General features: G+C 69.5%; 56 protein-coding genes, 2 tRNA genes and 1 pseudogene (1 of these 59 cut by a window edge). 21 read left to right on the forward strand and 38 right to left on the reverse strand.

What is annotated here, in order from left to right; translation table 11 throughout:
• Positions 1-225 precede the first annotated feature (225 nt).
• Together ACFWVV_RS14045 and ACFWVV_RS14050 are read left to right on the forward strand one after the other, a co-directional pair.
• On the forward strand, positions 226-1065 hold the full coding sequence (locus ACFWVV_RS14045) for a Scr1 family TA system antitoxin-like transcriptional regulator (RefSeq protein WP_384358487.1): 840 nt from the start codon (positions 226-228) through the stop codon (positions 1063-1065).
• The gene (locus ACFWVV_RS14050) at positions 1037-1237 is read left to right on the forward strand and encodes a DUF397 domain-containing protein (protein WP_384358489.1); all 201 of its coding nucleotides are present in this window, start codon (positions 1037-1039) and stop codon (positions 1235-1237) included. The genes ACFWVV_RS14045 and ACFWVV_RS14050 overlap by 29 nt, the downstream gene beginning before the upstream one ends.
• A gap of 69 nt (positions 1238-1306) precedes the next feature.
• Here the strand turns inward: ACFWVV_RS14050 and ACFWVV_RS14055 are convergent, their stop codons facing one another.
• Entirely contained in the window at positions 1307-1507 is a 201-nt protein-coding gene (locus tag ACFWVV_RS14055) for a hypothetical protein (RefSeq protein ID WP_384358491.1), read from the reverse strand.
• 81 nt (positions 1508-1588) lie between these two features.
• Here ACFWVV_RS14055 and ACFWVV_RS14060 point away from each other — a divergent pair, with 81 nt between their 5' ends.
• Complete coding sequence (locus ACFWVV_RS14060; RefSeq protein WP_384358493.1) at positions 1589-2557, forward strand: helix-turn-helix domain-containing protein; 969 nt, start codon at positions 1589-1591, stop codon at positions 2555-2557.
• Positions 2558-2605: 48 nt separating this feature from the next.
• Here ACFWVV_RS14060 and def read toward each other — a convergent pair whose 3' ends face one another.
• The 8 genes from def to ACFWVV_RS14100 form a co-directional block, all read right to left on the reverse strand.
• Entirely contained in the window at positions 2606-3241 is a 636-nt protein-coding gene (def, locus tag ACFWVV_RS14065) for a peptide deformylase (protein ID WP_384358495.1), read from the reverse strand.
• 82 nt (positions 3242-3323) lie between these two features.
• On the reverse strand, positions 3324-4307 hold the full coding sequence (locus ACFWVV_RS14070; protein WP_384358497.1) for a tetratricopeptide repeat protein: 984 nt from the start codon (positions 4305-4307) through the stop codon (positions 3324-3326).
• A gap of 107 nt (positions 4308-4414) precedes the next feature.
• Positions 4415-5776: an HD-GYP domain-containing protein gene (locus tag ACFWVV_RS14075; RefSeq protein WP_384358499.1), complete on the reverse strand. Its 1362-nt coding sequence runs from the start codon at positions 5774-5776 to the stop codon at positions 4415-4417.
• A 6-nt stretch (positions 5777-5782) separates the two neighbouring features.
• The gene (locus ACFWVV_RS14080; RefSeq protein WP_384358501.1) at positions 5783-7171 is read right to left on the reverse strand and encodes an HD-GYP domain-containing protein; all 1389 of its coding nucleotides are present in this window, start codon (positions 7169-7171) and stop codon (positions 5783-5785) included.
• A 270-nt stretch (positions 7172-7441) separates the two neighbouring features.
• Positions 7442-7792: a mycothiol system anti-sigma-R factor gene (gene rsrA / locus ACFWVV_RS14085; RefSeq protein ID WP_384358502.1), complete on the reverse strand. Its 351-nt coding sequence runs from the start codon at positions 7790-7792 to the stop codon at positions 7442-7444.
• A complete protein-coding gene (locus tag ACFWVV_RS14090) occupies positions 7789-8457 on the reverse strand; it encodes a sigma-70 family RNA polymerase sigma factor (protein ID WP_384358528.1) in 669 nt (222 codons plus the stop codon). Before ACFWVV_RS14090 ends, rsrA begins: the two co-directional genes overlap by 4 nt.
• Before the next feature lie 250 nt (positions 8458-8707).
• Positions 8708-9349, reverse strand: a complete 642-nt coding sequence (locus ACFWVV_RS14095) for an alpha/beta family hydrolase (protein WP_384358504.1) — start codon at positions 9347-9349, stop codon at positions 8708-8710.
• Positions 9350-9489: 140 nt separating this feature from the next.
• Positions 9490-10311, reverse strand: coding sequence for an SOS response-associated peptidase (locus tag ACFWVV_RS14100; protein ID WP_384358506.1), 822 nt, complete (start codon positions 10309-10311; stop codon positions 9490-9492).
• A 49-nt stretch (positions 10312-10360) separates the two neighbouring features.
• On the opposite strand from ACFWVV_RS14100, the gene ACFWVV_RS14105 reads away from it, so the two are divergent.
• From ACFWVV_RS14105 to ACFWVV_RS14120, 4 genes are all read left to right on the forward strand, one after another.
• A complete protein-coding gene (locus ACFWVV_RS14105; protein WP_384358508.1) occupies positions 10361-11113 on the forward strand; it encodes a M50 family metallopeptidase in 753 nt (250 codons plus the stop codon).
• 118 nt (positions 11114-11231) lie between these two features.
• Positions 11232-12551 carry a 3-phosphoshikimate 1-carboxyvinyltransferase gene (aroA, locus tag ACFWVV_RS14110; RefSeq protein WP_384358510.1) on the forward strand — a complete coding sequence of 440 codons (1320 nt, stop codon included), beginning with the start codon at positions 11232-11234 and terminating at the stop codon, positions 12549-12551.
• Between the two features lie 16 nt (positions 12552-12567).
• Entirely contained in the window at positions 12568-13584 is a 1017-nt protein-coding gene (rsgA, locus tag ACFWVV_RS14115) for a ribosome small subunit-dependent GTPase A (protein ID WP_384358512.1), read from the forward strand.
• A gap of 97 nt (positions 13585-13681) precedes the next feature.
• Positions 13682-14005 carry a DMT family transporter gene (locus ACFWVV_RS14120; RefSeq protein WP_384358514.1) on the forward strand — a complete coding sequence of 108 codons (324 nt, stop codon included), beginning with the start codon at positions 13682-13684 and terminating at the stop codon, positions 14003-14005.
• A gap of 138 nt (positions 14006-14143) precedes the next feature.
• Here the strand turns inward: ACFWVV_RS14120 and ACFWVV_RS14125 are convergent, their stop codons facing one another.
• Positions 14144-14752: a TetR/AcrR family transcriptional regulator gene (locus ACFWVV_RS14125; protein ID WP_384358516.1), complete on the reverse strand. Its 609-nt coding sequence runs from the start codon at positions 14750-14752 to the stop codon at positions 14144-14146.
• A 139-nt stretch (positions 14753-14891) separates the two neighbouring features.
• Here ACFWVV_RS14125 and hisN point away from each other — a divergent pair, with 139 nt between their 5' ends.
• Together hisN and ACFWVV_RS14135 are read left to right on the forward strand one after the other, a co-directional pair.
• Positions 14892-15692, forward strand: a complete 801-nt coding sequence (hisN, locus tag ACFWVV_RS14130; RefSeq protein ID WP_384358518.1) for a histidinol-phosphatase — start codon at positions 14892-14894, stop codon at positions 15690-15692.
• Between the two features lie 160 nt (positions 15693-15852).
• Positions 15853-16257 carry a cyclic nucleotide-binding/CBS domain-containing protein gene (locus ACFWVV_RS14135; RefSeq protein WP_384358520.1) on the forward strand — a complete coding sequence of 135 codons (405 nt, stop codon included), beginning with the start codon at positions 15853-15855 and terminating at the stop codon, positions 16255-16257.
• A gap of 81 nt (positions 16258-16338) precedes the next feature.
• Here ACFWVV_RS14135 and ACFWVV_RS14140 read toward each other — a convergent pair whose 3' ends face one another.
• On the reverse strand, positions 16339-17796 hold the full coding sequence (locus tag ACFWVV_RS14140; protein WP_384358522.1) for a catalase: 1458 nt from the start codon (positions 17794-17796) through the stop codon (positions 16339-16341).
• A 162-nt stretch (positions 17797-17958) separates the two neighbouring features.
• On the opposite strand from ACFWVV_RS14140, the gene ACFWVV_RS14145 reads away from it, so the two are divergent.
• Positions 17959-18369 carry a Fur family transcriptional regulator gene (locus ACFWVV_RS14145; protein ID WP_384358524.1) on the forward strand — a complete coding sequence of 137 codons (411 nt, stop codon included), beginning with the start codon at positions 17959-17961 and terminating at the stop codon, positions 18367-18369.
• A 164-nt stretch (positions 18370-18533) separates the two neighbouring features.
• Here ACFWVV_RS14145 and ACFWVV_RS14150 read toward each other — a convergent pair.
• The 4 genes from ACFWVV_RS14150 to ACFWVV_RS14165 form a co-directional block, all read right to left on the reverse strand.
• Positions 18534-18607 (reverse strand) — tRNA-Met (locus tag ACFWVV_RS14150).
• 109 nt (positions 18608-18716) lie between these two features.
• Positions 18717-20603 carry a tetratricopeptide repeat protein gene (locus tag ACFWVV_RS14155; RefSeq protein WP_384358526.1) on the reverse strand — a complete coding sequence of 629 codons (1887 nt, stop codon included), beginning with the start codon at positions 20601-20603 and terminating at the stop codon, positions 18717-18719.
• Positions 20604-20774: 171 nt separating this feature from the next.
• Positions 20775-20848 (reverse strand) — tRNA-Met (locus tag ACFWVV_RS14160).
• A 66-nt stretch (positions 20849-20914) separates the two neighbouring features.
• On the reverse strand, positions 20915-23851 hold the full coding sequence (locus ACFWVV_RS14165; protein ID WP_384346447.1) for a UPF0182 family protein: 2937 nt from the start codon (positions 23849-23851) through the stop codon (positions 20915-20917).
• A 189-nt stretch (positions 23852-24040) separates the two neighbouring features.
• Here ACFWVV_RS14165 and ACFWVV_RS14170 point away from each other — a divergent pair, with 189 nt between their 5' ends.
• Positions 24041-24622, forward strand: a complete 582-nt coding sequence (locus tag ACFWVV_RS14170) for a PPA1309 family protein (RefSeq protein ID WP_384346065.1) — start codon at positions 24041-24043, stop codon at positions 24620-24622.
• A 170-nt stretch (positions 24623-24792) separates the two neighbouring features.
• On the opposite strand, the gene ACFWVV_RS14175 is transcribed toward ACFWVV_RS14170, so the two are convergent.
• The 4 genes from ACFWVV_RS14175 to ACFWVV_RS14190 form a co-directional block, all read right to left on the reverse strand.
• A complete protein-coding gene (locus ACFWVV_RS14175) occupies positions 24793-25881 on the reverse strand; it encodes a PDZ domain-containing protein (RefSeq protein WP_384346068.1) in 1089 nt (362 codons plus the stop codon).
• Positions 25882-26040: 159 nt separating this feature from the next.
• The gene (locus tag ACFWVV_RS14180) at positions 26041-26211 is read right to left on the reverse strand and encodes a hypothetical protein (protein ID WP_384346071.1); all 171 of its coding nucleotides are present in this window, start codon (positions 26209-26211) and stop codon (positions 26041-26043) included.
• 176 nt (positions 26212-26387) lie between these two features.
• Positions 26388-26876 carry a molybdenum cofactor biosynthesis protein MoaE gene (locus tag ACFWVV_RS14185; protein WP_384346074.1) on the reverse strand — a complete coding sequence of 163 codons (489 nt, stop codon included), beginning with the start codon at positions 26874-26876 and terminating at the stop codon, positions 26388-26390.
• Positions 26877-27079: 203 nt separating this feature from the next.
• Positions 27080-28210 (reverse strand): SDR family oxidoreductase, encoded by a 1131-nt coding sequence (locus ACFWVV_RS14190; RefSeq protein ID WP_384346077.1) that lies wholly within the window; start codon positions 28208-28210, stop codon positions 27080-27082.
• A gap of 192 nt (positions 28211-28402) precedes the next feature.
• Between ACFWVV_RS14190 and ACFWVV_RS14195 the strand changes: the two genes are divergently transcribed.
• Together ACFWVV_RS14195 and ACFWVV_RS14200 are read left to right on the forward strand one after the other, a co-directional pair.
• Entirely contained in the window at positions 28403-29878 is a 1476-nt protein-coding gene (locus ACFWVV_RS14195; RefSeq protein WP_384346080.1) for a zinc-dependent metalloprotease, read from the forward strand.
• Positions 29875-30396 (forward strand): NUDIX hydrolase, encoded by a 522-nt coding sequence (locus ACFWVV_RS14200; RefSeq protein WP_384346083.1) that lies wholly within the window; start codon positions 29875-29877, stop codon positions 30394-30396. Before ACFWVV_RS14195 ends, ACFWVV_RS14200 begins: the two co-directional genes overlap by 4 nt.
• Positions 30397-30577: 181 nt before the next feature.
• Here ACFWVV_RS14200 and ACFWVV_RS14205 read toward each other — a convergent pair whose 3' ends face one another.
• The 4 genes from ACFWVV_RS14205 to ACFWVV_RS14220 all read right to left on the reverse strand — a co-directional run bounded on the left by ACFWVV_RS14205 (position 30578) and on the right by ACFWVV_RS14220 (position 34535).
• Entirely contained in the window at positions 30578-31333 is a 756-nt protein-coding gene (locus ACFWVV_RS14205; RefSeq protein WP_384346086.1) for an AIM24 family protein, read from the reverse strand.
• 17 nt (positions 31334-31350) lie between these two features.
• Positions 31351-32031 carry an AIM24 family protein gene (locus tag ACFWVV_RS14210; RefSeq protein WP_384346089.1) on the reverse strand — a complete coding sequence of 227 codons (681 nt, stop codon included), beginning with the start codon at positions 32029-32031 and terminating at the stop codon, positions 31351-31353.
• Positions 32032-32044: 13 nt separating this feature from the next.
• The gene (locus ACFWVV_RS14215; RefSeq protein WP_384346092.1) at positions 32045-33829 is read right to left on the reverse strand and encodes a TerD family protein; all 1785 of its coding nucleotides are present in this window, start codon (positions 33827-33829) and stop codon (positions 32045-32047) included.
• Between the two features lie 163 nt (positions 33830-33992).
• Positions 33993-34535: a M48 family metallopeptidase gene (locus tag ACFWVV_RS14220; protein WP_384346095.1), complete on the reverse strand. Its 543-nt coding sequence runs from the start codon at positions 34533-34535 to the stop codon at positions 33993-33995.
• 413 nt (positions 34536-34948) lie between these two features.
• Here ACFWVV_RS14220 and ACFWVV_RS14225 point away from each other — a divergent pair, with 413 nt between their 5' ends.
• Both ACFWVV_RS14225 and ACFWVV_RS14230 read left to right on the forward strand, forming a co-directional pair.
• Positions 34949-36118 carry a ThiF family adenylyltransferase gene (locus tag ACFWVV_RS14225; protein WP_384346098.1) on the forward strand — a complete coding sequence of 390 codons (1170 nt, stop codon included), beginning with the start codon at positions 34949-34951 and terminating at the stop codon, positions 36116-36118.
• Positions 36119-36183: 65 nt separating this feature from the next.
• Positions 36184-37587 carry an ABC1 kinase family protein gene (locus ACFWVV_RS14230; RefSeq protein WP_384346101.1) on the forward strand — a complete coding sequence of 468 codons (1404 nt, stop codon included), beginning with the start codon at positions 36184-36186 and terminating at the stop codon, positions 37585-37587.
• 6 nt (positions 37588-37593) lie between these two features.
• Here the strand turns inward: ACFWVV_RS14230 and ACFWVV_RS14235 are convergent, their stop codons facing one another.
• The 5 genes from ACFWVV_RS14235 to ACFWVV_RS14255 all read right to left on the reverse strand — a co-directional run bounded on the left by ACFWVV_RS14235 (position 37594) and on the right by ACFWVV_RS14255 (position 41719).
• Positions 37594-37815 (reverse strand): hypothetical protein, encoded by a 222-nt coding sequence (locus tag ACFWVV_RS14235; protein ID WP_384346450.1) that lies wholly within the window; start codon positions 37813-37815, stop codon positions 37594-37596.
• Between the two features lie 340 nt (positions 37816-38155).
• Entirely contained in the window at positions 38156-38485 is a 330-nt protein-coding gene (locus tag ACFWVV_RS14240) for a hypothetical protein (RefSeq protein WP_384346104.1), read from the reverse strand.
• The gene (locus ACFWVV_RS14245; protein ID WP_384346453.1) at positions 38482-38850 is read right to left on the reverse strand and encodes a WhiB family transcriptional regulator; all 369 of its coding nucleotides are present in this window, start codon (positions 38848-38850) and stop codon (positions 38482-38484) included. The genes ACFWVV_RS14240 and ACFWVV_RS14245 overlap by 4 nt, the downstream gene beginning before the upstream one ends.
• A gap of 179 nt (positions 38851-39029) precedes the next feature.
• On the reverse strand, positions 39030-39365 hold the full coding sequence (locus ACFWVV_RS14250) for a hypothetical protein (RefSeq protein ID WP_384346106.1): 336 nt from the start codon (positions 39363-39365) through the stop codon (positions 39030-39032).
• Between the two features lie 170 nt (positions 39366-39535).
• Positions 39536-41719, reverse strand: coding sequence for an ATP-dependent DNA helicase UvrD2 (locus tag ACFWVV_RS14255; protein ID WP_384346109.1), 2184 nt, complete (start codon positions 41717-41719; stop codon positions 39536-39538).
• 165 nt (positions 41720-41884) lie between these two features.
• On the opposite strand from ACFWVV_RS14255, the gene ACFWVV_RS14260 reads away from it, so the two are divergent.
• Entirely contained in the window at positions 41885-42142 is a 258-nt protein-coding gene (locus tag ACFWVV_RS14260; protein WP_384346456.1) for a glutaredoxin domain-containing protein, read from the forward strand.
• 67 nt (positions 42143-42209) lie between these two features.
• Here the strand turns inward: ACFWVV_RS14260 and ACFWVV_RS14265 are convergent, their stop codons facing one another.
• Positions 42210-42527, reverse strand: coding sequence for a hypothetical protein (locus ACFWVV_RS14265; protein WP_384346112.1), 318 nt, complete (start codon positions 42525-42527; stop codon positions 42210-42212).
• A gap of 334 nt (positions 42528-42861) precedes the next feature.
• Between ACFWVV_RS14265 and ACFWVV_RS14270 the strand changes: the two genes are divergently transcribed.
• Both ACFWVV_RS14270 and ACFWVV_RS14275 read left to right on the forward strand, forming a co-directional pair.
• On the forward strand, positions 42862-43392 hold the full coding sequence (locus ACFWVV_RS14270) for a DUF6879 family protein (RefSeq protein WP_384346115.1): 531 nt from the start codon (positions 42862-42864) through the stop codon (positions 43390-43392).
• Complete coding sequence (locus tag ACFWVV_RS14275; RefSeq protein ID WP_384346118.1) at positions 43389-44219, forward strand: helix-turn-helix domain-containing protein; 831 nt, start codon at positions 43389-43391, stop codon at positions 44217-44219. Before ACFWVV_RS14270 ends, ACFWVV_RS14275 begins: the two co-directional genes overlap by 4 nt.
• Positions 44220-46124: 1905 nt before the next feature.
• Here the strand turns inward: ACFWVV_RS14275 and ACFWVV_RS14280 are convergent.
• The 6 genes from ACFWVV_RS14280 to ACFWVV_RS14305 all read right to left on the reverse strand — a co-directional run bounded on the left by ACFWVV_RS14280 (position 46125) and on the right by ACFWVV_RS14305 (position 49931).
• Positions 46125-46454 (reverse strand): hypothetical protein, encoded by a 330-nt coding sequence (locus ACFWVV_RS14280; RefSeq protein ID WP_384346121.1) that lies wholly within the window; start codon positions 46452-46454, stop codon positions 46125-46127.
• Between the two features lie 78 nt (positions 46455-46532).
• Complete coding sequence (locus ACFWVV_RS14285) at positions 46533-47465, reverse strand: hypothetical protein (RefSeq protein WP_384346124.1); 933 nt, start codon at positions 47463-47465, stop codon at positions 46533-46535.
• Between the two features lie 14 nt (positions 47466-47479).
• Positions 47480-47692 carry a hypothetical protein gene (locus ACFWVV_RS14290; RefSeq protein WP_384346127.1) on the reverse strand — a complete coding sequence of 71 codons (213 nt, stop codon included), beginning with the start codon at positions 47690-47692 and terminating at the stop codon, positions 47480-47482.
• A 365-nt stretch (positions 47693-48057) separates the two neighbouring features.
• Positions 48058-48687 (reverse strand): hypothetical protein, encoded by a 630-nt coding sequence (locus tag ACFWVV_RS14295; RefSeq protein ID WP_384346130.1) that lies wholly within the window; start codon positions 48685-48687, stop codon positions 48058-48060.
• Positions 48688-48769: 82 nt separating this feature from the next.
• Positions 48770-49219: a hypothetical protein gene (locus ACFWVV_RS14300; RefSeq protein ID WP_384346133.1), complete on the reverse strand. Its 450-nt coding sequence runs from the start codon at positions 49217-49219 to the stop codon at positions 48770-48772.
• Positions 49220-49766: 547 nt separating this feature from the next.
• Positions 49767-49931, reverse strand: a complete 165-nt coding sequence (locus ACFWVV_RS14305; RefSeq protein WP_384346136.1) for a hypothetical protein — start codon at positions 49929-49931, stop codon at positions 49767-49769.
• Between the two features lie 110 nt (positions 49932-50041).
• Here ACFWVV_RS14305 and ACFWVV_RS14310 point away from each other — a divergent pair, with 110 nt between their 5' ends.
• The 3 genes and pseudogenes from ACFWVV_RS14310 to ACFWVV_RS14320 form a co-directional block, all read left to right on the forward strand.
• Positions 50042-50596: a hypothetical protein gene (locus tag ACFWVV_RS14310; RefSeq protein ID WP_384346139.1), complete on the forward strand. Its 555-nt coding sequence runs from the start codon at positions 50042-50044 to the stop codon at positions 50594-50596.
• Positions 50596-52254, forward strand: a complete 1659-nt coding sequence (locus ACFWVV_RS14315) for a recombinase family protein (protein WP_384346142.1) — start codon at positions 50596-50598, stop codon at positions 52252-52254. The genes ACFWVV_RS14310 and ACFWVV_RS14315 overlap by 1 nt, the downstream gene beginning before the upstream one ends.
• An 8-nt stretch (positions 52255-52262) precedes the next feature.
• A pseudogene (locus ACFWVV_RS14320) lies at positions 52263-52373 on the forward strand (NrdH-redoxin); the annotation flags it as partial.
• A gap of 233 nt (positions 52374-52606) precedes the next feature.
• Here the strand turns inward: ACFWVV_RS14320 and nudC are convergent.
• The 3 genes from nudC to ACFWVV_RS14335 all read right to left on the reverse strand — a co-directional run.
• Entirely contained in the window at positions 52607-53494 is an 888-nt protein-coding gene (gene nudC, locus ACFWVV_RS14325) for an NAD(+) diphosphatase (RefSeq protein ID WP_384346459.1), read from the reverse strand.
• A gap of 227 nt (positions 53495-53721) precedes the next feature.
• Positions 53722-55119 (reverse strand): dipeptidase, encoded by a 1398-nt coding sequence (locus ACFWVV_RS14330; RefSeq protein WP_384346144.1) that lies wholly within the window; start codon positions 55117-55119, stop codon positions 53722-53724.
• 10 nt (positions 55120-55129) lie between these two features.
• Positions 55130-55705, reverse strand: partial view of a UvrD-helicase domain-containing protein gene (locus ACFWVV_RS14335; RefSeq protein ID WP_384346147.1) — the final stretch only. 3366 nt of this gene lie beyond the right edge of the window; the window shows 576 of its 3942 coding nt (coding positions 3367-3942); its start codon lies beyond the right edge, outside the window; the stop codon is at positions 55130-55132.

Genomic DNA, 55705 nt, shown 5'->3' on the forward strand with positions numbered 1-55705 from the left:
CCACCCCAGGCCCTACATCTGGACCAAGACCGCGGACGAGATCCTCGAACGCCTCGCCTCATATCTGAACAGAATTCCTGACTCAGAAGACTAGGCCGTACGCACACCTGAGGGCCCCTTCACCGGATGGGGTGGAATGCCGCCATTCCACCCACGGAGAGGGGGCCCTTCGCCGTACCTTGACGCTCACCCGGCTGGACTCGTACGGGAGTTGAGGTGCACGCGATGCCCGGACCGCAGGCCCACAGGAACAGCACCCCCTACGGCGACGAACTGAAGGCCCGCCGCGAGCAGGCGGGGCTGACCCAGGCGGAGCTTGCCGCGCTGGCCTTCATGACCCACACCCACATCGCGCACATCGAGGCGGGGCGGCGCATCCCGTCACTGAGCGACGCGCGTCGGCTGGACGACGCACTGCGAACGGGAGGGGTGTTCGTACGCTTCCTGCCGGATGCGAAACGGCGGAAGGTGGCCAAGCACTTCGAGGCGGCCTGGCACATGGAGTCCCAGGCCAGCATGATCAGGGAGTTCGGCCTCACGCTGATACCGGGACTGTTGCAGACCGAGGCGTACATGCGGGCGGTGTTCCGCGCCTACTTTCCCGTCAAGAGCAAGGAGAAGCTCGAAGAGGCGGTCACCGCGCGACTGGAGCGGGCCCACATCCTCGAAGACCCTTTGACGCCTCATATGACCGTGCTTCTGGACGAGGCCGCGCTACGGCGTCCACAGGGCGGACCTGGCGTCATGGGCGCGCAGTTGCGGCATGTCGCCGACTTGGGGGACCGGTGCCGAGTCCGTGTGCACGTCATCCCGTTCGACGTGGGTTGCCATGCACTGGTCGAGAGCAATCTCACGCTCATGTGGTTCGAGGACATGCCGCCCACCGCATACGTCGACGGGCTGCACACAGGAAACCTCATCGACGAGGAAGCGGTGGTACTCCACTGCCAGACCTCCTACGATCTGGCTCTAGGCGACGCTCTGTCGCACGAGAAGTCCCTGGAGATGATCAGGGAGATCGCAGAGGGATATGAGCATGAGCACCGAAGCACCGGCATGGCGTAAGTCCAGCTACAGCGGCGGCAGCGAGGGCAACTGCCTCGAATTTGCGCCCAATCTCCCCGGCATCGTCCCCGTCCGCGACGCCAAGACCCCCACCGGCCCCGTCCTCGCCTTCAGCAATGCGGCCTGGAATGCCTTCCTGGCGCTCCCCAAGGGCGAGGCCACGACTGCCTGAAGCCCTCGGCACACCTCGCGCGAGAGGGGGCCCGCTCGACGTAACCGAGCGGGCCCCTTCCCGTACGCCTCACGCCTCAAGGCGGTACGCACTCTGCGACGTGACGCTCTCGCCCGTCGGCTGATCTCCCAGCGGCACCCGCTCCGCGTCGCGCAGCTGGCGGTCGATGCGCAGGTCCTTGGCGTGGCCGATCAGTGACGGGAGGGCGAGGAGGAGGAAGACGAAGGCGACGGTGAGCAGGTTCAGGAAGGTGCTGGTGTCTGTGTTCATGCCTCTACTCTCGTCCGCCGGAAGCACATTGATGAGTGGCAGGACTGTCATCGGGCATCGAATTACTGCCACACTGGTGGCATGCTGAACAACGTGGCCGTCGCGCTCGTCGACGGCGTCAATCCCTTCGAACTCGGCGTGCTGTGCGAGGTCTTCGGCATCGACCGCAGCGACCAGGGCCTGCCCGTCTACGACTTCGCGGTCTGCGCCGTCGAGCAGCGCGAACTGGCTTCCCGCTCCGGGTCGTTCACCATCAACGTCCCGTACGGGCTGGACCGGCTGGAGGAGGCGGACCTGATCTGCATCCCGGCCGACCAGCACTGCGAGGCGCGCAGCTATCCGGAACCGCTGCTGGAGGCCCTGCGCCGGGGCGTCGAGCGGGGTGCCCGCGTGCTGAGCGTCTGCTCGGGGGCGTTCGTGCTGGGTGCGGCGGGGCTGCTGGACGGGCGGCGGTGCACCACCCACTGGCGGCACGTGGACGAGCTGGCCCGGCGCTTCCCGCTGGCGAAGCTGGAGCCCGACGTGCTGTACGTCGACGAGGGCAGCGTGATCACCTCGGCCGGCACCGCCGCCGGCATCGACGCCTGCCTGCACCTGGTGCGCCAGGAGAACGGTCCGGAGGTCGCGAACACCATCGCGCGGCGCATGGTGGTGCCGCCGCACCGGGACGGCGGCCAGGCCCAGTACATCGAGCGCCCGCTGACGCACGCGCGCTGCGACACGGTCGGCGAGGTACTGGCCTGGATGGAGCGCAACCTCGAACTGGAGCTGACCGTCGACCAGTTGGCCGCCCGCGCCCATATGTCGCCGCGTACCTTCGCCCGCCGCTTCCAGCAGGAGACCGGCACCACCCCGTACCGCTGGCTGCTGCGTCAACGGGTGCTGCTGGCGCAGCAGATGCTGGAGGCGACGGACGAGACGATCGACGCGGTCGCGGACCGGTCGGGCTTCGGTACGGCGGCGGGGCTGCGCCACCACTTCCTGCGGACGCTGGGCACCACCCCGCACGCGTACCGCCGGACCTTCAGGGGGCCGGCGCGGGCGGCATGAGCACCGCCAAGCCGGCGCGGGCGGCGTGACTCCCGTACACGACTACGGCTACTGGTCGTTGGGGACCGTCTCGTAGCGCGCCGTGCCCTCTTCCATCTGCTTGAGGGCGGCCTTGCGCTCCCGCTTGCTGAGCCGGTCGATGTAGAGGCGGCCGTAGAGGTGGTCCGTCTCGTGCTGGAGGCAGCGGGCGAAGTAGCCGGTGCCCTGGACGGCGATCGGGTTGCCCTCGGCGTCCTGGCCGCGGACGACCGCGTAGTCGGGGCGGGCCAGCTCGGCGTAGGCGGTGGGGACGGAGAGGCAGCCCTCGTTGGAGTCGTCGAGCACGCGGCGCTCCGCGGGCAGCTCGTCGAGGACCGGGTTGACCACGACGCCGGTGTGGCGGACACCGTCGTCGTCGGGGCAGTCGTACACGAAGACCTTGAGGTCGACGCCGATCTGGTTGGCGGCCAGACCCACGCCCTCGGCGGCCTTCTGGCTGGCGAACATGTCGTCGATCAGCGCGGCCAGCTTGTCGTCGAACTCGGTGACGTCCTTGCACTCGCGGTGCAGCACCGGGTTGCCGACGACCGTGATCGGGCGGGCGGTGCCGCGCTCGCGGTAGGCCAGCTCACGGGCCTCGCAGTCCTCCGTGTCCACGACGAACTCGTTCCCGACCTGCTCGTCGACCTGCTGCTGCTGCGACATGTCCGCCGTACGCCTTCCTCAAAAACCGATTCGCCGCACCGGAATCGGTGCCCGTACAGCCTACGGGCACCGGCGCGGCCGCTCAGCAGACCTCTTCGAGATCCCGCCATTCCCGGCTGTCGGGGCTGTCCGCGACCCATCCGTCGAGCAGGCCCCGCACCAGTCCGGGGGGTGCGGCCAGGCCGCATTCCCGCTCGGGGACCCAGAGGTCGCCGTTGGTCCGGTGGCCCAGCGGTCCCGGGTGTCCCGGTTCGCTGTGGTCGTGCGGGTCCAGGTGCTGCTCACCGTCGCCCTCGTCGGAGGGCATCCGCGACTCGGAGCAGGTCCGGCACAGCAGCCGTACCGACGAGGACCAGTCCTCGGCGGCGAATCCGGCGTCGGCCGCCAGCCGCTCCAGGGCGTCCCGGTCGGCCTCGGTGGCTGCCTCAAGGAGGACCACCCAGGTCGGCACCGGGGAGGGCGCCCAGAGCTCGATCTCGTCGAAGACGGGGAAGGAGGGCCCTGCCGCCGTCACCCGCTCCCCGTGCGGTACGCCGTCGTGCAGGACGACCTCGCCCCAGCGCCGCCCGGAGGACGGCAGCGGGATCGACAGCACCTCGATGCGCGCGGGGTCCAGCCTGCGGCCCCACACCACCTCCGCCTCTCCCTCCGGGGACAGGCGCACCGCGGCGCTGCCCAGTTCCATGCCGACCGGTTCGCCGCTCTCGGTGGGGGCGCCGGGCACCTTGAGCCCGTACGCCTGCCAGGCCCGGCGCGCGAGCGGCCAGTCCTGGAGCGCGGTGGCGGCGATGCCGACGTTCCACCAGTCGGGGGCGCCCGCCTCGCGGTCGAGCAGTGCGACGGCCCGCAGTCCCGCGGCCCGCGCCTGGTCCCAGTCGTGCCGGAACTTGTGCAGCAGCGCCAGATTGAACCAGGACTCCGAGAGCCATGGCTCGAGATCCGCCGCGCGCGTCAGCAGCGCTCCCGCGTCCTCGTACCGACCGTCGCCGATCAGCGTGAACGCGCGGTCGGTGGCCTGCCGCCACGAGGCGGAGGGCCGATGCCGTACCTTCCCGAAGATCCTCACGATTCCCGCCTGCCGGTTGGCTCACTTCCCCTGCCCTGCCACGGGCTGTGCCGTGGCTGCCAGGGGCTCTCTTCGCATCCAACCATGCCCGGCTGGAGGCCCGCTCATTACCCACTGGTTACCCAGGTGGGGACGGGGCGACTCCGCGTGCGGGACCCCTCCCGCCTGAGGACTCGGGCCAGGGATTCCACGACCTCGCTCTGGAAGTCGTACCCCGTGCCCGAGCGCAGCCTTTCGAGCGCGCTCAGGGGGCCGCCCAGCCCTCCCCCGCATTCCCCGGACAGGTCGACGTACGCGTTGACGGTGCGGACAATGCGCGCGGTGAGGGGTTGCTCACGGTACGGGTCGGCCTGCCGCTCCACCACGTCGGCGACCGCCGCGGGCGCCCCGGTCTGCCGGACGACGGCCCCGCCGAGCAGGGCGATGCGCCGCTGTTCCTCGGCGGGGAGGGAGGCGGTGGCGCCGCCGGGGACGGGGTCGACGAGCGAGAGCTGTCCGATGTCGTGCATCAGTGCGGCGTATTCCAGGAGCATCAACTCCTTGCCGGAGAGCCCCAGTTCGCGGCCCACGGCCTCGGCGAGCTCGGCCACCTGGCGGGCGTGCCCCGGGCGGGTGCAGCCGGCCACCTCGGTGGCTCGGGCGAGTGAGGCGATGGTCTGCCGGTAGGTGTCGCGCACCTCCGCGTACCGGCGGAACGACAGCTGGGTGAGCAGCAGCGGCACGCTGAACACCGCCAGTGCCCACAGCCCCACCACGGCGACGGCCAGTGCCATCACCACCGAGCTGGCACACACCGCCGAGCCGATCCCGCGCAGCGCCCGCAGCTCGTCGCGGAGCAGCGGACCGTAGGGGTGCCCGGTCCTTGCCCGGGTGACGGCTGCTCCGAGTACGGCGTCGCAGAGTCCGGCGAGCCCCAGGAGCACCACCAGGAGCAGGGCGAATCCGGTTCCCTGCCCGATGTGCTCCTCCACCGCTCCGGAGTTGTAGAGGGGCTGGAAGCACACGGCCGCGAACGCGACGGTGAGCAGCCGGCACGCCGTCCGGTCCGCGGTGGGCCCCCACGCCGGGGGTCCCGCGGTTCTGCCGGGCCGCCGTGCCGGGGATCCGGCGGTTCTGCCGGGCCGCTGTGCCGCGGGTCCCGCGGGTCTGCCGGGCCGCCGTGCCGGGGGTCCTGGCCGGCTCAGCCTGCGCGGTACGGCTCCGGCGGCGAGCGCCAGTGCGGTCACGGCCACCACCTGGAGGACGCCGTGGCTGCTGGGTTCCCCGGCGCAGTGGCCCAGGAGCGCGTAGGCGAGCGCGCCCGCGGTGCCCAGCGGTGCGGCCTCGCCGCCGCGATGGGCCGCCTCGCCGAGCCAGATCAGCGCCCCGAAGGCCAACGCGATCCCCGGCTGGGCAGGCCCTTCCCAGGCCGTGGCCGCCACGGAGACCAGGGCCAGCAGCACGGCCACCGTCCGCACGAGAAACACCACGTCGCTTCAGCCCTTCCTGCGTGGGGGCTCGGCCTCTTGGAGGGGCGGGCGGTCGGCGGGCGGGGCGGGGGCGGAGCGCGGTGCGGGCGGCACGTTTCCCCTGGGCGGCGCGGGTGGGCCGTGCTCGTCGGCCGTCACCGCCGGGTGCCACCCCTCCCGCCGCAGTGCCGCCACCAGCGCCGCCACCATCCGGGGGTCGAACTGCGTCCCAGCGCACCGCTCCAGTTCCGTCACGGCCGCCGCGACCGGCCTGGCCCGCCGGTAGGAGCGGGTGGACGTCATCGCGTCGAAGGCGTCCGCGACGGCCACCACCCGGGCGAACTCCGGAATCCGGTCCCCGGCGAGACCGTACGGATAGCCGCTGCCGTCCATGCGTTCGTGGTGGTGCAGGATCGCCGCCCTGGCCTCCCCGAGGAAGCCGATGCCCCGCACCATTTCGTGCCCGTACTCGGGATGGAGTTCGATGACCCGGCGCTCCTCGGGCGTCAGCGGGCCGTCCTTCCTGAGCAGCCGGGTCGGCACCCCCAGCTTGCCGACGTCGTGCAGGATCCCGGCGAACCTGAGCACTTCCCTGCGCTGCTCGTCCATGCCCAGCTCGGCGGCCATCATGGCGGAGGCCCGCCCGACCCTTTCGCTGTGGCCGCGGGTGTAGCGGTCCTTGAGGTCGACGGCCTGGACCAGGGCGCGGATGGTGGTCTGGTGGGCGTCGTGCTCCCGCTGGTACTGGGCGAAGGCCCAGCAGGAGAGGTACATCGGCAGGAGTACGAAGAGGGCGGCCGGGGGTCCGTACGGGCTGTGCCACAGGACGGCCATCATCAGTCCGGCGAGCCCGTGCACGCCGTGCGGGGCCAGCGAGCGGACGAACAGGCCGCGCCAGGCCGTCCGTACCGGCATCCGTTCGGCGGCCACCAGGATGCCGCCGTCGAGCAGCGTCAGTACGGCGCAGAACCCCGCCACGGCGGCTCCCGCGGGCAGCAGCGCATCCGGGAACCCGGGCACGCCGCCGCCCTCCCCCGGCCCGCCCAGCACCCCCCACAGCCACGCCCCGGCCCACACCGCGAGGGCGAGCTCCGCGGCCCGCCACACCCGCCGCGCCCCGGCCGGTTTCCGCGTCACCCGCCCGAGCAGCGCCCCCGGTACGGCGACCAGCGCGGCGGCCGACGGCGGCAGCAGGAACACGGCGGCGAGCGGTACGGGGAAGAAGGACCCCGACCCGGCGGGCACCGTGATCCGCAGCAGCCGGCAGCGGGGCAGCAGCTCGCACGCGGCGTACAGGGCGGCCAGCAGGGCGACCGCGTCCCAGGGGGTGTGGCCGAGGCCGACCGCGATGGCGAGGCCTGCGACGAGTACGGCACACAGGACAAAGGCCCGTGCTCCCGCCGGTAAGGCTCGCACCTGATCCCCCGCAACCGCTCGGTCCGCTCCGCTGCGGCTCTGCCGCGAAATCGTGCGCCACGCTAGCGAGGTCCGGGCGCCGGAACGGGCGAAGGCCGCTGGTTCCCCCCATCGAGTGACGACGGAGGGGGAACCAACGGCCTTGGTACTGCTGCGAGCTGGTGCTCGCCTGCTTCTTCGCCGGCTTCTGCTGCTTCGCCTGCTTCCGCTGCTGCTTCGCTTGCTTCCGCTGCTGCTTCGCCTGCTTCTGCTGTTCTTCGCCTGCTGGTGCTACTTCTTCGCCTGCTCGTTCGCCGCGACCGGGGCAGCCTCGGCGGGCGGTGCGAGAAGGTCGGGCGCGGTCACGTCCTGCTCGGGCACGGCCTGCCCGGCCCTGATCAGGTCGATCCGCCCCATCACCTTGGACCGCAGGTCGACCGGTACGTCGTCGGAGCCGCAGCACCGCTTGACGAGCTTCTTCACGGCCTGCTCCAGGCCGTACTTCTCCAGGCACGGGGAGCACTCCTCGAAGTGCTCCTCGAACTTGGTGCACTCGCCGTCCGGCATCTCTTTGTCGAGGAACTCGTAGAGATGGTCGAGCACCTCAGAGCAGTCCGTCTCGTGCGGATCTCCGCAGCTCATGAGCCCGAGCCTTTCGCGTCGTTCGACTCCCCGGACGCTGCTCCGGCACCGGCCGGCACCAGACCGCGCTCGCGGGCGTAGTCCTCCAGCATGCCGCGCAGCTGGCGGCGTCCCCGGTGCAGCCGGGACATGACCGTCCCGATCGGTGTCCCCATGATGTCCGCGATTTCCTTGTAGGCAAACCCCTCGACATCCGCGAGGTACACGGCGATCCGGAATTCCTCCGGGATGGCCTGCAGCGCGGACTTCACGTCCGAGTCGGGCAGGTGGTCGAGCGCCTGCGACTCGGCGGAGCGCAGACCGGTCGACATGTGCGACTCGGCGCGCGCCAGCTGCCAGTCCTCGATCTCCTCGGAAGCGCTGCGCAGCGGCTCGCGCTGCTTCTTCCGGTAGGAGTTGATGAACGTGTTGGTGAGAATCCGGTAGAGCCAGGCCTTGAGATTGGTCCCCTCGCGGAACTGGTGGAAGGACCCGTACGCCTTCGCGTACGTCTCCTGCACCAGGTCTTCCGCGTCCGCCGGGTTGCGCGTCATGCGCAGCGCGGCGGAGTACATCTGGTCGAGGAAGCCCAGCGCGTCCCGCTCGAAGCGCGCGTTGCGCTCGGCGGTGGTCTCCTCCGCGTGGCCGGCTTCGGTCCCTGCGTCGGTCCCAGTGACCGGACCCACCTCCTTCAGCGCCGTGGCGAGTCCGAATGCGGACCCGCTCGACTCGGAGGATAGACGACCACCCTGCTTCCCCGCTGCCTGAGCGGGTACGGTCTTCGCCGCGGAAAGCACCGTCCACTCCAGGTCAGAGGCTTGCGGGCGGCGCGGGCAGATGGTGGAACCCATGCGGCGAACTCCCTCTCATTTCTACGTCGGACGCAGGCGACAACAGCGGACCGCGCGTCGGCATTCCCGGCCCTCCGCCATGCGCTCAGCGCCCCTTGTGGCTCCCGAGCCACTCGCGCACTCGGGTGGTAATCACCCGGAGGGCTTCGTCCTGGCTGCTCTCCGCCCGTTTGGGCACCGCGAACCCGTGGTCGCCGTAGGGCACTTCCGTCAGCGCGAAGTCCGCGTCGGCCGGGAACTCGGCGGGCCGGCCGAAGGGGTCGTTGCCGCCCTGGACGACGAGGGTGGGCACGCCCGCCCCGGTGAGTTCGTCGACGCGGGACTTCTCGGGCTTGCCCGGAGGGTGCAGCGGGAAGCTCAGGGCGAGTACGCCGGTGGCGCCGAGTTCCCTCGCGGTCCGGCAGGCGACCCTGGCTCCGGCGCTGCGGCCCCCGGCGAAGACCGGCAGGCCGGGTTTCGCCAGGGCGGGCCACACCGCCCGCCATCCGGCGTCGAGCGTCTTCGGTGCGGGTGCCAACTTCTTCCCGGCCACCCGCCAGGGCTGTTCCACCAGCGCCACGCTCACCCCGTCCCCGGGCAGCGCCGCGGCCAGCGCCTGGAGGTCGCGGGCCTCGACCCCGCCCCCGGCCCCGTGCCCGAGCGCGAGCACGGCCCACGCCCGCTCCGCCGGGTACCAATGCACCCGGGCCTCCCCGGCCCCGGTCTCCACACTCTCCACTCGGCTCATGCGCCCATCCTGCGGTGCGCGTCCGCACGGACGGGCGGCGGCCCGCCGGGGAACCCTCCGGCAGCCCGCCGGGAACCCTCCGGCGGGCCGGCCGGGGTCCCGGCGTGCGGGCGGGGCAGCGCCGTGGCCGCGCCCCGTCCTCAGAACAGCGTGCCGACCTCCGGTCCCGCCAACTCCCCCACCAGCTCGGGCCCGTTGTTGCGGACGTTGCTGACCGCCGTCCCCACCGGGTAGGCCCGTACCAGGCCCGGTGCGGGCGGCACCAGCAGTTCGCGTGCCTCCTGTGGGTCGGTGAGCGCGGGGTCCAGCCAGGCCGCCCACTTGTCCGGGGTCAGGACGAGTGGCATCCGGGGGTGGATCTCCGCCAGGGACGCGGGCCCGCCCTCGCCCGCGGGGCCGCCCGCCAGCGGTGTCGTCTCCGCCTCGGTGGTGATGACCGAGCACGTCACCCACCAGGCAAGTTCGTGCTCGTCCGGCAGGGTGGCGTCCCGCCAGAACTCGTAGATCCCGGCCATGGCCATCACCTCGCCGCCCGCGGGGGTCACGAAGTACGGCTGCTTGCGGGCACGCTTCTTCTTGCCCTCCTCCTCCAGGTCCCGCTCCGCGGCCCCGGTCACCCACTCGTAATAGCCGTCGGCGGGCAGGATGCAGCGCCGCGCGGCGAACGCCCGCCGGAAGGACGGCTTCTCGTGCACCGTCTCCGCCCTGGCATTGATCATCCGCGCCGCCCCGTCGGGTGACTTGGCCCACGACGGCACCAGCCCCCACCGCAGGCTCCGCAGCTGCCGAACCGGACGGGGATCCGCTGCGTCCTTCACAGGACGTTCCAGAATCACCGGCACGGACTTCGTCGGCGCCACGTTCCAGTCCGGCACGAAGCTCTCGGCCGGATCCCACTTCTGCACCTCGAAGAGCCCGGCGAGGTCTTCCGCCCCCCGGCTCGTCGCAAACCGTCCACACATACTTGTCACACTGCCACGCCCGTACCGCGTTCAAGGAGCCGCCCGAAAAATGGACACCCTCAATACCGGCGCCTCCCACGGCTTCCTCCTCGCCGCGTCCGACCTCGGCTCCCTGTGGGACCGGCTGACCGGCACCCAGCCCGACCCGCAGACCTGGCTGCTGTACGCGACGGCCGCGCTGGCACTGCTGGCCGTGGTGCCGCACCCGTTGTGGCGGCTGTCCCGCAACGCGATCACCATTGCCCACGAGGGCGGCCACGGGCTGATAGCCCTGCTCACCGGCCGCACCCTCACCGGCATCAGGCTGCACTCGGACACCAGTGGTCTCACGGTCAGCCGGGGCAAGCCGACCGGCATCGGCATGATCCTGACCGCGGCCGCGGGGTACACGGCGCCGCCACTGCTCGGGCTCGGCGGCGCGTGGCTGCTGGCCGCGGACCACATCACGCTGTTCCTGTGGCTGGCGACGGCGCTGCTCCTGGTGATGCTGGTGATGATCCGCAACGCGTACGGCGTGCTGACCGTGGTCCTCACGGGTGCCGCATTCCTCCTGGTGTCCTGGTTGACAGGACCCGAGGTGCAGGCCGGTTTCGCGTACACGGCCGTGTGGTTCCTGCTGCTCGGCGGGGTACGGCCGGCCTTCGAGCTCCAGTCCAAGCGGCGGCACGGCGGTGCGCCCGACTCCGACGCGGACCAGCTGGCCCGGCTCACCCATGTACCGCCGCTGATGTGGCTGCTGATGTTCCACGTCGTCTCGGTGTGCGCGCTGCTCGGCGGGGGCCGCTGGCTGCTCGGTCTGTGAGCGGGGGCCCGGAGGTCTCGCAGTGGGAGGCCGCCAGAGGGAGGTCTCGCCGTGGGAAGCCGCCAGGGGGTGGTCTCGCAGTGGGGAGGCGCCAAGGGGAGCCACTAAAGTGAAGGCCATGACCGAAAGCGCCGTGCACCCCGCCCTCTGGCCCGCCCCCTACGCGACCGGGGCCGTCGACGCGACGGTCACCGTGCCCGGCTCCAAGTCGGTCACCAACCGGGCACTGGTCCTGGCCTCGCTCGCCGCCGAGCCGGGCTGGCTGCGCCGCCCGCTGCGTTCGCGCGACACCCTGCTGATGGTCCAGGCGCTGCGCGCGATGGGCGTCGGCATCGAGGAGGGGGTGGGCCCCGACGGTTCCGGCGAGGCCTGGCGCGTCCTTCCCCGCGGCCTGCGCGGCCCGGCCACCGTCGACGTCGGCAACGCGGGTACGGTCATGCGCTTCCTGCCGCCGGTGGCCGCCCTCGCGGACGGCCCCATCCGCTTCGACGGCGACCCGCGGTCCTACGAGCGCCCGCTGGGCGCGGTCATCACGGCGCTGCGCACCCTCGGCGCCCGTATCGACGACAACAGCCGGGGCGCGCTGCCCCTCACCGTCTTCGGCAGCGGTGCCCTGGACGGCGGCCGGGTCGAGATCGACGCGTCCTCGTCCTCGCAGTTCGTGAGCGCGCTGCTGCTGTCCGCACCCCGCTTCAACCAGGGTGTGGAAGTACGTCACACCGGCCCCACGCTGCCCTCCATGCCGCACATCCGGATGACCGTCGACATGCTGCGCGCGATCGGCGCCCAGGTCGACACCCCCGAGTCCGGCGGCGAGGCGAACGTATGGCGGGTCACCCCCGGCGCCCTGCTCGGCCGCGACCTGACCGTCGAGCCCGACCTGTCCAACGCGCAGCCGTTCCTCGCCGCCGCCCTGATCACGGGCGGCCGGGTGACGGTCCCCGACTGGCCGGAGTACACCACCCAGCCGGGTGACGCGCTGCGGGAGATCTTCACCGCGATGGGCGGCTCCTGCGAACTGACCGAGCGCGGGCTGACCTTCACCGGTACGGGCACCGTCCACGGCATCGACTGGGACCTGAGCGAGGTCGGCGAGCTGACCCCGGGCATCGCCGCCGTGGCCGCCCTGGCCGACTCCCCGTCCACCCTGCGCGGGGTCGCCCACCTCCGCCTGCACGAGACGGACCGGCTCGCCGCGCTCACCAAGGAGATCAACGAGCTCGGCGGCGACGTCACCGAGACCGCCGACGGCCTGCACATCCGGCCGCGCACGCTGCACGGCGGCACCTTCCACACCTACGACGACCACCGCATGGCCACCGCGGGGTCGATCATCGGTCTGGCGGTGAAGGACGTGCGCATCGAGAACGTGGGGACGACCGCCAAGACGCTGCCCGACTTCCCCGTCATGTGGTCCGACATGCTCGCGGGCAACTGACGGCCGGGCGAGGACCATGCGCCGCTACGGCAAGAACCCCGACGAGGACGACATCCGCGTCCGCCCCAACCGCAAGGGCAACCGCCCCCGCACCCACATCAGGCCCAAGCACGAGGACGCCCAGGAGGGCATGGTCCTCACCGTGGACCGGGGCCGGCTGACCTGCCTCGTCGAGGGCCGGCACGTGATGGCGATGAAGGCCCGCGAACTGGGCCGCAAGGCCGCGGTGGTCGGCGACCGGGTGATGATCGTCGGCGATCTCTCGGGCACCAAGGACACGCTGGCCCGCATCGTGCGCATCGAACCGCGCGCCTCCGTCCTGCGCCGCACCGCCGACGACGACGATCCCTTCGAGCGGGTCGTCGTCGCCAACGCCGACCAGCTCGCCATCGTCACCGCGCTGGCCGACCCGGAGCCCCGCCCCCGGATGATCGACCGCTGTCTGGTGGCGGCGTACGACGGCGGTCTGACCCCGCTCCTGGTCCTCACCAAGTCCGACCTGGCGTCCGCCGACGCACTGCTGGAGATGTACGTGCCGCTGGGCGTGCCGTACGTCGTCACCAGTCGCGAGGAGCTGGAGAACGGGGCGGCGAGCGACGTCGTCCGCGACCATCTGGACGGCAAGATCACGGCCTTCGTCGGGCACTCCGGTGTCGGCAAGACCACGCTGGTCAACACTCTGGTGCCCAAGGACAAGCGGCGCACGACGGGTCATGTCAACGCGGTCACCGGGCGCGGCAGGCACACCACCACCTCCGCGCTCGCGCTCCCCCTGGCGGGCGACGCCGGCTGGGTGATCGACACCCCGGGCGTCCGGTCCTTCGGCCTGCACCACGTCGACCCCTCGCGCGTCATCAACGCCTTCTCCGACCTGATGCCGGGGACGGAGCAGTGCCCGCGCGGGTGCACGCACGACGAGACCGAGAAGGAGTGCGCCCTCGACAAGTGGGTGGCGGACGGACACGCGGACCCGGCCCGGCTGGTATCGCTGCGGCGGCTGCTGGCCACCCGGGAAAGGCGCGAGGGGGACTGAACCGAACGCGTTTGCTCCGGCGTCCCTCTGGTAAAGGCATACTCACACCGAGCGACACGAAGCAGCCACCGACGCGGGCTGACACGGGAGGCACTCAATGGCGTGGCTGCTAGTGGTGGTGGCGGGAATCCTGGAGACCGGCTTCGCCGTCTGTCTCAAGCTCTCGCACGGCTTCACCAGACTCTGGCCGACGATCGCCTTCGGGGCCTTCGCCCTGGGCAGCTTCGGCCTGCTGACGCTGTCCCTGAAGAAGCTGGACGTGGGCCCGGCGTACGCGGTGTGGACGGGCATCGGTGCGGCGGGTACGGCGATCTACGGGATGATCTTCCTGGACGACGTGGTCTCGACGCTGAAGCTGGTCTCGATCTCCCTGGTGATCATCGGCGTCATCGGCCTCCAGCTCTCGGGCTCCTCGCACTAGGGCCCGCTCGCGCGTCGCATTGGAACCCGCCCGCGCGTCGCACTACGGCCCGTCCGCGCGTCGCATTGGGGCCCGCCCGCGCGGTGCCCGGCGCCGGTGGCCGCGGCCGAGCACGCCCGCCTCACCGGTCGCGGCCGGTCACGCCCCCTCAGTGCCGCCCGCGCCGAGGCCCCCACCCCACTTCCCCAGCACTCCCCGCAGGAACTCCCCCACGTCGCCGCCCTGCCCCGGGCCCACCACCCACGACACCGCCACCCGCACCACCATTTCGACGGGCCACTGCCCCTGGACGCCCGCCGCCACCCGCTCCCGTACCTCCGCCACCACGTCCGCGGCTCCCGGTACGCCCCGGTCGGCGCGCCGCTGGGCGGCTCCCGCGCCCGGTGCCGAAGCCGCCCGCGCCGCCCGCCCCGAGGGCAGCCGCTCCGGCCAGCACCCGGTCAGCAGCGCCCGCACCAGTGGATCGGCCCGCGCCGCCCGTACCATCCACTCGGCGACCCCCACCAGCCGGTCGGTGTCCGTCCCCGCGCGCTCCCCTAGCACCCGGTCGACGCCCGCGAAGAAGCCGTCCGCCTCCCGGCGCACCAGCGCCCGCGCGAGCCCCTCCTTGCTGCCGAACTCGTTGTAGAGGGTCTGCCGGGACACTCCGGCCGTGGCGGCCACGTCGACCATCCGCACCGCGGACCACGCCCGCAGCGCGAGCGACGCGGCGGCGGCGTCGAGCAGGGCTTCCCGGGCAGTGGGCACGGCGTCACCTCCCGCCTGCCAGCGTTGACGGCCCCCCACGCACTGTCAAGGGTGTCGGCACCGGCCCCCGCACACCCCCGCGGCCCTCGCCCCACTCCCGTATGGCCGCCGTCCGGGCGCGCTCGATACTGTGGCGTCCATGCCCGACTATCACGATGACCTGCGCCTCGCCCACGTACTCGCCGACGGCGCCGACGCCCAGACCATGGACCGGTTCAAGGCCCTGGACCTCAAGGTCGAGACGAAGCCGGACATGACCCCGGTGACCGAGGCCGACAAGGCGGCCGAGGAGCTGATCCGCGGCCAGCTGCACCGCGCCAGGCCGCGCGACGCGATCCTCGGCGAGGAGTACGGCCTCCAGGGCACGGGCCCGCGCCGCTGGGTGATCGACCCGATCGACGGTACGAAGAACTACGTGCGCGGCGTCCCTGTCTGGGCCACGCTGATCTCCCTCATGGAGGCGGGCGAGGGCGGCTACCGCCCGGTCGTCGGCGTGGTCTCGGCCCCGGCGCTGGGCCGCCGCTGGTGGGCGGCGAAGGGCGCGGGCGCGTACACCGGCCGCAGCCTGACCTCCGCCACCCGCATCCAGGTCTCCAAGGTCCCGCGCATCTCCGACTCCTCCTTCGCGTACTCCTCGCTCACCGGCTGGGAGGCGCAGGGCAGGCTGGAGGGTCTGCTGGACCTGAGCCGGGCCTGCTGGCGGACGCGTGGCTACGGCGACTTCTGGCCGTACATGATGGTCGCGGAGGGCTCCGTGGACATCTGCGCCGAACCCGAGCTGTCCCTCTGGGACATGGCGGCGAACGCGATCATCGTCGAGGAGGCCGGCGGCAGTTTCACCAGCCTGGACGGTGTTCCCGGGGTCGAGGGCGGCAACGCCGCGGCCTCCAACGGTCTGCTCCACGACGAGCTGCTCGGCTACCTCAACCAGCGCTCCTGAGTGCCCTGAGGGGCGTGTGACGAGATTTTGCACGCCCCTCAACTTGCCTCTACCGCCCTCTTGTTGACCCCTTACGGGCCTGCGACTCTAAAAGCTCCCTCACTTGTGAACTTGTGAATCCGTTCCCATGCGGATCGCACCCAGGAGGTGGCTGAACTCCATGCTCGTACGCGACGCCATGAGCACGATGGTCCTCACGATCGGCCCCGCCCACACCCTCCGCCAGGCCGCCCGGCTGATGTCCGTCCGTCATGTCGGGGCGGCCATCGTCCTCGACGCCGACACCAGCGGACTCGGCATCCTCACCGAGCGCGACCTGCTCGTCTCGATAGGCGCCGGGCAGGACCCGGACCTGGAGACCGCAGGCGCCCACACCACCACCGACGTCGTCTTCGCCTCCCCCGCCTGGACCCTGGAGGACGCCGCCGAGGCCATGGCGCACGGCGGCTTCCGCCATCTGATCGTGCTCGACGAACAGGGCGAGGCGGTCGGCGTCGTCTCCGTCCGCGACATCATCCGCTGCTGGGCCCCCAGCCGCCGCCAGCCGGCGTCCCTCGCGGGCTGACCGGCCCGCACCACGCAAGAGGCCGGCGTGCCGGGCCCCGAGGGGTCCGGCACACCGGCCTCACTTCACCGCGCCCGCGCCCTACTTGGCGCGCAACTCCTGGACCGCGGTTTCGAGACGCTTGCCGAAGTCGCCGTCCGCCTGACGGAAGTTGTTGACCGCGCGCTCGGCGATGTCGTCGCGCGACACCTTCGAGATGAACCCGGCGAGGTTCTCGATCAGGCGACCCTTCTCGTCCTCCGACATCATCCGGTAGAGGTTGCCGGCCTGCACGAAGTCGTTGTCCTCGGCATGGAGCGGAGCCTCGTGGTTGCCCGTCGCACCGTCCACCGGGACCGGCTGCCACAGCGGCCTGTCCGTCTGGACCGGGCCGCCGAAGCTGTTCGGCTCGTAGTTCTTGGTGCCGTTGTGGCGGCCGTCGTACAGGTAGCCGTCACGGGAGTTGGTGCGCGCCTCGGTGGCGTGCGGGCGGTTCACCGGCAGGTGGTCGGCGTTGATGCCGACGCGGTAGCGGTGGGCGTCGCCGTACGCGAAGAGACGGCCCTGGAGCATCTTGTCCGGGGAGGGGCCGATGCCCGGCACGAAGTGCGCGGGGCTGAAGATCGACTGCTCGACCTCGGCGAAGATGTTCTGCGGGTTGCGGTTGAGCTCCAGCTTGCCGATCTCGATCGGCGGGTAGTCCGCGTGCGGCCACACCTTGGTGAGGTCGAACGGGTTGAAGCGGTACGTCGCCGCCTCCGCCGCCGGCATGATCTGCACCTGCACCGTCCAGGACGGGAAGTCACCGCGCTCGATGGCCTCGCGCAGGTCGCGCTGGTGGCTGTCCGGGTCCATGCCGGAGAGCTGGTTGGCGTCCTCGGTGGTGAGGTTCTTGATGCCCTGGTCGGTCTTGAAGTGGTACTTGACCCAGAAGACCTCGCCGGCCTCGTTGTTCCACTGGTAGGTGTGCGAGCCGTAGCCGTTCATGTGGCGCAGCGTGGCCGGGATGCCGCGGTCACCGAAGAGCCAGGTCACCTGGTGGGTGGACTCCGGGCTCAGGCCCCAGAAGTCCCATACGTTGTCGGCCTCCTGGGAGCCCGTGTACGGGTCGCGCTTCTGCGTGTGGATGAAGTCCGGGAACTTGATGGCGTCCTTGATGAAGAAGACGGGGGTGTTGTTCCCGACCAGGTCGTAGTTCCCCTCCTCCGTGTAGAACTTCAGCGCGAAGCCGCGCGGGTCACGAACGGCGTCGGCGGAGCCCAGGTTGCCCGCGACGGTCGAGAAACGCAGGAAGGTCTCGGTCTGCTTGCCGACCTCGGAGAGGAACTTGGCGCGCGTCCACTGCGAGACGTCGCGGGTGAGCGTGAAGGTGCCGTACGCACCGGCGCCGCGGGCGTGCACCACGCGCTCCGGAATGCGCTCGCGGTTGAAGTGCGCGAGCTTCTCCAGGAGGGCCTGGTCCTGAACGAGAACCGGCCCGCCGATGCCCGCCGTCTCGCTGTTCTGGTTGTCGGCGACCGGTGCGCCGGCCTCGGTGGTGAGCGGTCCCTGCGACGTCACGTGCGCCTCCTGCGTGGTTCCTGCTGCGTCATCGCCTGACGCGTGTCCTGTCCCTTGGCTTGTCGCCGTAACCGATCCTACAATGGACATTGTCTAAGTCAAGCGAGCATCCAAATTCACACCCGTTCGGGATCACGGTCCCCCACTGTTAGGCTGGTCGGCATGAGTGACCTGTTGGAACGACTGCGCGGACGAGGCTGGCGCATGACCGCGCAGCGTCGGGTCGTGGCCGAGGTCCTCGACGGGGACCACATCCACCTGACCGCCGACGAGGTGCACGCGCGCGCCGTCGCGAAGCTGCCCGAGATCTCCCGGGCGACGGTCTACAACACGCTGGGCGAGATGGTCTCCCTGGGCGAGGTCATCGAGGTCTCCACGGACCGCCGCGCCAAGCGGTACGACCCGAACGCCCACCGCCCCCACCAGCACCTGGTCTGCGCCCGCTGCGGCGCGATCCGCGACGTGCACCCGGCCGGCAACCCGCTGAGCGACCTGCCGGACACGGAGCGCTTCGGGTTCACGATCTCCGACGTCGAGGTCACCTACCGGGGAATCTGCCCCAACTGCGCCTAGCACCACCGGGCCGGGCGGTCATGCCGCCCGGCCCGGTGGCCGTTCTGCGGGTACGCGGAAACCCGCTCGCCGTCCTGCTGTGCGCGGAAACCGCTTGCCGTCCTGCGGGTATGCAAAAAGACCTGAGGCCCGGATCTCTTTCGAGATCCGGGCCTCAGGTTCAGTAGCGGGGACAGGATTTGAACCTGCGACCTCTGGGTTATGAGCCCAGCGAGCTACCGAGCTGCTCCACCCCGCGTCGGTAGACACAACCCTACGCGCCACCCCCCGACCAGCGCAAATCGCTTTCCCGGGGGCCCGCAGGAGGCCCCACAGGGAAGCTCGCGCGGACCGAGCCCGGTCACTGCCTAGGCCGTCAGCTCCTGGTGCAGCGCGTCCCGCAGCCTCGCGGCCCTTTCCGCGACCTCGGCGGGACCCAGTTCCACGGCCCGCACACACCACCGCTCGCCCTCGCCGAGCTCCCCCCGCCGGGCCGCCAGCAGCGCGAGGCGCAGCGCGGCACGTCCGTGGCCCGCGTGCGCCGCCCGGGTCCACCACAGCTGGGCCTCGGACTCGCGCCCCTCCCTGGCGAGCAGCAGCCCCAGGTTGAAGGCTCCGCCGAGGCTGCCCGCCTCGGCCGCCTCCCGGTACCAGCGCGCGGCGCCCGCCATGTCGCCCCGCCCGGCCGCGAGCATTCCGACCCGGACCTGCGCCCTGCGGTGCCCCTGCTCGGCGGCCCTCTCGTACCACTCCTCGCACTCGGACTTCTCGTCGACCGGCTCCCCGAGGACGGGCGGCCCCGGCGCCGGCTCGCGGGAGTCGAGCAGCATGCCGAGCCGGAAGGCGCCCTCGGCGCTGCCCCCGCCGGCGGCCCGCCGCAGATGCGCCTCGGCATCCTGCTCGTCGCCCTCGCGGAGCAGGGCGATGCCGACCTGGAGGGCCGCTTCGGTGTGCCCGGCTGCGGCGGCCCGCTCGTACCACTCCAGGGCGCCCCGCTCGTCGCCGCGTCCCGCGTACAGGATCCCGAGGTTGAAGGCGGCGTCCACGCTGCCCGCCTCGGCGGCCTTGGAGAACCACGGTTCGGCGCCGGACGCGTCGCCGCCCTGGAGCAGCAGGATGGCCAGCGCGTTGGCGGCCTCCCGGTGCCCTGCGTAGGCGGCCCGCCGGTACCACTGCTCGGCCTGGGGGTTGCGGCCCTGGGCGGCGCAGAGCAGCCCGAGGTTGTAGGCGCCGTTGATGTCGCCGGCGTCCAGGGCGGCCCGGTACCAGCGCTCCGCGGTCTGCTGCTCACCACGGGCGGCGTGCTGGGCTCCCAGGGCGTTGGCGGCGTTGCCGTCGCCCTCCTGGGCGGCGCGCAGCCACCACACGGCGGCGCTCTCCTCGTCTCCCGCGTCGCGCAGCAGGAAGCCGAGCGCGCAGGCCGCGCGCGGCTCGCCGTCCTTGGCGGAGGTCAGGTACCAGCGCCCGGCCTCCTTGAGCTCGCCGCGGGCCTCCAGGATGACGCCCAGGTGCAGGGCGGCCCGGCGGTGGCCGCGGGCTGCGGCCTGCCGGTACCACTGCTCGGCCTCCAGCGCGGGCGGCTTCTCGCCGGTGGTGACGGAGTCGGGGCGCAGCATGCGCGGGTCGGTGTCCCAGGTGATGCCGCGCCGGCTGGCCACGTCGGCCGCGGGCCCGCCGCCGGTGGGGGTGCCGGCCCTGCGGTCCAGGAGGCGGGCGAGGCGGTACGCGGCTTCGCGGTGGCCCTGCTCGGCGGCGGCGCGCAGCCAGCGCTCGGCGCCGACGTCCCCGCGGTGTTCCAGGAGGTCGGCGAGTGCGTACGCGCCGAGCGCGTGCCCGTGCTCGGCGGACTGGCGCAGCCAGTACTCGGCGGCGGGTTCGTCGCCGCGCTCGCGGTAGTGGCGGCCCAGGGCGTGGGCGGCCGCGGCCGAGCCCGCGACGGCGGCGACGCGCCACCATCCGGCGGCCTCTTCCGCGTACCCGCGCTGGTGCAGCAGGACTCCGAGGTTGTTGGCGGCCGCCCGGTCGCCCTCGGCGGTGGCGGCGCGGAGGTGGGGCTCGGCGCCGTCGAGGTCGCCGCGGCGGAGCAGCAAGGAGCCGAGGACGCTCATGGACTCGGCGTCGCCCGCGGCGGCGGCGTGCCGGTGGCGTGCCTCGTCCTCCGCCGTGGCGGTGTCGGTGCCGTCGTCGGCCCGCCTCAGCTCTGCTCTGCCTGTCTCAACCTGCCCTGTCTCCAACAGAGTTGCCCTGTCCCCCATAGTTTTCATCGTCGCACCACCCGCAACCCCGGTACACCTGGTATACCGCAGCCATTGAGGTCACTTCAGCGTTTTGTCGACATGCCCACAGGGCGACAAGTCAAACACATTCGGAGTCAAGACATACGACGAGGGCCCGGATCCTCAATGGATCCGGGCCCTCGTTGTCAGTAGCGGGGACAGGATTTGAACCTGCGACCTCTGGGTTATGAGCCCAGCGAGCTACCGAGCTGCTCCACCCCGCGTCGTTGTTGTGCAACCGTACCACGACGCGGGGTGGAGCCTCTGCCCTTTACTGCTCCGACCTGCTGCTACTCGGTCTTCGCAGGGTCCTTCGGGTCCTTCGGATCCTTGGGGTCCGCCGGATTCTTGGGGTCCGCCGGGGCCTTCGGGTCCTGCTTGGCCGGCGGGGCCTGCCCGGCGTCCGCGGCCCGCTGCAGCGCTTCCTGCAGCTTCTCCTGGGCCTTGCCGTAGGCCGCCCAGTCCTGCTTGGCGAGCGCCTTCTCGCCCTCGTCGTACGCCGCCTGGGCGTCCGCGATGGCCTTGGACAGCGCCCCGGAACCGGTCGCCGGCGGCTTGGTGGTGCCGTCGTCACCCTGGTCCGGCGGGGGGTCCGCGCCCTTCTCCCCGAAGACGGCGTTGAGCGCCTCCGCCAGGGAGTTCTTGAAGACGGTCTCCCTGCCGTACGACACGGCGACCCTCTTCAGCAGCGGGTACTGGGCGTTGTTGCCCTGGGCGTACACCGGCTCGACGTACAGGAATCCGTCGTTGAGCGGGATCGTCAGCAGGTTGCCGTACTCGATGTCCGAGTTGGCACCCTTCATGTTGCGGACGAACTCCGCCACGTCGGAGTTGGAGTTGAGCCGGTTCTGCACCTGCTGCGGGCCCGGTACGTCCTGCGTCACCCTCAGCAGTCTTATCGTGCCGTAGCTCTTGCTCGCGGCATCGGCGTCGACCGCCATGAACCCCCCGAGGTTGGGGCGTCCGTTGGGCGTGAAGGTCGTCGTCAGCGAGAACTTCTGCGCCGTGTCCCCGGGCATCTTCAGGCTCAGGTAGTACGGCGGCACCGAGCCCTTGGCGTCGGTCGTCGGGTCGTCCGGGACCTGCCAGGCGTCGGAGCCCGCGTAGAACGTGGCGGGGTCCTCGACGTGGTAGCGGGTGAGCAGCTCGCGCTGGACCTTGAACATGTCCTGCGGGTAGCGCAGGTGGGCCATCAGCTCGGGCGAGATGTCCTTCTTGCTCTTGACCGTGTCCGGGAACGCCTTCTTCCAGGTCTTCAGGACCGGGTCCTTCTCGTCCCACTCGAACAGCTGGACCGAACCGTCGTACGCGTCGACGGTGGCCTTCACCGAGTTGCGGATGTAGTTGACCTGGTTCTGCTGGGCGACCACGGCCCGCTGGTTGTTGGTCAGCGAGTCCGTCGTGGTGTCCCCGAGCGTCGTGCGCGACGCGTAGGGGTAGCCGTTGGTCGTGGTGTAGGCGTCGACGATCCACTGGATCCGGCCGTTGACGACCGCCGGGTAGGCGTCGCCGTCGATGGTCAGCCACGGGGCGACCGCCTCGACGCGCTGCTTGGGCGTGCGGTTGTAGAGGATCCGCGAGCCCTCGCCGATGGCGCCGGAGTACAGGATCTGCGGCTCGCTGAAGGAGACGGCGTACGCCGCCCGGTTCAGCGCGTTGGAGAGGTTGACGCCGCTGTTGCCCTTGTACGAGGTGTTCTTGGTGGGCTCGCCGTTCTTCTCGTAGTCGAGCTCCTGCTGCGGGCCGCCGACGATCGAGTACTGCTCGGTCTTCTCGCCGTAGTAGATCCGCTGCTCGTACGTGCCGAGGTCGCCGGAGGAGGGCAGTCCCGCCTCGGTGAAGTTCGGGCCGCCCTCGGTGTCCGTGTTCACGGACGTGCCCTTGGCCGCGACCGCACCGTACCCGTGGGTGTAGGTGAAGTGGTCGTTGATCCAGTTGCGCTTGGGGATGCCCTTGAGGTCCAGCTCGCGCAGGCCGATGACGGTGTCCTGGCCCTTGTAGCGGTCCACGTCGAGGGTCTGCGGGAACTGGTAGTACTTCCGCTCCTGCTGGAGCTGGCGGAAGGTCGGCGAGATCACGTTCGGGTCGAGGAGGCGGTAGCTGGCCGCCGTGTCGGCGTCCTTGCGCAGCTTCGTGCTGCTGCCGCCCTCGCCCGCGCCCTTGTAGTCGCTGACCTTGGCGCCGTCGATGTCGTACGCCTTGCGCGTCGCCTCGATGTTCTTCTCGATGTACGGCGCTTCCTTGGCCTGCTCGTTCGGCTGGACCTGGAACTTCTGCACGATCGCCGGGTAGAGCCCGCCGATCAGGATCGCCGAGAGCACCATCAGGCCGAAGCCGATCACCGGCAGCTGCCAGGTGCGGCGCCACAGCGTCGCGAAGAACAGCACGGCGCAGATGACGGCGATGCAGAACAGGATCGTCTTCGCCGGGAGGTAGGCGTTGGCGTCGACGTAGCGCAGGCCGGTCCAGTTGCCGGTGGCCTTGAAGTCACTGGACTTCACCGCCAGCCCGTACCGGTCGAGCCAGTACGCGACGGCCTTCAGGGCGACGAAGATGCCGAGCAGCACCGACAGGTGGCCGGTGGCCGCCGCGGTCGCGCGCGCACCCGGGCTGGTCAGCCGCAGCCCGCCGTACAGGTAGTGCACCAGGGCGGCCGCGACCAGGGAGATCACCGCTGCGGCGAATCCGAAGCCGAGCAGGAAGCGGTACCACGGCAGGTCGAACGCGTAGAACGACACGTCCAGGCCGAACTGCGGGTCCTTGTGCCCGAACGGCACGCCGTTGACCGACAGGAGCCAGGTGCGCCACTGGCCGGAGGCGGAGGCTCCGGCGATCAGCCCGACGAGGGCGGTGATCGCGATCAGCACCCACTTCTTGAACGGCGCGAGACCCATCCGGTAGCGGTCGAGGCTCTGCTGCTCCATCGACATCGCGCTGAGCGGCGGCCGCAGCCGGTGCGCCAGCCAGATGTTGACGCCGACGGCTACTGCCATGAGCAGACCGAAGACGGCGAACAGGCCGATCTTGGTCCAGAGGGTGGTGGTGAAGACTGACGAGTACTTGACCGATCGGTACCAGAGCCAGTCCGTCCAGAACCCGGCGAACATGACGAACGCCATGGCCAGCACGGCCAGGACGCCCAGTGTCATGAGCAGGGTCCGGGCGCGCCGGGAGGGCCGGCCCACTCTGATCCGTGGCCCGGTCGGGCCTCCGCCGCGGTCCGGCATCTGGAAAGCCAACGTGCGCACCTCGAAGTTCGCTGTGTTGTTTGTGGGGTGGAGCGGGGGTGTTGCGGTGTGTTGCGGGTCTGGTCGCGGGTGGTACCGGCCCCGCGATCGTAGGGGCCGTACCTATGCAACTTAACGAAGCTTTACTCAGTTCCCGCTTTCGGGGCCGAAGGAGGCAGGATATTCACCATGTCCAACTCCTCCCCCTCAGACCACACCCCTCCGATGCCCGCGCCGGGCACGCCGATGGCCGCCAGCCCGCTCACCCGGGCCGTCCTGGAGATCGACGAATACGTGTCGGGCCTCGGCTGGGACAAACCGGCCCGGCTGTTCGCCCTGGTCGACACGGCGAAGCTGCGCAAGCAGGAGCCGGGGCTCGCCTCCCAGCTCGGTATCGACGCCGCCACCGCCGCCGGATTCACCCCGATCGAGCAGGAGGAGATCCCGCGCGGCAAGGCGCTGGACGAGTTCCTCGGCACGATCGCCTGGCCGGCCTCGGTGACCGGCTGCGCGCTGACGGTGGAGCGCCTGATGCTGCCGCCGTCCGCGGAGGCGTCGGTGCCGGAGGGCATGAAGGGCGCGCAGCTCACCAAGTGGGTCGCCGCGCACCCGGACCGGCAGGAAGTGCGGATGACCGTGGCGGTGCTGCGGGCCGGGGCGCGCGAGTCGGCGATCCGGCTGCGCGAGAAGGACTCTCCGAACGAGGTGCTGACGGGCCCGGACCTGGTGCCGGGTCTTGCCGAGGCCCTGGCCGCGACCTTCGAGTCGTAACCCGCCTGCCACCGGCGCCGGCCGTCAGGACCGGCGCCCGGCGGCCGGGACCGGCGCAGGGTCGGGACGGGTGCCAGGTGGTCGGGACGGGTGCCAGGTGGTCGGGACGGGTGCCAGGTGGTCGGGACGGGCGCCAGGTGGTCGGGACCGGCCCCGGGCGGTCGTGGCGGTCAGCCCGTCGTGCACTTCGGCAGCCCGGCCGTGGCGCCCTTGCCGACGGCCTCCATCGACTTGATCGCGTCGTCGAGGGTGCTGACCTTGATCAGGGTGAGGCCGTCGGGGACGTCGGTTACGGCGGTGGCGCAGTTCTCGGCGGGTGTCAGGAAGTACTCGGCGCCCGCCTTGCGCGCGCCGACGGTCTTCATCTGGATGCCGCCGATCGGGCCGACCTTGCCCTTCTCGTCGATCGTGCCCGTGCCGGCGACGAACTTTCCGCCCGTCATGTCGCCGGGGGTGAGCTTGTCGACGATGCCCAGCGAGAACATCAGGCCCGCGCTCGGGCCGCCCACGTCGGCCAGCTTGATGTCGATGGTGAACGGGAAGGTGTGGTCGGTCCCGGCCTGGATGCCGACGATCGCCCGGCCGTTGTCCTCGGCCTTCTTCGTGGTGACCACGACCTTCTCGGTGGTCGTGGGCTCCTTGTGCGCCTTCTCGGCGGCGGCCGCGTCCGCGGTGGGCACGACGGTGAAGACGACCTTGTCGCCCGGCTTCCGCCGGGTGACCAGCTCGGAGACGTCGCCCGGCTCCCCGACCTTCTTGCCGTCGACCTCCTTGATGACGTCTCCGGCGTGCAGCTTGCCCTCCGCGGGGCTGCCCTTGACGACGCTCGCCACGACCACGCGCGTGGCGACGGGGATCTTCAGTGCCTTGAGTGCGGCGACCTTCGCGCTCTCCTGGGACTGGCTGAACTCCTCGGCGTTCTCCTGGGAGGACTGCTCCTCGGTCTTGCCGTCCGGGTAGAGCGTGTCGTGCGGGACGACGACGCTGTCGTGCGCCAGCCAGCCGGTGACGGCCTCGACGAGGTTCATGGAGTAGTCGGCGCCGGTGACGCGGACCGTCGTCATATTGAGGTGCCCGGTCGTGGGATACGTCTTGTGGCCGGAGATCCGCAGTACCGGTTCGCCACCTGACTCGCCGAGGGTGTTCACCGTCGGGCCCGGGGACATCTCCGAATAAGGCACTTTGATGAGGACGCCCGCGCAGAGGAGCGCGATCAGAACGAGGGTGGAGGCGAGCATCGTCGCAGTGCGGCGTGGCATGGAACGACAGTACGGGACGGGCCTGCACGTGCACCGCTGGGGCCGGTCCGTACGAGGTCCGGCGGCTCTCCCCCAAGGGTCCCGGCACTCCGCACGGGCCGAATGCCGCTGCGCCGGGAGGCTCGGCGGGCCGGAATTCCGCGCCCTCCGGGAGTCCCGTCAGGCGGGGTCGGAACCGGAGTGCGACTTCTGCATGGCTTCGCGGAACTTCTCGTATCCCGCGAGTTCGGCAACATCGCCGGTGGTGCGATTACGCGCGGCCCAGCTGCCCCATATCGCAGCCCCGACCACAGCAAAAAGCGGAATCAACAACCAGGCAAGTGCAGCCATTCCGACCTCCCGACCCAGTGAGCGACCGCCGCACAATCCCCAACGATCGCAGCCGGCCGATCAGCAGATTAACCATCGGCTGCTTCAACGCTCGGGCCGGGGGCCTGGTTACGCAAATCGGTGCGAGGGACAAGGGAGGTTTATGGCGACATTTGCCCCAGACAATTACCGGGCCTTCAGCAGGCTCCGACCCATTCCTCGGTGCCGTCCGTGAATGTCTGGTGCTTCCAGATCGGCACGTCGTGCTTCAGGTCGTCGATCAGCATCCGGCAGGCTTCGAAGGCCTCTCCCCGGTGCGGGCAGGAGACTGCCACCACGACCGCGAGGTCCCCCACGGCGAGGTCACCCACGCGGTGGACGGCCGCCAGTGCCCGCACGGGGTACTTCGCGACGACCTGCTCGGCCACGCGGCGCATCTCCGCCTCCGCGCTCGGGTGGCAGGAGTACCCCAGCGCGGCGACATCGGCTCCCCCGTCGTGGTTGCGCACGGTGCCCACGAACAGGGCGGTGCCGCCCGCCGCGTCGTCGCCCGCGGCCCGGAACACCTCGTCCAGCGACAGCGGGGTGTCACGGATCGCGAGCAGCCGGATCGGGTCCTGCGCCGCCTGTTCGCCCGGGTGGGTGGACGGGTCGGGGGATGCGGGGGTGCTGGGGGTGCCTGCCATGCGCCCATGGTGCCGTACGCGAGGGACAACGCGGAATAAGGCTTTCGACCGGCACGCGCGCGTGGCCCCTGGAGCCTCCTACAGGCACGCCCCGCGCCCCGGGCAGCCGGACCCCCGAGCCCTGAGGCCAGGGCGTCCCGCGAGCCCTGGGCCCGGGCGTCCCCGGGCTGCCGGGCGCAGGGGTCCGGCAGCCGTGCGGAGCCTCAGATGCGGCGGCGTGCCTTGCGGGCGCGGCGTACCAGCGCGGCGGTGCCGAGCAGGGCGACCGTGGCGCCCGCGGCACCGGCAGCGGTGGCGTCCTTGCGGCCCAGACGGCGGCCCGCGAGCGTGTGCCGGCCCGCGACCTCCTCCAGGAGCTGGGCGAGCACCTCCTCGTTGGTCCACTGCGGTCGCCAGCCGGCGTCGTGCAGCCGCGAGACGCTGACCACCCAGGGGTGCATCGTGTACGCGAGGTCGCCCGCGGGGGACGGGGTCAGGCCGATGCGGTGCAGCCGGGCGGCCGCGCCGAGCGCGACGGCGGACGGCAGTTCCATCCGGCGGATGCCGCTGAGCTCCTCGACCTCCTCCTGCTCCAGCCACCCGTCGCAGCCGACCGCGAGCTCGCCCTCGACCTTCTCCAGGGCGGCGTACTCCAGGGCGCTGACCAGGTCCTCGACATGGCAGAACTGCCAGGTGGGGCGGGACCCCGCGGCGACCAGGAGGCGCGGTGACTCGAAGTAGCGGGTGAGGGCCGTGTCCGTACCGCCGACGAGTACCGCGGGGCGGACGACGGTGACGTTGAGACCGGGGTGGGCGCGCGGTGCCCGGCGGCCGAGCCGCTCCACCTCGAGGAGGTCGCCGACACCGGTGGCCTCGGCGGTGGCGCGCAGCTCGGCGTCCTCGGAGAGCGGGACGTCGTTGTCCGGGAGGGCGCCGTAGACCATGGCGGAGGTGCACAGCACGACCCGGTGCACGCCCGCGGCGGCGGCCGCCGTGAGGACCGTCTGGGTGCCGCGCACGTTGAAAGCCGTACGGGCGGCCGGGTCGCTCTCCAGGTCGAGGTCGAGGGCGAGGTGGACGACGACGTCGGCGCCGCGCAGTTTCTCGGCGATCGCCGGGTCGCGGACGTCGAGGATGTGCCACTGCGCCTCGGCGCTCTCGCCGCGCCGCTCGTCGATCGCGACGACCTGCTTGATCTCCTGCGAGGCGGCGAGCCGGGCGGTCAGCAGGGCGCCGACACCTGATGCGGCACCGGTGATCGCGACCACCCGGCCGCGGGTGGCGGGGGCTGAGCGGTTTCGCGCTGCGCGAACCTTTGAATCTGTTGCTCGAACCTTGGGATCTGGGGAACTCACCGGGCGTCTCCAGCGGTTGTCTTCAGTACGTACGCGAGTTGGCGCGTACGGACCAGGTGGCGTCCATCCTGCCGCAGGCCCTGCGCCGGCGGAGCACCGAGACCGGAATCCGGTGGGGGTGTCTACGCTGGGTGGTGATGTCGGGCAGCCGCCGTCGGCACGAGCCGGCGGCCCTACGAGCCGAGGAAACCCGTGAGTGACAGCCCATTCGGATTTGGCCTTCCGCCGGAGGAGCCGGAGGACGGCGACGGCAAGAAGAAGGACCCTGCCGGTGGTGGGCAGGGTTCCGGTGATCCGCAGAACCCCTTCGGGTTCGGCGGACTGCCCGGCATGGGCGGGATGGGCGGTGACAATCCCTTCGCCGCGATGTTCGGCTCCATGAACCCGACCGACCTGGGCGCCGCCTTCCAGCAGCTGGGCCAGATGCTGAGCTACGAGGGCGGTCCCGTGAACTGGGACATGGCCAAGGACATCGCCCGGCAGACCGTCGCGCAGGGCACCTCCGACGGCACCAAGGACTCCAGCGTGAGCGCCGGCGAGCGGTCCGCCGTCGAGGAGGCCGTGCGCCTGGCCGACCACTGGCTGGACGGGGTGACCTCGCTGCCTTCCGGTGCGACCACCGCGGTGGCGTGGAGCCGGGCGGAGTGGGTGGAGGCGACGCTGCCCGCGTGGAAGCAGCTGGTGGACCCGGTCGCGGAGCGGGTCGGCGCGGCCATGGGCGATGTCATGCCCAAGGAGATGCAGGAGATGGCGGGCCCGCTGATCGGCATGATGCGCTCCATGGGCGGTGCCATGTTCGGCCAGCAGATCGGCCAGGCCATCGGTGTGCTGGCGGGCGAGGTGACCGGGTCATCGGACATCGGTCTGCCGCTCGGCCCGGCGGGCAAGGCCGCGCTGCTGCCGCTGAACGTGGAGGCGTTCGGCAAGGACCTGGGCGTCGAGGCGAACGAGATCCGGCTGTACCTGGCGCTGCGCGAGGCCGCCCACCAGCGGCTCTTCGCCCATGTGCCGTGGCTGCGCTCGCACCTGTTCGGTGCGGTCGAGGGTTATGCGCGCGGGATCTCCGTGGACACCTCGAAGCTGGAGGAGGCGGTCGGCGGGCTCGACCCGTCCCACCCCGAGCAGCTTCAGGAGGCGCTCCAGCAGGGCATGTTCCAGCCGGAGGACACCCCGGCCCAGAAGGCGGCCCTGGCCCGTCTGGAGACGGCGCTGGCGCTGGTCGAGGGCTGGGTGGACGCGGTCGTGCACGAGGCCGCGAAGCCGCGTCTGACGTCGGCCGACGCGCTGCGCGAGACGCTGCGCAGGCGGCGTGCCTCGGGCGGTCCCGCCGAGCAGACCTTCGCGACGCTGGTGGGCATGCAGATGCGCCCGCGCAGGCTGCGGGACGCCGCCAGGCTGTGGGCGTCGCTGACGGACGCGCGAGGCCACGAGGGCCGTGACGGGCTCTGGGAGCACCCCGACATGCTGCCGACGGCGGCCGACCTGGACGACCCCGACGGGTTCGTGCACCGCGAGCAGATGGACTTCTCCGAGCTGGACAAGATGCTCGGCGAGGCCGCGGGCGGTGCCGCGTCCTCGGAGCCCTCCGGGGACAAGCCGGACCTCAAGAAGGACGGCGAAGGCGACCGGGACGGCGAAGGCGACCGGGGCGACGAGGGCGCCAAGTGACCCTGCACGACGACGCGGTCCTCGTACTCAAGGGGTACGAGGACCAGGACGAGCTGCGCCGGCAGTATCTGGACCATCTCGCCGCGCACCCGGACGGGATGTGGAAAGCCTGCACGGCCGGTCACCTCACGGCCAGTGCGCTGGTGGTGGACCCGGAGCGCGGGCGGGTGCTGCTGACGCTGCACAAGAAGCTGAAGATGTGGCTCCAGATGGGCGGTCACTGCGAGAGCGGTGACGCGACGCTGGAGGAGGCCGCGCTGCGGGAGGCCACCGAGGAGTCCGGCATCGAGGGGCTGACGCTGCTTCCGGTCGGTCCGGTCCGGCTGGACCGGCACCCGATCCCGGCCCCGTGCCACTGGCACCTGGACGTGCAGTACGCGGCGCTCGCACCGGCCGGGGCGGTCGAGGCGATCAGCGACGAGTCGGACGACCTGCGCTGGTTCGCCTACGACGAGGTCGCGCAGGTGGCCGACGGTTCGGTCGTACGGCTGGTGGAACGGACGCGCGCGGCGCTGTAGGCGGGCGTGAGCAGAGTCCGGGCGGGCGTGGGCTGCGTTCGGGCCGGGCGGGCGTGAGCTGCGCTGGGGCCGAGCGGCCAAGAGTAAGGGGCGGCCTCCTGGAGGCCGCCCCTTACTTCTCGTACGCGAGGCGTGTCCCGCGCGCTGGTTCCGCTAGTTCCAGGCGTTCAGTTCCAGGCGTTCAGTTCCAGGCGTTGTTCTGGTTCTGGCCGTGCGCGCCCTGCTGGCCCACGCCGTACTGGGCGGCCATGCCCTGGCCGACGACCGCGTTCTGCGGCGGCATGACCTCGCTGGGCTGGACCAGCACCATGCCCTGACCGAGGAAGCTGAGCTCCCACCCCTCACCGGTGTTGCCGCGCCTGCGGCGTACCCCCGAGGAGTGCGTCTGGGACTGCATCTGCACCCGCAGCGACGCCGACCAGGCGACCACCGCGTCCGCGTCGGCGCTGATGTACCGGTCGGGCGTGACCTGCATCATCAGCGGCTGGCCCGAGGTCATCAGGGCCACCTTGCCGCGTCCTGAGATGTTCATCTGGTACTTGCCGGAGCCGGAGATCCCGTACTGGCTGTCCACCGCGACGACCTCGGTGTGCAGCGCGGAGTCGAGCGCCAGGACGTAGCCGCTGTCCACGGTGAGGCCGTCCTGGTCGACGTCCACGACGTGGATGTACTGCGCCATGTTGGCGAGGAAGACGGTGCCCTGCCCCGAGCAGCGCATCAGGTCCAGGCCCTCACCGGTGCCGGCGCGGGCGCGCTGCTGCTGCTGGGAGACGTACTCGCCGTCGAACTCCATCAGCCCCTGGTAGGCGACCATGCTGCCCTTGCGGGCGAGTACGTCGTCGTGGCCGGTCAGGGCGACCCGCAGGAGCTGCGGGTTCTGCGCGGTGTAGCGCTCGGCGGACTGCTGTTCCGTGTAGCCGAAAAGCGGGCTCTGCATGATGTTCCGTATCCCCCTCAGTGCTTGATCCGCAGGCGGTCCGAGCTGTCCTCGCTCGGCTGGACGACGACGATGCCCTCTCCCGAGAACGCCATCTGGTACGCCTCACCGCTGCCGCGGCCGATCAGCGAGGACGCCTTGAAGCTGCGTTTGCCCTTGACCTTGAGGTTCGGTGACCAGGCGACCAGGGCGTCCGGGTCGACGTACGTCTCGTCCTCGCCGCGCCCGCAGTCCACGACGACCGGAGTGCCGCGCGAGGTGAGCGCGACCCAGCCTGTGCCGGTGACCTTGACGTTCCACAGGCCCTGGCCGGCGAACTTGGCCAGGCCCTTGACCCGTTCGACCCCCCACTGGAGGGAGGCGTCGAAGGCGAGCAGATTGGTGCCGTTGACGGAGAGGGAGTCGTTGTTGAGGTTGATGACCACGACGTCCGCGCCGTAGTCGGCGAGGTAGAGCAGACCGTCGCCGGAGCACTTCATGACGGGCGCACCCTCGCCGGTGATCCACTGCGAGGCGATCTGGCGTACCGCGGGCGGGTTCGGCTCGTACTGTACGAAGCCCTCGTAGGCGACCATCGAGCCGGTGCGCGCGTACAGGTCCTGGCCGGTGACCATGGCGACCTTGACCATGGAGCGGCCGTGGTTCTCCATGCGGGCCGCGACGGGTGTCGGGGCGAAGCCCGCGAGCTGCTGGTTCATTGTCCGGGCTCCCTCAGACCTCGTACGGCTGGACGACGATGAAGTTCCCGGGGGCTCCCCGGAACTGGAGGTTCACGGTCTCGCCGCTGTGGCCGGGGAACGCCTGGCGGCGCAGCCTGACCTGGCTGGAGAGGATCACCTGCGAGGCGGCCGACCAGGCCACGATGGCGTTGCTGTCGGCGAACGTGGTGGGCGTGACCGGCAGGACGACCGGAATGCCCTGCGTCTTGACGACGACGGTGCCGGTGCCGTGGAACATCATCGTGAAGAGCGCGCCGCCGGGGATGCCGTGGCCCTCGATGCGGCGGACCTCATGCTGGAGGGTCTCGTCGAACGCGAGGACGTTCTCGGCGGAGACGCAGATGCCGTCACCCTGGAGCTCGATGGGGTGCAGGTGCGCGGCGTTCTCCGCGAAAAAGACCTGGCCCTGGCCGGAGCAGCGCATCAGCTGCATCTCCTGGCCGGTGGCGTTGCCGATGACGCGGCCCTTGAAGCCGGCGCCCTTGTAGCTGAAGTCGACCTTGCCCTGGTACATCACCATGCTGCCCTGCCGGGCGAGTACCGGTGTGCCGTTGTTGCCGAGGTCGACCCGCATCAGCTGCTCGTTCTGCGGGGTCCAGCGCTGGCCGGTGGGCGTCTCGCGGTACTTCTGGAGAGCCGCCTGGAGGCCCGGGGCGGTCGGCTGGGGGGCCATGCCGGGCTGGGGCATTCCGGGATGGGCCGTGCCCGGCGGGGGCATGCCCGGCTGAGCCATGCCGGGCGGTTGCTGGCCGAATGAGGGCTGGCCCGGCGGGGGCTGCTGGCCGTACGGCTGCTGGGGCTGGGGGTATCCGTACGCGCCGGGGGCGGCCGGGACTGCCGGGGCCGCCGGACCCACTGCCGCGGGGTAGCCGTACTGGCCGCCCTGGCTCTGCCCGGGTACCTGGCCCGGGGCCTGACCGTACTGCTGGGGCGGCTGGGGTGCGTGGGGGGCTTGGGGTGCGTGGGGAGCCTGTGGGGCATGCGGCGTGTGCGGGGCATGCGGCGCTTGGGGGGCCGGTGGTACCTGGCCGTACGGCTGCTGGCCCTGCGGGTGCAGCGGCGCCGCGATGGTCTGCGCTGCATGCACCGGTGGGGCCGCCGGTGCCGGGGCCTGTGGGACCGGGGCCTGCGGGCCGGGGGCGCCGAAGGACGGGGCGGGCTGCGGGGGCACGGCGGCCTGGGCGGGCGGTGCGAATCCGGGAGCGGCGCCCTGCTGCGGGGCCGGGGCCGGGGCCGCGGGCTGCTCCTCCTCGGCGACCTCGCCGCCGAAGTTCTTCAGCAGCGCTTCCAGACCGCCGTCGAAACCCTGCCCGACGGCGGCGAAGCGCCACACGTCCTTGAGGTAGAAGTCGCCGAGCATCACGGCGCGCTCGGTGGTGAACTCCGCGCCGTTGAAGGAGTACCGCGCGACTTCCTCGCCGCCGGCGACGATCCGGACGTATCCGGGAGCGACCTGGGACATCTGCCCCGCACCGTCGATCGTGGCGGTGAAGGACAGCTTCTGGATGTGCTGCGGGATGCGGTCGAGGGTGACGCGGAACGACTCTGTGTCACCGGCCTGCTCCCCCAGGAGCTGGATGGACTCCTCGGGTGACTTGGGCTGGTTGAAGAAGATGAAATACCGGTCGTCGGTCAGCTGCTCGTTGGCGTCGAGCCCGAAGCAACTGATGTCGAAGGTCAGCCCGGGACCGCCGATCTGCACGCCTACGTACAGATCCGTCCCCGCTGTGAGGTCACTGATCTTGGCCTTGTGGCCGCGCTGGAAGTCCCTGGCCATACGTAACGACCGTCCCCCGTCCCGAATGTGGATACGTCGCGCCAGGCTAACCGCTATCTCCGACAGTGGGCCAAGCCGGTACACAGTCGGTACAGATCGCTGCGAGCCGGGCGGGAACGGCGGCTCCACGCGCGCGTGGGGCGCACGGAGGATGCACGGAGAGTTACTCGCCGCGTGCCTTGGGGAGGTGCGGGAGGCGGTCGGCGGCGACCACGCCTTCGAGATATCCGCGGGCCCGCTCGGTGCGCGGGTACGCCTCCAGGAGCTGCCAGAAGGGCGCACCGTGGCCGGGTACGAGGAGATGGGCGAGCTCGTGCAGGAGCACGTAGTCGACGACGTACTCCGGCATGCCCTGGAGCCGGTGGGAGAGCCGGATGCTGCCCTCGGCGGGGGTGCACGAGCCCCAGCGGGAGTTCTGGTTGGTCACCCAGCGCACCGAAGCAGGCCGGGCACGTCCTTGGAAGTACTGGTCCGAGAGCCGGAAGGCCCGCTCGGAGAGGTCGTCGTCGCCGAGGGTGCGCTTGTTCTCCTGGGCGGCGAGCTTGTCGAGCATCACGCCCACCCAGCGCTGTTCCTCGGCCTGTGACATCCGGGCCGGGATGAGCACGATGGTGCGGTCTCCCTCGCGGTAGGCGGAGACCGTGCGGTTGCGTCGGGCACTCCTGCGGACTTCGACGGGGGAGCGGGGGGACGGGTCGGCTGGCACGCCCCGACGTTACCCGCTGTGCACGGCGGGAGTCCTGCCCCCGTGCGGTTCCGGCCGGAACCGCACGGCTCGTGTCCTGCGGCTCTCACCCGTGCGGCCATGGCCTTGCGCGGCCTTCCCTCGTGCTGTCACCGCTCGTGCGGTCAGCGCTCGTGCGGTCAGCGCTCTGTGCGGTCAGCGCTCTGTGCGGTCAGCGCTCTGTGCGGTCACCACCTCTGCCGCCATCGCTCGGTGCGGCCATCACTTGTACGACGAACGCCCCGCCCTGTGGACAACTTTCGGCGCGGATCCGCGCCGCACCCCATGGTGGAACCAGCGGCCGGCCAGGGACGCCGCCGGGCCGGAGCAGATCCGGCCCGGCTCCGGGCGGCCGGACGGATCGGGTGAACGGACGCGGGGATGGGGGACGTGACATGTATCCGAGGGTGAAGCCCGCACTGCGGCGGGCCTGGCGGGACAGGCAGAGCGTGCAGTTCGGGGTGACGTCGGCGCATGCGGTGCTGGTGGGCCCGGTGGACACCGCGACCGGGAGCCTGCTCGCGCTGCTGGACGGGACGCGCGGCATGCGGCAGCTACGGACGGAAGGGGCAGCGCTGGGCCTGCGGGAAGGGCAGGTCGACGCACTGGTGGCGCGGCTCGCTTCGGCGGGGCTGATCGACGACGTGTCGGCCGGCGGCCCGGCGGCGGACGCCCTGCGCGGACGGACCGCGGAGCTGGACCGTCTGCGGCCCGACCTGGCCTCGCTGAGCGTGGTGCATCCGGAGCCCGGTGGCGGAGCGCGGCGGCTGGCTGCACGGCGGTCGGCGAGGATCCAGGTGCGGGGCGCGGGACGTGTCGGGGCGACAGTCGCCTCCGTGCTCGCGGCTGCCGGGGTGGGCCAGATCGACGTGGTGGACGGCGGGAGTGTGGAGCCGTGCGATGTGGCACCCGGCGGGGTGGCCGCCGATGCCGTCGGGGTGCGACGGGACACCGCTGCCCGGCAGGCGGCGCGGCGGTGCGCCTCGGGCCGGGTGCCGCGGGCGGCGGGTGGGCCCGCGGAGTCCGGCGGGGGTGGCGGGCCCGGGCTTTCGCTGGTCGTGGTGGTGCCGCGGGACGGGCTCGCGGTGTACGCGCCCGATCCGGCGGTGGCGGAGCCGTGGATGGCGGCCGGGGTGCCTCATCTGTACGCGGGGGTGGTCGAGGCAACCGGGGTGGTGGGGCCGCTGGTGCTGCCGGGAGGGACGGCATGTGCCGGGTGTCTGGCGCGGGGCCGGGAGGAGGCCGATCCGGGGTGGCCGAGGATGCTCGCCCAGTGGCGGTCTGGGCGGGCCGGGGCGGGCACGGGAGCGGGGGCTTGTGATGTGGCGCTGGCGACCGCGGTGGCGGGGCTGGCGGCGGCGCACGCGCTGGCGTTCCTGGACGGGGAACTGCCGTCGAGCACCGGGGCCCGCTGGGAGGTGGCGCTCCCGCTCCTCGACTGGCGTGCACAGCACCTGCCTGCGCACCGCGACTGCGGCTGCGGTGCTGGTGGGAGGCCGGATGACGGGGTGGAGGGGGGCGGGGCCTCGGGGGGCTTGATGCCGCACGACACAATGGCCGGGTAGGCGCCGCCCAAGGGCACGGTTATCGGGGCTCGTGCGGCGCGGCTGTCTGGGATTTGGAGGGGCGCATGTCTGATCTTCCCCGGAAGGCGGTAACCCGTACCGCCAAGCTGGCCGCGTTGCCACTGGGCTTCGCCGGCCGGACCGCCTGGGGCCTCGGCAAGCGGATCGGCGGGAAGTCCGCCGAGATCGTCGGCCGGGAGCTGCAACAGCGCACGGCGGAGCAGCTCTTCAAGGTGCTGGGCGAGCTGAAGGGCGGGGCGATGAAGTTCGGACAGGCGCTGTCCGTCTTCGAGTCCGCACTGCCGGAAGAAGTCGCCGGACCGTACCGGGCGGCGCTGACCAAGCTCCAGGAGGCCGCGCCGCCGATGCCCACGCGCACCGTGCACGGGGTGCTGGAGGAGCGGTTGGGTGCGGACTGGCGGGAGTTGTTCCAGGAGTTCGAGGACAAACCGTCGGCCGCCGCGTCGATCGGGCAGGTGCACCGGGCGGTGTGGCACGACGGGCGCGCGGTGGCGGTCAAGGTGCAGTACCCGGGGGCGGGTGAGGCCCTGCTCTCGGACCTGAACCAACTGGGCCGCTTCGCCCGGCTGTTGGGGCCGCTGATTCCGGGCATGGACATCAAGCCGCTGATTTCGGAGCTCCGTGACCGGGTGTCGGAGGAACTGGACTACGAGCTGGAGGCCGCCGCCCAGCGGGAGCACGCGGCGGAGTTCGCGGACGACCCGGACGTGGTGGTGCCGGATGTGGTGCACCAGTGCGACCAGGTGCTGGTGACCGAGTGGATGGACGGCATCCCGCTGGCCGACATCATCTCGGACGGGACACCGGAACAGCGGGACAGGGCAGGGCAGTTGCTGGCCCGCTTCCTGTTCTCCGGGCCGGCCCGGACGGGACTGCTGCACGCAGACCCGCACCCGGGAAACTTCCGGTTGCTGCCTGCCGGTCCGGGCGCCGGAGCGGGCTTCGGACCGGAGGGACGGGAAGAGGCCCGGGAAGGTCCGTGGCGGCTGGGGGTGCTGGACTTCGGAACCGTGGACCGGCTGCCGGGCGGGCTGCCGCGCACGATCGGCGATGCGCTGCGGATGACGCTGGAGGGCGATGCCGACGCGGTGTACGCGATGCTGTGCCGCGAGGGGTTCGTCAAGGAGGACATCGAGCTGGACCCGGGCGCGGTGCTGGACTACCTGGTGCCGATCATCGAGCCGGCGCTGGCCGAGGAGTTCACGTTCACCCGTGGCTGGCTGCGGCAGCAGGCGGGGCGGATAGCCGATGTCCGCTCCCCCGCGCACCAGTTGGGCAAGCAGCTCAATCTGCCGCCCGCCTATCTGCTGATCCACCGGGTCACCCTGAGCACCATTGGCGTGCTCTGTCAGCTGGGTGCGACGGTGCGGCTGCGCGACGAGCTGGAGGAGTGGCTGCCGGGGTTCCTCGCGGAGGACGACGAGGAGCAGCAGACCAAGGCGGAGTAGCGGTACTCACCACCAGGCGGAGTCGAGCCTTCCCTCGATCGCCCGGAGGTGGACGCGGGCGCAGTCGACGCAGTAGTGGCGTCGGCTGCCGCCCTCCACGGAGAAGGTCCAGGTCGGGGGAACACCCTGCGCGACGGCTCCGCACCGCGCGCACACCACGCACGCGTCCGCGTCGCCGGAACACTGGTCCCCGGACGTCCACGCCCCGGACGCCGGCTCCCCGGACAGCGGCTCCCCGGACAGCGGCTCCACGGGACCCGGCTCCTCAGGACCCGGTGTTCCAGCCCCCGGCGTCACGGGGCCCGGCTCCTCTGGACCCGGTTCTCCGGCACCCGGCTTTCCGCGGCTCGGCTTCTCGGCATGCATCCCCTGCGAATCCACCCGACGACGATAACCGCCGACGGATCCGCGCGCTTCGCTTCCGCTGCCGTGAGACGCCGGTTGCCGCACCGCGGGGGGGGGGCGCCGCCACGCACCGGTGGGGGTACCACCCCCACGCACTACGGGGGCCGGTCCGCCTGGACCGGCCCCCGCGAGGGTTCTTGTTCGCTACGACCGGAGCGGTCGGTTACTGCATGACCGCCATGGCCAGCGCCCGCCGCGCGCGGAGCGACACGCGCTCCGCCCGGCGCTGCATCCGCCGGGCGGCGACCAGGCGCAGGGCCTGACGTTCCGCTTCGGCTTCCTGCCTGCGCTGTTGCATATGCGCACGGGCCAGCGCTTCTGGGATGAGTTGCATTTCGAGGGTCCTGTTCTGACGCGAGGTGTGCGCGCCGATGGTGCTGGAGGTGGAGGTTGCGGAGCCTGACGGCTCGTACGTCGTGGGGTTCATCGGGTCCTGCTTCTGGGGATCGTGCGTATGGGGGCGGTCAATGGGTCCTGTGCCGGTGATGTTCATACCGCGACCGGGTTCTTGCGCGGACGGCCACGCGGACGCTTCCGGGCGACGACGACACCCTGGACGAACAGCTCGCCACCCCAGACACCCCAGGGCTCGCGGCGCTCCTTGGCGCCGGCGAGGCAGGCCTCGACCAGCGGGCAGGTGCGGCAGAGCGACTTGGCGTACTCGACATCGGCCGGGGACTCGGCGAAGAAGACCTCCGGGTCGTACGAACGGCAGGGGACGGGTACGCCGAGGTTCTCGATGGCGTCGTCGAGCGCGGTGAGCGCGGTGAGGGGAGTCAAGGCGGGGTCCTCCGTGAGACCGGGCGGCGGGATCGGGGGGGCAGTCGGTACGGACGGGGCGTGCGTGTCGAGAGGCACGGTCACGGTGGTGGATTCCTCGTCTGTTCGTTCCGGCCTGTTGGCCGGTTGGTGGCTGGTACCGGGTGGTTCTTGGTCCCGAGGCCCCTTCGCGCCGTCCTCCCCGTTCGGGAAAAACAGAAGGGCCGCGGATCCCGGGTGGGGTTCCGCGGCCCTGAAGGCGCCGGTCTGATCGTCGATCAGACTGGATCACTCCAGGGTTCGAGCCCACGGAAGGCCCACATCTTGTGGTGCTGCTGCGTCGTCTGCGTCTTGAATCCGGCACCGGTCGCCGCAAACGCATAGGCCTTCGCCTGTGCCTTCGCTACTGCTGCTTCCGGTGCCTTGGTCGGTCGCTCATTGCCCTCCCGGACGGGGAGGCTCGCCAGGGACGCCGGGCTGACGGCAGCGATGCCGGACAGACCGGTGCCACGCAGCGAAGCGGCGGAGGCGGCGACCAGGAGCGAAGAACCGAGAGTGCAGGCGGCGGAGACCGAGTGATCGGTCACTTTGGTGAAGGTGATGAAGCTGGTCACTGGGCTCGCCTCCTCTCGGCGTCTAGGGGGTCCCGGCCGGAGCCGGAACGCGCGTATTCGGATAAGTACAGCACGAAGACAGGGCCTCAGAGAAGAGCCGCTGTTCCCGTGGTTAAGAACCTATGGGGCCTTGCGGGAGAAGCGCAAACTATTTTTTCGACGAGTTTTCCTCAGTCCCCGACCGGTTCGGTCCCCAGCTCCTGGCCTGCGCAGAGGGCCAGAACGTCGGCTCCGTAGAGCCTGGTCTTGCGGGCCCCGACTCCGGCGATCATGGCGAGCTCGCCCTCGGCCCCGGGCTGCGCCTCGGCGATCGCCATGAGTGTCTTGTCGGTGAAGACGCAGTAGCCGGGCAGCCCCGCCTTGCCCGCCTGCCGCTCCCGCCAGTCGTGCAGCCGTTCGTAGAGGCCCTCGTCCATGTCGGACGGACAGTCCTCGCAGCGCATCAGCTTCATCTCGCCGCCGTCGATGAGTGTCTTTCCGCATACCCGGCAGCGGACCGGCCCGCGGAAGGTGCGCACGGTGGTGCCGGGGGCGGTCCCGGTGGCGCCCGCACGGCTTCCCGCGGCCGCCCGGGACACCTGGCTGCCGGACCCCGGCCGCAGACCCTTCAGGAAGCGGCTGGCGCTGCGGCTGGGCCGGCCCCCCGGCGACCTGGCGAGCCCCCAGGACAGGCTGAGGTGGACGCGGGCCCGGGTGACGCCGACGTACAGCAGCCGGCGCTCCTCCTCCAGCTGTTCGTCGGTCTTGGCGTAGGTGATCGGCAGCATGCCGTCGGTGAGGCCGACCAGGAACACGGCATCCCACTCCAGCCCCTTCGCCGCGTGCAGCGAGGCGAGGGTGACGCCCTGGACGGTGGGTGCGTGCTGGGCGGCGTCGCGCTCCATGAGTTCCTGGAGCAGGGTGTCGAGGGTGGCGCCGGGGTGCGCCTTGGCGAAGTCCTCGGCGAGGCGGGCCAGCGCGGCCAGGGACTCCCAGCGGTCGCGGACCGCGCCCGAGCCCGCGGGCGGGGTCGGTTTCCAGCCATTGCCGCTGAGGACGGCGCGCACCTGCGCGGGCAGGCCGTCCACTCCGTCGAGGAGAGCGTCGTTGCGGCCGAAGCGGGCCGCACTGCGCAGTGCGGCGATCGCCTCGCGCACCTCGGGCCGCTCGAAGAACCGCTCGGCACCGCGCAGCTGGTAGGGCACTCCCGCGTCGGCGAGCGCCTGCTCGTACACCTCGGACTGGGCGTTGATGCGGTACAGCACGGCGATCTCACCGGCCGGGACACCCGCGGCGATCAGGTCGCGGATGCGCCCGGCGGTGCCCTCGGCCTCGGCGGGCTCGTCGCTGTACTCGCGGAAGACGGGGGCGGGGCCCGGCTCGCGCTGGGAGACCAGCTCCAGCCGGTGCTCGGCGGCGCGGCCGGTGGCCGGGGCGAGGACGCCGTTGGCGAGGTGCACGACCTGCGGGGTGGAGCGGTAGTCGCGGACCAGCTTGACGACGGTCGCCTCGGGGTGGCGGGTGCGGAAATTGAGCAGGTGGTCGGGGGTGGCTCCGGTGAAGGAGTAGATCGTCTGGTTGGCGTCGCCGACCACGCAGAGGCTGTCGCGGTCACCGAGCCAGAGGTCGAGCAGCCGCTGCTGGAGCGGGCTGACGTCCTGGTACTCGTCGACGACGAAGTGCTGGTACTGGCGGCGGAACTCGTCGGCGATGAGGTGCTGGTCCTGGAGGATGCCGACGGTGAGCAGCAGCACGTCCTCGAAGTCGATGACGGAGCGCTCGCGCTTGAGCTGTTCGTACATGGCGTAGATCTGGCTGATTTCCGCCGGGGTGCGCGGGGCGTCGCGGTGCGCCTTGAGGAGTTCGGCGGGGTAGTCGCCGGGAACGATCTGGGTGACCTTGGCCCATTCGATCTCGGCCGTGACGTCGCGCAGCTCGCCCCGGTCGAGACGGATGCCGAGATGCCCGGCGGCCTCCGCGACCAGTTGCACCTTGCGCTCGATCAGGCGGGGCAGGTCGCCTCCGACGGCCTTGGGCCAGAAGTAGCGGAGCTGGCGCAGGGCGGCGGCGTGGAAGGTGCGGACCTGGACGCCGCCGGCGCCGAGCTGGCGGAGCCGGCCGCGCATCTCGCCCGCGGCGCGGGTGGTGAAGGTCACGGCGAGCATGCTGTTCGCCTCGAAGGTGCCCAGGCGCACTCCGTACGCGATCCGGTGGGTGATCGCGCGGGTCTTGCCGGTGCCGGCTCCGGCGAGCACGCACACCGGACCGTGCAGGGCGGTGGCGACTTCGCGCTGCTCGGGGTCGAGCCCGTCGAGCACCGCGTCGGCCGTCTCCGGGACCTGCGGGAAAAGGGAGGAGTGCGTTGCTGCTGTCACCCTGCCATGCTGCCAGGTCCGCCGGGACTGCTGCGGCGGTTGTCCACAGGGTGCCGGGAGTGGTCGTACTAATGCGGGAATGGTGGCGGGGTCGCGTACGTTCGAGTCACTGGGAAGTACGGACAACTACGTGACACCCCAGCAAAGCAGAGGAGCATGAGGGACATGTCGGGCACCGTGACGATGTACAGCACCACGTGGTGCGGCTACTGCCGCCGGCTGAAGAGCCAGATGGACCGTGAGGGCATCGCGTACACCGAGGTCAACATCGAGCACGACGCCGATTCGGCCGCGTTCGTCGAGAAGGCCAACGGCGGCAACCAGACCGTTCCGACGCTCTTGGTAGTTGCCGCTAGCGGGACTGAGACGGTCATGACCAACCCGTCCCTTGCTCAGGTGAAGCAGGCGCTCGACGCAGCCTGATCCCCCTTATATACAGACTGGCCCCCGCTCCGGCCGGGGCCTTCTGCTTGTCGCAACGAGACGACTGTTAGTCCCGTGACTCCGTTTTCCACCCCTCGATCCGAGCCATGAACTCAGCCGTCTCCCGCTCTTCGGCCGCCAAGTCAGCCTCAGCCTTCGCCAGGGCCTCGGCGAACTCCGCCCGGTAGCGTGCGGTGCGCGGCGAGTCTCCCGGCATGTCCCCAGACTCAATGTCTCGATCCAAGCGGGCTATCTGGCTCTTAGCGATCTCGATCTCCAGCGTCGCCCGGAGCGAGTCGTAACCCCCCAGCTCACTGCCAACGCACTCTTCGAGCAGTGTCCTGACGCGCTCTGCTACCTCTTCGCGGTTCGCTGCACGGCTCACGATGTACGCCCCATCTCGTCAGGTGATCTCTCCTGCGACCGTACCCGGACACCGGTTTCCTGTTCTCTCAACTGCCACCCCTTGACCCCCCGTGTCAGGGGTCGGAAGGATCGAACAAGACCACCGACACAGGGAGCGGAACCGGTGAAGCTGACACAGCTTGCTAGTGAGTGCGACGAAGGACCCTGCCCTACCGTGTGGGCTGTCGACGGCACGGGACACGCGTTAGTACAGGGCTTTGTGGTGGACGACGCGGAAGCACTTGCCACGATGGCCATGCCGCCCGGGGAGACGGCCGTACGTATCCCTATGGATCTGATCTTGAGGGTGGCTCGTGAACATCTCGCCTGAGGACTTCGGGAAGCTGTTCGGCAGCTTTGAGCGGGAAGCGTTCCGGCTGGAAACGCTGGACGACTACAGCGGCTCGGGTGGCGTGGACGCCTACCAAGACTTCCTTGCTGGGAAGCCTCAGCCTGAGGCGTACAAGACGGCCGGATGGGTCAACACGGTGCGGGACGCTACTGCGGCCGGTAAGCGCATGTACCGGGTCCACGTCCTCAGCCGCCCGCTGTCCAACTACCTCAAGTTTGAGCTTGGTTGGGGGTACGTCCGTAACCAGGAAGCGGGGGAAGAGTTCTTCATCATCGACACGACCGACGGGCCGAACCCCTTTGAGGGAACCCCCGACTTCTGGGCATTCGATGACAAGACCGTCGTCACCATGCAGTACGGCGAAGGTGGGACGTTCCTCGGGGCCGATCTGGCCACCGAGGAGCAAGCCGAAGAGTGGTTGTCCTGCCGGGACGTAGCCATGTCTCAGGCTGTCCCCTTCCGTGACTGGTGGGAGCTGCACAAGCCCGCGTGAACAACATCAACATTGGTGAAGCGCTACGGGACCTACGAGCGGCTAGCGGCAAGCAGGCCAAGACGGTAGCCCGTAGCGCAGCCATGTCCCCGAGCAAGCTGAGCAAGATTGAGCGCGGAGCGCTGGCACCGTCCGTGATGGACGTAGAGCGCGTTCTCACGGCCCTTGAGGTGTCCGAAGAGGTCAAAGCCCGACTCACTGAGGCAGCCCGTAAGGCAGCCACGGAAGCGACCGCGTGGCGCATCTACCGGCGCACCGGGCTGCACAAGCACCAAGAAGAGATCAGGGCTATTGAAGCCCAAACGGAGCTACTGCGGCTCTTTCAGCCCGTGTGCATTCCGGGGCTACTCCAAATCCCCGAATACGTGCGCGCCGTCCTCAGCCGTCACAACTACACAGACGACGTACTAGAGAAGATGATGGGCTCACGTCTCAGACGTCAGGAAGCCCTTTACGACAACACCCGACGGTTTCACTTCATCATCACTGAGTCTGTTCTCAGGTGGCGGCTCATACCGCCACCGATGATGGCCACACAGCTAGACAAGCTGATCACTATGTCTCGGGTCCCCGACGTGACCATTGGCATTGTGCCCATGCTGGCACCCATGACCGACCTACCTAACTCGTCATTCGTTCTCTTCGATACCGGCCTGGCCGTGGTCGAGATTCCTCACGCCGAGATCACGACAACAGAGCTGCGTGACATCGAGCGGTACGTGTCCAAGTTCGAAGGGTTCGAGCGAGTAGCCGTAACCGGTGAGGAAATGCGCACCCTTGTAGCTGGCATCCGGGACGAATTCTTGAGAGAACAGGAAATGGGCTAGGACGGTCCTTCTCTCAGCACCACACTGTTTCCCACACGCACCGCAGCGAAGGGGAGCCAGTGAGCGCGCATAACGGAGTGCAAGGGAAACCGCTAGACCTGCCTATCGACCCGTGGCTGTACGCCTTCAATGCCGCGCCCGGATGTGGTGTCTGTGCTGCCCTGGTCGAAGAGTTTGAGAAGGCGACCGACCACCAGGGAAAGTTTGATGCGGCACTGGAGATCCGTAATCACCCCCACGACGGGAAGTGATTCCGGTGGTCACTGCGAGAGACATTGGTAGGCGGGTGGAAGACGACCGTGGGCATGTCGGTGTCCTCAAAGAGGTCATGAAGGATTGGGAGAACCCTGCTTCCCCACCAGGGAAGCGGCAGAAGGTTCCCACAGCGTTCGTGCGGGATGACAAGACCGGCCTTGAATGGTTGCTTCCACCGGCCACCCTCAAGCGGGCATAGCCGCACTCAGGGACTCCGGTGGTGCTGGACGGTAAGAGCAATGGCAGCACCATCGGTAGGGGTGGAGATCGGCCACCCCGAACAGGACCCCACCAGCACCCCGGCAAGGGTGGTTCCGGGCAGGCACCCCCTCCCGCTGGTGGGGTTTCTCTATGTCCAGTTGAAGCCCTTTTGGGCGCGAAACCCCAGGTCAGCCGGTGCCGGCCCATCCTCAACCTGAAACACGAAAAGACCCCCGAACCTACCCGCTACTGGGGAAGCCGGGGGCTTCTGTCACACGGCCTCAAGGCCACATTGGGCACAGTGATGCCGGAACGTCGGGCGCGGGTGCAGATGCTCGGAGCACCAACGTTCGGGGAACGTCCTAGCCTGCCAAATCCGCATGACCCCAGCATCACCCTTGAACGGCGATTGGCCACCCTGCGGCTTGTTGCGCCTCATGCGCTCATCCGAACGCTTAGGCACCGGTCCTCTTCCTGCCATAGCCTTACTCCTCTCGATGTGACTCACGTCATCAACCCTAGGAAACCCGTACAAGAACGGGCCTAGGAGAATGTTCCAGACCCGTACGCAACCAGAGCTGCTATCACGTTCCGGTCTGGAAGCTTGATTCAAAGGGGGTCACCCCCCACCCCTCAGGGTCCGGGTCTTTACTCGTCGTTGCTTGATCAAGTCGCTTTGTTCGTTCGCTTTGATAAAGCTTTTCTAACTTCAATTCAACGTTAACGTTTGCTTCAATGCTTTGTTGCTGTCCTTATGTGGTTGTGCACCCTTGCCTATCCCTACCTATGACCTGGTGTGGTCTGGTCACCTATGCCTAACCCATCCATGCCTAACCATGTGGTGTGGCTATGTGCGGTGCCTAGTTGCGGTAAGTGCGCTCAAGTCTCAATGCTTCAACAAACTGCTTGTGAGCGATTGCCTGAGGTGTGGTGGCGTACCTAGCCACTCGCCTAACGGCTATGGCTACACCATCAATAGGTGTTGCCTGCTTATGCGTGTGGTTGTCCTGGTGGCCGGTCATGAGAGGGGGCCGACCAAAGAGGCAATGTCGATAGGGCTAGGGGTTTCAGAGGTAACCCGGATGCGGAATGCGGTACGGCTACAGGTGGCACCGTTAGGCAGGAGATAGGAAACCTGGTAGTCCCATCCGTACTTCTTACGGATAGGGCCTAGCGTCCAGTGATAACCGTCCTGAATAGGCTTACCGCCCTGAGTGCCCCCGGTATACCGGGGCTCACCCTTGATGCGCTCACGCGGTTGCAGGATGTACGCAACATCGCAAGGGAGTAGGTCGGCAGTGAAGCGACCGTTAGGGCCTATCTCGGCTACTACCTCAAGGCCGGTGTACTGCTCTGTTCCTTCGGGGCCGTCCACGGCTATCCACTTGGGGGCCGTGAAGCGGACTGTGCCGCTGGTGGCGTTCACGATGCGGCCGGTAATCGTGACGGTCATGACGACTTCAGAGCCCCGCGCGGATTAGTGGGCTTTCGCTTCCCCGTAAGCAGGTCGGAAAGGTTGGCGCTGACATGCTCCCCGTTGATGTTGTACGGGTCGATGCCCCCGAATCCAAGGAGAGGTTCGCGTGCGGCTATGTCAGCCTCAGCAGCCTTCTCCGCCTCAGCCTCAAGGTTGGCGGTCAACTCCTCATAGAGTTCACGGTAGTTCGGCTCGCTCTCTGATGGTCCCTCAGTGCCGGCTGCGGGTGCCTCCAGGACCTCAACAGGGCCCAACTCTTCGCGGCGCGCGTCCGCCTGTGCAACAACGTCTTCAGGGCTCATTGTGGTGTTCCAATCGTGTGTAGAGACAAGAGAAGGGGCCCCGGTGTTGTCCCACCAGGGCCCCAACAAGCAGCGTGATTACGGCTTGAGCTTCAGTGCAACCGCGCGGGTGCTGTCGAGAATCGCACCGCCCGCGAAAGTGTCGATGGAATCGACGTTAGAGAACTGGTTGTGCACCCAGGACTGTGCGTAGCGCATCGCGTAGCCGTCCTCAGCCACTCGGCGCGAGACCTCAGCGTCTCGGGCCTCAGGAACGGAGTTCACCAGGGCGAAAGCCTCCTTGGTGAAAGCACACGCGCCGGTAATAGCGGTCGACAGGTAAACGTCGAAAGTCAGGAACTTGCCCACGTAGTTGTCAGCCGGGCCCTTCGCGCCATCCGAAAGAATGACGTTGCTGCCCGACTGGTCAGCCTGAACGAACAGGTCAGTACCCAGAAGCTCAGCGTGGAAAGCAGCGTCAACGACGAGAACGCGCCCCTGAAGACCAACCTTGTTGTTGGTCAGGGTCGTACCGGCCGCAATGAGCGCTTCACGAAGCTTGGCCTTGGTGACTTCCTGAGCCTTCTTGACCTTGACGCCCTGGCCGTCCACAAGGGTTGTACCGTCGGCGTCAATGACCTTCTGAATCAGAACGGCCGCGTAGTCCTCCATGCCGTCCGTGACGGCATCAAGGGCAGGCTTCACGACCTGCACCACGTAGGACTCAACGTCCATCGTGGCATCCCAAGCGTCAGTCTTGACGCCCTCGTACAGGTGGGCGTCGATAGTGACCGGGATCAGCTTCTCGTCAAGGTTGGTCCACGTGGCAGTTCCGCCACGGTCCAGCTTCTTTGCCTTGAGGACCGAAGGAACGCGCACGTTCACCGTGTGGCCCCGTCCGACCATGAAGTCCCCGGTGTTATCCCGGTACATGAGGGCGGGAAGAACAACCTTCTTTCGCAGTGCCACCAGGGCGTTAGAGGCGATAGCGTCGACAATGCCGACCTTGTTGGTTCCAGTGGAAATAGACATGTGACTGTCTCCTTCTAGTAGGTAATGGGCGCGGCGAGAATACGCCGAACCATTGCTTCAATCTCAGCTTCACCGGCACGGCTAGAAAGCAACGCGTTAGCATTTCGGTGTAGGATGCTGCCAAGCTTCAAAACGTCGCCTATCTCTTCCTCTGGCAGGAAGATGCGACGGGTAGAACATGAGCCCTGGTACTTGGCATCACGGTCCTTGATGGTGATCTCAAACATTCGCCTTGCCTCCTCTGGGGAGGTAGTGACGGCTCTGATAGACACGCTGGTATGCGTTGTAACAGTCACGGCAATAGTGGGTGAGCCCATCAGGCCGGGCGCGATTCCGACCAAAGCCTGAGCGCGGTTTCACCTGCTTGCACTTCGAACAATGCTTATCCATTTGGTGTTACCTCCCTTCAGGGGCTTAGTTAAGAATGTGTGGGCAAAAGAAGAACCCCCGGCATCCAAGCGACCGCGTTGCGGTCACTGCGAAGACACCGGGGACTAACAAAGACTGCGTCTAGGCAAGCCAAGAGAGAAGCAAACTCCCCTCACCTATTACGGAATCAATGACGGAAGAAACCGTCTCAGGCGTTGTGGTATCAGTCACTCCAGAGAAGATTGGGAAAGAACCTAGCCGCCAATTCGGGGTTCTCCTTCACGAGCTTTATGAGACCCGCTCGCTCTTTCTCCCGCCGCTCCTCAGGGCTCACGTAGCGCTGCCGGTAAGAAGGGCCTGAACGCCCCTGTACGTCGCTCCGCCATTCCTCAAGGGCACCAGGACCCATGAGCCCATCGAGGGCCCTCAGGTCGTCCCTCCAGCCCTTCGGGCCACCGTTGCCAGCGGCACCGTGAAGACGGACCTTCTTCCCTGTCTTCTTGGCATACGTCTGCCGGTCACGCGCGTTGCGCCCCGCACGCTTGCACTCGGGCTTGTCGCAGTACTTCCGGGGCTCACCCGTGCCACGGGCCCAATGCTCCGTACCGGGTATATGGGCCTCGCACACGGCGCAGTGTTCGGGAACGTCCACACGGGGCCCCTCGTGGACCGTGTAGCCGCCCTGGTCAGTGAGGAGATTGGCAGGGTCGGCAGTCTTCTTACGGGGGTCCGCAGGAGCGTCTATGCGCGCGTCTCCCTGAAGCTTGGGAAGGTTGGTCACTGCGTCGCCTGCGTCGTCGTGGCTGTTGAGTCGGGACAGTTCTGCGGAGTCGTAGTCAAGGTTCGTGGTCATGGTCTGAGGTCCTTTCAGGGATGTGACGTGGGTCCCAATGCCGGCTGGGACCCAAGTCCCCGGCATTGGCAGGAAGTTGGGCCTAGAACGGCGGGCAGTCGAGACACAGAGGGTCGCCCTCGAAGTGAGGGCGGCACGGGTACAGGTCTCGCCCGTCCGGCATGGCTATCGGGGCCAGGCTCACCACCCGCTCAATGGGAGCGCCCAGAGCCGCCGTAACGGCCTGAGCCGTGGCCGTGAAGGTCAATGCACCCTCGGGCCGTATCTCGGCCCTGTAGAGCAACCGCAATTGATCCTCGGGGGTGGTCTCCGCGAGACCAGCCGAGAGCAGTAGCTCAACAACCGACTGGAGCGGCCCAAGGTCGCGACCCAAGTTCGCCTGAAAGGCGACGGTCGATTGCTTGGCCTTGATCAGGCCATTGTTCCCGGCGAACGCACCGAAGTGCGCGAGCGCATCCACAATTGCCACATTGCTACTCAGTCCGTCAGTGGCCTTGAGGGCCACCTTCTTCCAAGCAATTGCATTGAACATCAATTGTTCCCATCTGGTTAGCTACCGGCCTTGAAGCCGGTAGACGATCTATCAATTGGTAGCTACTGACACGGCCTACCACTACAGATATAAGAGAGAGCAGCCGGTTTGAGGCTCTACAGAGCCTTAGTGGGGGTCCATATCGGACCGTTTGGGGGTCCAAACTGGACCCCTTCTACCCCTTAAAATGGGGTGCTGAGATCCACGGTGCGTGTCCCCGGACGGATACCGTGGTGGGTGCAGGTGGAACCGTTCTGATTCGTACGGCGGAGAAGCTGCGAGACAACGACACACCGGGCGTCCGACTCGGGTCGGATGAGTTCCTTCTCTCGGGCCTTACGGACGGCCTTGCGTACCGTCGCGTCACTCGTTCCCAGAATCTGAGGCAGTTCGTTCGGACCGTACTCAGCGTGGCCTAGCCGGTTAGCGTCCGCCATTGCCAGGAACCACACACGGAGCCACATCGGGTTATCCGTGTCCGCCGCGAATCGTCGGATCTCTTTAAAATTGTATGAGCCGAACTGGACCCCGGGGCCGAAAGCGATGCTCACTGCGGCTTCTCCGTGGTGAGGACATACCAATACCCGTCATTCGCTTCAAGGTTCGGGCCGTGCCCCCATGTCTCGTGCTGGTCGAGTAGGGCCGGAACGGATTCCGGCGGACAGTTGATCAACCAACCAAGATCGGCAATGGGTGCGTAAGTCGTCTGCATGGCGTTCCTTCTCGGTGCCGGATGCGTTCCGGCTGCACTTCAATGAGAAACGCAATCCACCACCCTTGTCAACCTGGGTGTGTCAACCATGGTGGGGTAGCATGGTGGGCATGAGTGAAGCTGAGTCCACCGATATCCCGCAGCGGGTCGGCCCGTGGCTGGTGTACCTGCGTTACGAGTCGGACGCCGATCCGGCTAGCGGCCCAAGCCGGATCTTGATCACTCGGGACCCCGAAGCGGCACCCGAGGAAACTGAGGGCGGCCTGTCGTCCACCATGCTCCGGAAGATCGACTTTCAGGCAGCAGCAGCGGCCTACAGGGAGAGTCGCGGGGAGCAGCAACTACCCGACGTTTCTTCTGATTTGGCGGGGGACGCGCTGCGCTGGCTCTTCGCCCAGGAAGGGCTATCGGATGCCTACTTGGCATTCCTCGCAGAGGAGTACGTGAGAGCCGTAGCACGGGCTGTGAAGAACGTCGCCGGACACCTAGCGGAACTCACCGGGAAGCGTCCCGAGACAGTTCGGGCGCACCTGAAGGAAGCCAGGAAGCGGGGGCTCCTCACCACCATCCCCGGCAAAGCCGGTGGGCACCTGACGCCCCGAGCGCGAGAGATCGTCACCGGCGAATACCTAGACAAGATCACCGATCACCTGATGGACAAGTAATGAGCACAGCAACAATCGCCCCACCCGGCATGCGGCGCGCACTCGGCGTCGTACGCCTCTCCGTCAGTAGCGGCGGACAGACCGGTGACGAAACGCAGAAGCGACGCATCACTAAGCAGGCATACGCTGACGAAGTGAACCTAGTGGGGTTCGCCGAGGACATCGACGTATCGGCATCCCTGTCACCGTGGCTTCGCCCGACCCTTGGGGAGTGGCTGAACAAGCGCAAAGACGACTTCGATGTGCTCTACGTCTTCAAGCTGGACCGAATAGTCAGGTCCACGAAGGACCTTTGCGCGCTTCTCGACTGGTGCGACGAACACGGAAAGTCTCTGGTCTCGGTAGAGGAGCGTTTCGATTTCTCGTCGGACATGGGCCGGACGTTCGTCAAGATCCTGTCTGTGTTGGCTGAGGCTGAGCTGAACGCCATCAAGGCACGTATCCGGGCCTCTCGTGAGGCCATGCGTGAAGCTGGCCGGTGGGCCGGTGGTCTCGTCCCATTCGGCCGTGTAGCGGTCAAGGACGGCGACGGCTTCACCCTCGCTCTGTGCCCTGAGTACGGGCCGGTCCTGGTGGAAATGATCCGGCTGTTCATCGCATCCAAGTCGTTCGGCGTCGTCTGCGACTGGCTGAACGCCGGTGGGGTTCCGACCCCCATGGACATTGCCCGCATACGTGCTGCGGCCGGTACGTCCACCACTCGACTCGGGGAGGACAAGGCCAAGCCCCGTGGTGCGAAGTGGTCCCCCACGTCCGTGCAAGCGGTGCTTGTGTCCCGCTCCCTTCTCGGGGAGTACGTACGGGCAGATGGCACGGTCGTACGAGACTCTGACGGCAACCCCGTCATGCGGTCTGAGCCGGTCATTGACGAGTCTGAGTGGCTGATCCTGCAAGAGGTCTTGGCCCTGGTGAAGTACACCAAGGGTCCGTCCACCACGTCCCCCGTGCGCGGGGTGCTGTTCTGCGACGGGGCCGACTATGAACACCCGCTCTACTGGGCCAAGGGTGGCAAGACCCCCCGGCAACAGGCCCGCATCCGATGCCAGGGCAAGGAGTCCAAGGGACTCAAGCGGTGTGAGGGTCACTCGTGGATCGCTGAGAACCTGTACAAGCTCATAGGGGCCTCTCTGGTGGCTCAGGTGGGTTCAGCTCCCGTCATGGAGCGCAAGGCCCGCGTGGACGATTCCAAGGCCGTCCGCATCGCTGTCTTGGACGCTCAGGCAGACCAGCTCATGAAGGAGCACAGGGCAGGCAAGCTCAGCCGCAGTGAATACCGGGCCCTTGAGGACAAGGTCTTGGACGAACGGGAAGCGCTCACGAACGCCCCGGAAGCTCAGCCGGTAGAGGAGTGGCACGCAACCGGCGAGACGTACGGCGAGTGGTGGAATCGTGCGACCCGCGAGGAACGGCGAGAGAAGCTGATCTCTTGGGGCGTGAAGGTGTACGCCGGTAAGTCCGGGGTCCGATTCGAGTACGGGGAGAACTTCCCCGCCAAACCGTTCCTGTCGTCCATTGGCTTCTCTGGTGAGCCACCGGCCGCAGACGTGGCGCAGGTGATTGACCTTGAGTCCAAGACGATCCGGGTCACGAACAACCGGACCGGGGAGGTTACGACGCTCCCTCTCCCCTGGGGGGATCGGGTAACACTTGCAGCCTGAGAACAGCGGGAAGACTCAAGACCGTCCCGACGCTGCTCGTGGTGTCCGATGCGGGTGCCGAGTCCGTCATGACGAACCCGTCGCTCGCGCAGGTGAAGCAGGCGCTCGCCGCCGCCTGACCGACCGCGTCGTACGTACGGAGTGTCCGCGAGGAGAGCCGTACGGAAGAACCGCCGCCCGGCGTGAAGCGGGCGGCGGTTCTTCCGTTCCGGGCGCGTGGCGCCCGATTGCGGGTCTCGTCGCGCGTGGCGCCCGATTGCGGGTCTCGTCGCCCGCGGCGCCTGATTCCGGGTCTCGTCGCGCGCATAGCCCGACAGGCCTCGTCGCGCGTGGCGCCCGATTGCGGGTCGTCTCAGGCCGCGTGGCCCGGCTTCGGCAGGGGTCTGCCGTACCAGAGCTCGATGAGGCGGGCAGCGATGGAGATGCCGTACGGCGGCAGCACCTCGCCGGACGCGAACGCGGCGGTCAGGTCGTCGCGGGAGAACCAGCGGGCCTCCTCGATCTCCTCGCCGTCGACGTCGATCTCGGAGCTGGTGGCGCGGGCCATGAAGCCGAGCATCAGGCTGGAGGGGAAGGGCCACGGCTGGCTGGCGACGTACTCGACGTCGCCGACCACCACGCCCGCCTCCTCGAAGACCTCGCGGGCCACCGACTGCTCGATGGACTCGCCCGGTTCGACGAATCCGGCGAGGGTCGAGAAGCGGCCTTCCGGCCAGTGCACCTGGCGGCCCAGGAGTGCGCGGTCCTGGTCGTCGGTGACCAGCATGATCACCGCGGGGTCGGTGCGCGGGTAGTGCTCGGCGCCGCACGCCTGGCAGCGGCGCACGTGCCCGGCGGCGGCGATCACGGTGCGCTCGCCGCAGCGGGAGCAGAAGCGGTGCAGGCGCTGCCAGTTCTCCAGGGCCACCGCGTGCACCATCAGTCCCGCGTCGCGGGGCGAGAGCAGCAGCCCCGCTTCGCGCAGTCCGGCGGCGCGGGCGGACTGGTCCATGCGGCCCGGCAGGGTGTCCTTCTGGAGGGCGAAGTAGCTGACGCCCTCCTCGTCGGTGCCCAGGAAGTAACGGTGGGTCTCGGTGAGGGGTGCCTCAAACGCCGGGGTCATGACCAGTTCGGTGCGGCCGTCGGGGGTGTCGTCGACCAGCGCCTGCCCGCCGGAGACCACGAAGACACGGGTGGAGGGGTGGCTCCAGGCCGCTGCCAGCCACGCCTCGTCCATGCGGTGGTGCGCGGCGCGGTCGATGCCGCTGGCGGCGGCGAGCGCGAGGGGCCGGTCACCGGCCCCGGCCTCGACGAGGGCGCCGCTGCCGGCGCTGGTGCCGCCGGTGCCGTTGCTTCCGGCACTGGTGCCGCCGGTGCCGTTGCTTCCGGCGGTGGTACTGGTGCTGGTGCTCACAGGTGCTTCCAACTCCCCCGGGTGGATCGGGATTCTGTTCTGCTCAGCGGTCCTCTGGTCGGCTGCCTGTCCGGTCAGCCGTCGGCCTGGGCGGCCAGGTCGCCCCAGAGGTACGCGGTGGTTTCGACGCCCTTGAAGAGCAGGTCCAGTTCGACCTTCTCGTTGGGCGCGTGCCAGCCGTCGGACGGTACGGAGATGCCCAGGAAGAGCACGGGTGCCCCGAGCACGTCCTGGAGATCGGCGGCCGGGCCCGACCCGCCCTCGCGGGTGAAGCGGATCCGCTGCCCGAAAGCGCGCCCCATGGCCCGTACGACGGACTGGAGGGCGGGGTGGTCCAGCGGGGTCAGGCACGGGCGGGTGGCGGCGCCGAAGACGATCTCGTGACGGATGCCCGCCGGGACGCGGGCCTCGACCCACTCCCCTACCGCCTGCTCGATCTTGTCCGGGTCCTGGCCCGCGACCAGCCGGAACGACAGCTTCAGTTCGGCGGACGAGGGGACGACGGTCTTGCCGCCGGGGCCCTGGTAGCCGCCGCCGATGCCGTTGACCTCGGCGGTCGGGCGGGCCCAGACGCGCTCCAGGGTGGAGTACCCGGCTTCGCCCGCGGTGGCGTACGACTTGGCCGTGCGCAGCCACTGCTCCTCGTCGAAGGGCAGCTCGGCGAAGAGTGCGCGCTCGCGGTCGGTGAGCGGGACGATGCCGTCGTAGAAGCCGGGGACGGTGACGCGGCCGTCCTCGTCGTGCAGGGCGGCGACCACCCGGGCGGCGACGGTCGCGGGGTTGGGCACCGCGCCGCCGAACGAGCCGGAGTGAATGTCCTGGTCGGGGCCGCGGAAGGTGATCTCGCAGTCGGCGAGGCCGCGCATGCCCGTGCAGACGGTCGGGGTGTCCCGCGACCACATGCCGGTGTCCGAGACGATCACGGTGTCCGCGGCGAGGCGCTCGCGGCGCTCCTCGATCAGCGCGCGGAAGTGCGGGGAGCCGGACTCCTCCTCGCCCTCGATCAGCAGCTTGAGGTTGACCGCGGGGGCGGTGCGGCCGGTGGCGGCGAGGTGGGCGCGGACACCGAGGGTGTGGAAGAAGACCTGACCCTTGTCGTCGGCGGCACCGCGCGCGTACAGCCGTCCTTCGACGGTCGTCGGCTCGAAGGGTTCGGTGTGCCAGCCGTCCTCGCGGGCGGCGGGCTGTACGTCGTGATGGCCGTAGACCAGCACGGTGGGGGCGCCCTCGTCGCCGGAGGGCCACTCGGCGAAGACCGCCGGGGCTCCGTCCGTGGGCCAGATCTCGGTGGTGGGGAAGCCGGTCTCCCCGAGCTTCGCGGCCAGCCACTCGGCACTGCGCCGTACGTCCTCGGCGTGCTCGGGCTGGGCCGAGACGGAGGGGATGCGCAGCCACTCCGCGAGGTCCGCGAGGAAGGCGGCGCGGTGCTCGCTTATGTACGTACGGACGGCGCTGTCCGGGGTGTCGCTCATGGCCTTGAGCCTAACTCTCCGGCGGGGGTGCGGCGTCCGGCGGCCGGGTCCTGGACCGGCCGGAGCGGGGTTGCCCGGTCGTCGCGGGTACGTCGGCGGAGGGCTCGCCGGACAGGATGCGCTCCAGTTCCCGGCGGCCCGGCAGGCCGCCGGGGCGGACAGTCTCCCCGCTGCGGACGTACAGAAATGTGGCGAGCACCTCTTCGGGGGGCAGCCCGTGCAGCTCCGCCCAGGCCAGCCGGTAGATCGCGAGCTGGAGCGGGTCGGCGGCCCGGGTGCGGCTGGTCTTCCAGTCGACGATCTCGTACGTCCCGGTGGTCTCGTCCCGGTAGACGGCGTCGATCCGGCCGCGGACCACCCGGCCCGCGAGGGTGAGGTGGAACGGGGTTTCCGTGCGGTACGGGGTCCTGCGGGCGTACGAGGTCCGCTCGAACGCCTCCTTGAGCGCGGTCAGGTCGCGCTCGTCGGCGATCTCGATGTCGTCCTCGTCTCCGCCGGGAAGCTCCTCGGGGCCGAGCATCGGCAGCGGCAGTTCCTCGAACCGGGACTCCACCCACGCGTGGAACCGGGTGCCCCGGCGGGCCGC

It is taken from the genome of Streptomyces sp. NPDC058663 (genome assembly GCF_042716745.1).
Classification (GTDB): Bacteria; Actinomycetota; Actinomycetes; order Streptomycetales; family Streptomycetaceae; genus Streptomyces.

Coding starts and splice junctions, on each gene's coding strand:
- ACFWVV_RS14060 (WP_384358493.1), top strand. CDS start 1,589: ATGCTGAACAACGTGGCCGTCGCGCTCGTCGACGGCGTCAATCCCTTC.
- ACFWVV_RS14280 (WP_384346121.1), bottom strand. CDS start 46,454: ATGAGCCCTGAAGACGTTGTTGCACAGGCGGACGCGCGCCGCGAAGAG.
- ACFWVV_RS14185 (WP_384346074.1), bottom strand. CDS start 26,876: ATGGCAGGCACCCCCAGCACCCCCGCATCCCCCGACCCGTCCACCCAC.
- ACFWVV_RS14145 (WP_384358524.1), top strand. CDS start 17,959: ATGAGTGACCTGTTGGAACGACTGCGCGGACGAGGCTGGCGCATGACC.
- ACFWVV_RS14170 (WP_384346065.1), top strand. CDS start 24,041: ATGTCCAACTCCTCCCCCTCAGACCACACCCCTCCGATGCCCGCGCCG.
- ACFWVV_RS14165 (WP_384346447.1), bottom strand. CDS start 23,851: ATGCCGGACCGCGGCGGAGGCCCGACCGGGCCACGGATCAGAGTGGGC.
- ACFWVV_RS14120 (WP_384358514.1), top strand. CDS start 13,682: ATGGCGTGGCTGCTAGTGGTGGTGGCGGGAATCCTGGAGACCGGCTTC.
- ACFWVV_RS14105 (WP_384358508.1), top strand. CDS start 10,361: ATGGACACCCTCAATACCGGCGCCTCCCACGGCTTCCTCCTCGCCGCG.
- ACFWVV_RS14210 (WP_384346089.1), bottom strand. CDS start 32,031: ATGAACCAGCAGCTCGCGGGCTTCGCCCCGACACCCGTCGCGGCCCGC.
- ACFWVV_RS14295 (WP_384346130.1), bottom strand. CDS start 48,687: ATGACCACGAACCTTGACTACGACTCCGCAGAACTGTCCCGACTCAAC.
- ACFWVV_RS14230 (WP_384346101.1), top strand. CDS start 36,184: ATGTCTGATCTTCCCCGGAAGGCGGTAACCCGTACCGCCAAGCTGGCC.
- ACFWVV_RS14055 (WP_384358491.1), bottom strand. CDS start 1,507: ATGAACACAGACACCAGCACCTTCCTGAACCTGCTCACCGTCGCCTTC.
- rsrA (WP_384358502.1), bottom strand. CDS start 7,792: ATGAGCTGCGGAGATCCGCACGAGACGGACTGCTCTGAGGTGCTCGAC.
- ACFWVV_RS14305 (WP_384346136.1), bottom strand. CDS start 49,931: ATGCAGACGACTTACGCACCCATTGCCGATCTTGGTTGGTTGATCAAC.
- ACFWVV_RS14100 (WP_384358506.1), bottom strand. CDS start 10,311: ATGTGTGGACGGTTTGCGACGAGCCGGGGGGCGGAAGACCTCGCCGGG.
- ACFWVV_RS14175 (WP_384346068.1), bottom strand. CDS start 25,881: ATGCCACGCCGCACTGCGACGATGCTCGCCTCCACCCTCGTTCTGATC.
- ACFWVV_RS14155 (WP_384358526.1), bottom strand. CDS start 20,603: ATGGGGGACAGGGCAACTCTGTTGGAGACAGGGCAGGTTGAGACAGGC.
- ACFWVV_RS14215 (WP_384346092.1), bottom strand. CDS start 33,829: ATGGCCAGGGACTTCCAGCGCGGCCACAAGGCCAAGATCAGTGACCTC.
- ACFWVV_RS14315 (WP_384346142.1), top strand. CDS start 50,596: ATGAGCACAGCAACAATCGCCCCACCCGGCATGCGGCGCGCACTCGGC.
- hisN (WP_384358518.1), top strand. CDS start 14,892: ATGCCCGACTATCACGATGACCTGCGCCTCGCCCACGTACTCGCCGAC.
- ACFWVV_RS14205 (WP_384346086.1), bottom strand. CDS start 31,333: ATGCAGAGCCCGCTTTTCGGCTACACGGAACAGCAGTCCGCCGAGCGC.
- aroA (WP_384358510.1), top strand. CDS start 11,232: ATGACCGAAAGCGCCGTGCACCCCGCCCTCTGGCCCGCCCCCTACGCG.
- ACFWVV_RS14285 (WP_384346124.1), bottom strand. CDS start 47,465: ATGTCTATTTCCACTGGAACCAACAAGGTCGGCATTGTCGACGCTATC.
- ACFWVV_RS14225 (WP_384346098.1), top strand. CDS start 34,949: ATGTATCCGAGGGTGAAGCCCGCACTGCGGCGGGCCTGGCGGGACAGG.
- ACFWVV_RS14240 (WP_384346104.1), bottom strand. CDS start 38,485: ATGAACATCACCGGCACAGGACCCATTGACCGCCCCCATACGCACGAT.
- ACFWVV_RS14180 (WP_384346071.1), bottom strand. CDS start 26,211: ATGGCTGCACTTGCCTGGTTGTTGATTCCGCTTTTTGCTGTGGTCGGG.
- ACFWVV_RS14095 (WP_384358504.1), bottom strand. CDS start 9,349: ATGAGCCGAGTGGAGAGTGTGGAGACCGGGGCCGGGGAGGCCCGGGTG.
- rsgA (WP_384358512.1), top strand. CDS start 12,568: ATGCGCCGCTACGGCAAGAACCCCGACGAGGACGACATCCGCGTCCGC.
- def (WP_384358495.1), bottom strand. CDS start 3,241: ATGTCGCAGCAGCAGCAGGTCGACGAGCAGGTCGGGAACGAGTTCGTC.
- ACFWVV_RS14330 (WP_384346144.1), bottom strand. CDS start 55,119: ATGAGCGACACCCCGGACAGCGCCGTCCGTACGTACATAAGCGAGCAC.
- ACFWVV_RS14135 (WP_384358520.1), top strand. CDS start 15,853: ATGCTCGTACGCGACGCCATGAGCACGATGGTCCTCACGATCGGCCCC.
- ACFWVV_RS14260 (WP_384346456.1), top strand. CDS start 41,885: ATGTCGGGCACCGTGACGATGTACAGCACCACGTGGTGCGGCTACTGC.
- ACFWVV_RS14310 (WP_384346139.1), top strand. CDS start 50,042: ATGAGTGAAGCTGAGTCCACCGATATCCCGCAGCGGGTCGGCCCGTGG.
- ACFWVV_RS14290 (WP_384346127.1), bottom strand. CDS start 47,692: ATGTTTGAGATCACCATCAAGGACCGTGATGCCAAGTACCAGGGCTCA.
- ACFWVV_RS14300 (WP_384346133.1), bottom strand. CDS start 49,219: ATGTTCAATGCAATTGCTTGGAAGAAGGTGGCCCTCAAGGCCACTGAC.
- ACFWVV_RS14050 (WP_384358489.1), top strand. CDS start 1,037: ATGAGCACCGAAGCACCGGCATGGCGTAAGTCCAGCTACAGCGGCGGC.
- ACFWVV_RS14045 (WP_384358487.1), top strand. CDS start 226: ATGCCCGGACCGCAGGCCCACAGGAACAGCACCCCCTACGGCGACGAA.